Below are 56,288 nucleotides of genomic sequence, written 5' to 3'. Positions count from 1 at the left end.
ATTATCGTCACCAGCCTGATCCTGGACGAGGCGGGCTTCTTCGAGTGGTCGGCGCTGCATGTCGCCCGCTGGGGAGGCGGGCGCGGACGCCTGCTGTTCGTGCTGATCGTGCTGCTGGGCGCCGCGGTGTCGGCGCTGTTCGCCAACGACGGCGCCGCGCTGATCCTGACCCCCATCGTCATGGAAATGCTATTGGCGCTGGGCTTCGGCCCGGGCGCCTCGCTGGCCTTCGTGATGGCCGCGGGGTTCATTGCCGATACGGGCAGCATCGCGCTGATCGTGTCGAATCTGGTGAACATCGTATCGGCGGATTTCTTCGGCATCGGCTTCGGTGAATACGCCTCCGTGATGCTGCCGGTCAACCTGATGGCCGTCGCGTCCACGCTGGCCGTCCTGCTGCTGTTCTTCCACAAGAGCATCCCGCCCCGCTACGACGTAAGCCAACTGCCGGCGCCTGCCTCGGCCATCCGCGACCCGATCACATTCCGCGCGGGCTGGATCGTGCTGGCGCTGCTGTTGACCGGCTTTTTCGTGCTGGAACCCATGGGCATCCCGGTCAGCGCGATCGCCGCCGCCGGCGCCGTGGGCCTGCTGGTGATCGCCGGACGGCAGCATGTCGTGGGCACGCGCAAGATCATGCGCGAGGCCCCCTGGCACATCGTGATCTTCTCGCTGGGCATGTACCTGGTCGTGTATGGCTTGCGCAACGCCGGCCTGACGGCGCATCTGGCGCAGGTGCTGGACCGCTGCGCCGAATACGGCTTGTGGGGCGCCGCGATGGGCACTGGCCTGATCACGGCATTCCTGTCGTCCATCATGAACAACCTGCCGACCGTGCTGATCGGCGCGCTGTCGATCGCGGACACCAGCGCCACGGGCCCCCTCAAGGACGCGATGATCTACGCCAACATCATCGGCAGCGACCTGGGGCCCAAGATCACGCCGATCGGCAGCCTGGCCACGCTTCTCTGGCTGCATGTGCTGGCGCGCAAAGGCTTGCGGATCACGTGGGGATACTACTTCAAAGTAGGTATTGTCCTGACGCTGCCGGTACTGCTGCTGACGCTGGCCGCGCTCGTGTGGCGGCTGCAGTCGTAACGCAGCGTGGCGCAGCCGCTCGCCGCCATCATATAACCAATAGTTATTAATGAAGCACTAATTTATGGTTTGAGGGCGTTAAGGCCCGGCCTTACACTTCCAACATTCCGACGGGCGCCCCATATGCGCCCGTTTGCATTGACGATTCAGATCCCACCGGGACACCCCCATGAGCTCCAACGCCTCTACCCTGCCCCTGCCCTCGGCCCTGCCACCCATCCGCATCAACCGCGCGCCGCTCTGGATCGCGCTGCTGCTGTTGCTGGCCGGCGCGCTGTATTTGAACCAGACCGTCAGCTGGCGCCAGGGCGCCTTGTGGGTGGTCGGCGCGCTGCTGGGCGTGACGCTCTATCACTCCTCGTTCGGCTTCACGCAAGCCTGGCGCGTCTTCGTGTCCGACCGCCGCGGTGCTGGCCTGCGCGCGCAGATGTTCATGCTGGGCGTTGGCGTGCTGCTGTTCTTCCCGTTCCTGGCGTCCGGTTCGCTCTTCGGCCAACCCGTCGCGGGGCTGGTATCGCCGCCGGGCGTGTCGGTCGTGTTGGGCGCCTTCCTGTTCGGCATCGGCATGCAGCTGGGCGGCGGCTGCGCGTCGGGCACGTTGTTCGCGGTGGGCGGCGGCAACACCCGCATGCTGGTCACGCTGCTGTTCTTCATCATCGGGTCCGTGGTCGCCACCGCCAATTTCGGCTGGTGGTCCACCTTGCCGGCGCTGGCGCCGACGTCGCTGATCAAGACCTGGGGCCTGGCGCCCGCGCTGATCGCCAACCTGGCGGTGTTCGCGTTGATTGCCTGGGGCGCCACCGTGCTTGAGAAGCGCCGCCACGGCCACGTGATCTCGTTTGCGTCGCGCACCGCGCGGCCCGTCTCGCTGCTGCAAGGTCCGTGGCCGCTGATCTGGGGCGGCGTGGCGCTGGTGGTATTGAACTTCGCGACGCTGGCGCTGGCCGGCCGCCCGTGGGGCATCACGTCGGCCTTCGCGTTGTGGGGCGCCAAGGCGTGGAACTCGGTCGCCGGCGACGTGGCCACCTGGACCTACTGGAGCAAGCAGCCCGCGCTGGCCGCGCCGCTGCGCCAGGACGTCACGACGGTCATGGACATCGGCCTGATGCTGGGCGCGCTTGCCGCCGCCAGCGTGGCCGGCAAGTTCGCGCCCATCTGGAAAGTGCCGGCGCGTTCGCTGGCCGGCGCGGTCATCGGCGGCCTGCTGCTGGGCTATGGCGCCCGCCTGGCTTTCGGCTGCAACATCGGCGCCTACTTCAGCGGCATCCTGTCGGGCAGCCTGCATGCGTGGATCTGGTTGCCGGCCGCCTTCGCAGGCAGCGCGCTGGGCGTCCGGTTGCGCCCCGCCTTCGGGCTGGCGGTCGAAAAGACGCCGCCCCCCTCCAGCTGCTGACATCGACTACCGGAAAACAGTGTTCCAGGAATGGCCCCCGATTTAGGGGGCTTTCTTTTTTTCTGGCGGTTCAGCTGGTGTATGGTTGCTGCATTCCGCGACACGGAGAGGACTATGAGCTGGATTGTCGGCCGCTATACGGCCTTTATTTTGACCCTGGCGGGCGCGGCGGTTACCGCTGTCCTGGCGGTTACCGGCTCGCTCTGGTGGCTATGGGCTGCCGTCCCGCTTGCGCTGCTGGGCGCCCTGGGCGTCTATGACCTGATCCAGACCCGCCACGCCATCCGGCGCAATTACCCCGTCCTGGGCAACCTGCGCTTCCTGTTCGAGTTCATTCGCCCCGAGATCCGCCAGTACTTCCTGGAAGACGACACGCAGGCCGCGCCGTTCTCGCGCGCGCAGCGCTCCATCGTGTACCAGCGCGCCAAGCGCGAAATCGACAAGCGCCCCTTCGGCACGCAGGAAGACGTCTACGGCGACCGCTACGAATGGATCAACCATTCCATGTCGCCCTCGCACATCAACGACACGGACTTTCGCGTCACCGTTGGCGGCCCGGATTGCAAGCAACCGTATTCCATGTCGGCGTTCAACGTGTCGGCCATGAGCTTTGGCGCCTTGTCGGCCAACGCCATCCTGGCCCTGAACGAGGGCGCGCGCCAGGGCGACTTCGCGCACGACACGGGCGAAGGCGGCATCAGCCGCTATCACCGGCAGCCGGGCGGCAGCCTGGTGTGGAACATCGGTTCGGGCTACTTCGGCTGCCGCGACGAACATGGCGCGTTCTCTGAAGAAGCCTTCGTCAAGAACGCCTGTACGCCGCAGGTGAAGATGATCGAAATCAAGCTGTCCCAAGGCGCCAAGCCGGGGCACGGCGGCATCCTGCCCGCAGGCAAGGTCACGCCCGAGATCGCGGAAGCGCGCGGCGTGGCCGCCTGGCAGGACTGCAATTCACCCGCCAGCCACTCTGCCTTCGACACGCCTATCGGCCTGATGAAGTTCGTGGCCCGATTGCGCGAACTTTCCGGCGGCAAGCCGGTGGGCTTCAAGTTCTGCGTGGGCCACCCGTGGGAGTGGTTCGCCATCGTGAAGGCCATGCTGGAAACCGGCATCACGCCGGACTTCATCGTGGTGGATGGCGCGGAAGGTGGCACCGGCGCGGCGCCGGTCGAATTCGTCGACCATGTCGGCACGCCGTTGCGCGAAGCCCTGCGCCTGGTGCACAACACGTTGATCGGCGTGAACCTGCGTGACCGCATCAAGCTGGGTGCGTCGGGCAAGATCATCACCGCGTTCGACATGGCGCGCGTCATGGCGATGGGCGCCGACTGGTGCAACGCCGCGCGCGGCTTCATGTTCGCCATCGGCTGCATCCAGGCGCAGGCCTGCCATACGGGAAAATGCCCCACCGGCGTCACGACGCAAGACCCCATGCGCCAACGCGCGCTGGTCGTGCCGGACAAGGCGCAGCGCGTGACGTACTTCCACAGCAACACGCTGCACGCGTTGGCCGAACTGCTGGCCGCCGCCGGGCTGACGCATCCCAACCAGCTGCGCCCCCACCATATCGCGCGCCGCATCTCTTCCAGCGAAATCCGGCTGCTCTCGGCGCTGTTCCCCGAATTGGCGCCGGGTGAGCTGCTGCGCGGCGAATTCCGCCACCAGGTATTCCGGGTGGGCTGGGCCATGGCGCAGGCGCAATCATTCCAACCCACGCGCGACATCACCACGGCCCTGGCCGAGCAACACGTGTAGTCCCGGCCGCACGCAAATACCGGCGCGGCTGTTCGGACGCTACAACCAGCGTTCGAACATCCGCGAGAAAAACTCCATGAAGCGGTCGTCGGCGCCGCGGTTGCTCCAATCTTCCGGCGTGATCTGAACCGAATCGGCCACATCACGCTGGAAGAGGGCTTCCATTTCGGCGGCGAATTCCGGTCCCAGCACCACGGCGTTGATTTCATAGTTCAGCGCGAAACTACGCCAGTCCATATTGCTGGAACCCACGGTGGACCATACGCCGTCGACAACCGCCGTCTTGGCATGCAGCAATGCGTCGCGCCGTTCGTAGAGCTTCACGCCGGCGCGCAGCAAGTCCGTGTAGTGGGATCGCCCCGCATTGAACACCAGGGACGAATCGCTAAAGCCCGGCAGCACCAGCACCACGTCCACGCCGCGCCGCGCGGCATCGCAAAGCACGTCGATGAATGCCGGATCGGGCACGAAATACGCCATCGTGATGTGGATGGATTTCTGCGCGCTTTCAAACGCGGACATCAGCGTCAGGTAAACCGTATAGCCGTCGCTGCGGTCGGGCTGGTTGGCCAGGATGCGCACGCGGGTCTCGCCTGCCGGCGGCGCGACATGCTCGCCGCCGCCGGCCAGCGGCTCGTCGGCCTGCGACGCCCAGGCCGCCTGGATGATCTGTTCCAGCTGCGCCACCGCCGGGCCTTCGATGCGCAGGTGCGTATCGCGCCACGGGGCCGCCTTCGCGTCGCCCGCAGTGTCGCCGTCGGCGTTCTCGGTTTTTTTTTCCTTCGCAGGGCCCGAACCTGCCATTGAGCCTGACCCAGACCCGGATCCAGACCCAGACCCAGATCCAGACCCCGGCGATGACTCGTACACGCTGCTGACGTTGATGCCGCCCAGATAGCCCACCTTGCCGTCCACCACCAAGACCTTGCGGTGATTGCGCTGGTTCGGCGACCATCCGGCGCGTGCATTGGCCGGATTGACGGGATTAAACACCGCCACCTGCACACCCGCATCGCGCAGCCGCTGGAACAGCGCATCGGGTGTCTTGATCGTGCCCACGGCGTCCACCATCAACGCCACGTCGGCCCCTCGGTTGCGCGCCGCGATCAGGGCGTCGGCGAACCGCGCGCCTTCGGCATCATCGTCGAAAATATAGGTTTCCATGTGCACGTAGCGGCGAGCCTGCCCGATAGTCTGCAACATGGCCTGGTAGGTGCTGGGGCCGTCGGCCAACAAGCGGACACGATTGCCCGCCACCAGCGGCGCGCCGCTGACGGCCTGCTCGACGGCCAGATGGCGCGCCAGGAAATCGTCTTTGGGAGTTTGAGGATCTGCCGCGATGCCTTGACCGCGGCGATAACTGTCACGCGCCGCGTCGGCGGACAGGCCTGCTTGCGCTTCGCGCGCCTGGCGTTCTTGCGCATCGGGCACGCTGGCGCATGCCGCGACCATTGCCGTGGCGCAAGCCAGCAGCAGCGCCTGCGCCCAGCGGCGGACGCAGGGCAACCATGAAGCCCGCCCTGGCCCCGATCCGCTAGCGCCCAAGGCGGGCGCCGGAAGCGGCTCTGGCGGCTTCATGGCAAAAACGGCTTAGCGCCTGCCGCCCGCCACCAGGCAGCCCAGCAGCGCACCGACCAATGCGGCCACGCCAACGGACTTCCAGGCGTTTTCGTGCACGTATTCGTCGGCATAGGCCGTGGCGCGACGGGCTCGTTCACGCGCAGCGCCTTCCCAGTCACCCGCATGATCGCGGGCATCCGCCAGTTGCTGCTTCAGGCGGGCGCGGGCGGATTCGATTTCGGAGCCGGTATAGGAAGCCGTCGAACGCAGGAGGTCTTCCGTGCCGGCAAGCAGCTCATGGAAGCTGTCGTTGACCCGATCGCGGTGCAAAGCCATCTCGGCGCGTTGGTGCTTTCGATTCATAGTCGCTCCTTTTGAAGGTATTGGGCCTTCCGGCGTGCCGGTGTCCTGACGCAGTTGCGCCATGCAGCGCCACGCGGTCGACCATGCCTTCATTGTGCCGATCATTCGTGGATGCCGCCCGAGCTTTCGCAACCAGCCGTAATTCGATATTTCAGCGGACCGAAACTTGCTGAACGAATCCCCGGGGTTCGTCGGCCTTCCATGGACGCGGCGATCCCGATTTCGTAAAAGTCCATTGCATTCAGCGGCTTAGCGCTTGACAGCGGAACCCACCCCACCGCAACAATAGCTCTTTGCAATGCGCTTCAATCGCCTCAAAAAAGGAAGAGAACGCATGGTTTCCCCTTCAGCAGTGCTTGCTCACACCGCGCAGGAATATCAGGCGCGCCCCTCCCCGGCCCTCAGCGCCGAACAGGCCGAGTTGCGCGACGGCCTGCTGGACCATCCCGCCCATATCGATCCCAAGTTCCTGTATGACGCGCTGGGTTCGTCGCTTTTCACCGCCATTACCCAACTGCCCGAGTACTACCCCACGCGTTGCGAAGCCGAGATTTTCGAACGCCATGGCCAAGACATCGCGCGGCATATCGGCCCGGTGCAATCCATGATCGATCTGGGCGCGGGCGATTGCGTCAAGGCCGAGCGTCTCTTCGCCAGCCTGCGCCCAAGGCACTACGTCCCGATCGACATCTCCGCCGACTACCTGCAGACGGCCGTGCGGCGCTTGCAGCTGTCCTATCCAGACCTGCGCGTGACCGCGATCGGCCAGGACTTTTCCCAAGCGCTGGCGGTGCCCCCGGAAGTCCCCGCCGAAGAGCGGCTGTTCTTCTACCCAGGCTCCAGCATCGGCAACCTCAATCCCGACGATGCCCATGCGATGCTGCAGCGCATCCGCGCCCAATGCCATGGCGGCGGCCTGCTGGTGGGCGTGGATCGCGTCAAACCCAGGCAGGTCCTGGAACCGGCTTATGACGATGCGCTGCATCTGACCGCGGCCTTCAACCTGAACCTGCTGCGCCATGTCAACGATGTACTGGACGCCGACTTCGATGTGAACGACTGGCAGCACGTCGCGCTGTTCAACGCCACCTGTTCCCGCGTCGAAATGCACCTGGAAGCACAACGCGCGCTGCGCGTGACGTGGCCTGGCGGCGAACGCGACTTCAGTCCCGGCGAACGCATCCACACCGAGAATTCCTACAAGTTCACGCCCCAGGCCTTTTCCGACCTGCTGCAAAGCGCGGGGTATCGCGACGTTGCGCACTGGTCGGATTCGCGCGGCTGGTTTTCGGTATTCAGCGCCCGCGCCTGACGCGGACGGCCCATCAACGCCACTGGAGGATCGCCATGGAACCTGCCTGCCTGCTGACTCACCCCGCCACCGGACCGTATGCCAGCGGACAGGCCGGCCAGCACGACCGCTATGACGCCGTGCGAACCACCAGCACGGCGCTGGCGGCGCCGCTGAGCCCCGAAGATTGCCAGGTGCAATCGATGCCCGATTGCAGTCCCGTCAAATGGCACCTTGCGCACACCACCTGGTTCTTCGAGACCTTCCTGCTGACGCAATTCCATCCGCCCTACACGATGTTCCACCCGCAGTATCGGGTGCTGTTCAACTCCTATTACAACGCGATCGGCGCCAAGCATCCGCGCCCGCAGCGCGGCCTGCTATCGCGCCCTTCGCTTGCCGACGTGCTGCACTATCGCCAGCACGTGGACAGCGCCATGCACGATCTGATCTCGCGCCTGGGCGGCAACGACCCGGACTTCGACGCCTTGCTGGAACTGGGACTGAACCACGAGCAGCAGCATCAGGAACTGATCCTGACCGACGTCAAGCACATGCTCTCGGCCAACCCGCTGAAGCCCGCGTACGTCGTCGGCGGCTCTCCCGCCCTGCCCCCCGGAACACCGGCCGGCTGGACGCGCTATGGCGGCGGCATCACCCGCATCGGCCACGATGGCCGCGGGTTCGGCTTCGACAACGAAGGGCCCGCCCACGAGGTGCTGCTGGCGCCGTTCCACCTGGCCGACCGCCTGGTCACGCAGCACGAATTCCTGGCCTTCATCCGGGACGGCGGATACAAGCGGCCCGAGCTCTGGCTGTCGGCCGGCTGGGACCGCGTCTGCGCCGAAGGCTGGCGCGCGCCGCTGTACTGGGAAGGCCAGCGCGACGACTGGCGCGTGTTCACGCTGCGCGGCATGCAGGAACTGGAATTGCAGGCGCCCGTCACCCACGTCAGCTACTTCGAGGCCGATGCGTACGCGCGCTGGGCCCGGGTACGCTTGCCGCGCGAAGCGGAATGGGAACACGCCGCCCGCCAGTTGGCCGACCCGGTCTTCCCCGGCCGCGCCAACATGCTGGAGAACGGCCACCTGGACCCGCGCCCCGCCCCCGCCCGCAACGGTTCGGGCGGCCCCGTGCAGCTCTTTGGCGACGCCTGGGAATGGACCGCAAGCGCCTACGACGCCTATCCCGGCTTCAAGCCCGACGCCGGCGCCGTCGGCGAATACAACGGCAAGTTCATGTGCAACCAGTACGTGCTGCGCGGCGGCTCTTGCGCCACGCCACGCGACCATGTTCGCGCCAGCTACCGCAATTTCTTCCCGCCCGAAGCCCGCTGGCAATTCTCCGGCATCCGACTGGCGCGGGACGCCTGACCTACGGTTCAAATTTTTGCCCGCACCCCGCTTGCATGGCAAAAAAGTTTCGTGCTAGAATTTCGTTCTTCGTTGCTCAGCGCTACTAAATAAGCACTGAAAAACGGGAAAAAGCAAGACAAGGAATGGCGCATTAGCTCAGCCGGTTAGAGCGACGGAATCATAATCCGCAGGTCCCCTGTTCGAATCAGGGATGCGCCACCAAGAATTCAGAAAGGCCCTCACTTCGGTGAGGGCCTTTTGCATTGCGGGGCTGGCGTTCAGTAAGAGCAGGCGTTCACCTGCACCCGACGGAACTGCACCAACCAAACTACACCCGGCGCAACGTGTCGCGGCGCTTGCCGCCCCAGGTCGCCGACAGGCTGGCGATAAAGGCGCCGATCAGCATCGACGCGAAGCCCCACAGCGCGAAGGCGGCCGCGGCCTTGCGAGCCTTGTCGGCCGCTTCCTTGGCCTTCTGCTTGGCGTCTTCCGCCGATTTCTTGGCATTGGCGATCGCTTGTTCGACGCGGCGCTGGGCGACGGCCGGTTCCGTGCCGGTTTGGGCGGCCACCACCTTCACGACATAGTCGCGGTCTTCGGGCGTCATGTCGCCACGGCCCAGGCTCATGGCCACGATGCGGCCCACTTCCGCTCGCGCGGCATTGCGGTCGCCGCTGGCCTCGGGGCGGTCCGAACGCAACAGCGTGTCGGTAAAGTACTCGGTCGCCTGGCCCATGCCGCCGCCGCTTGCGCCGGCCGCAGCCGTGGCCGTGGCCGCCGCGCCCGCTCCGGCCGCCACCGTCGCGCCCGTCTTGGCCGCGCCGGACACCACCGTGGCGATCGCCGAACCCAGCAGCGCGGCGCTGACCACCGCACTTAGCGCCCACACCAAAAAGCCGTGCGCCGTGTCTCTGAAATAGATTTCGTCCGAATGCACGTCCACCCATTTCGTGCGCAGGCGTCCGGCGACATAGCCGCCGATACCGTAGGACACGATCTGCGTGAACAGCATCCACCCAATGATGCCGATGCCCACCGCCGGCGCCGACATTCCCTCGTCGCCCCACGGCGATACCGACAGGAACCCCAGCCCGGTACCGCCGGCGAACAGCGCCAGCGAGAGCGCGGCGGCGATCACCGCGCCCGCGAACACGGCGGCCCAGGACACCGCCGAGACGGCGGACTCCTGGGCGAGCGCGGCCCCGCCGTAGGGTTGGCTCAATGAAGATGCGTTTTCCATGTTGATTCCTTGTTGATTGTCTTGTCTTGGCGGCCGCAGGTCATACCCGGACCGTTTCCGTTGCGGGAAACCGCAGCCCCGTCAATGCCAGAAAAGCGCCAGCAGGATGATGATGGGAATGGGCACGCCTAGCAGCCACAGCAGGATGGAACGCATATCGGACTCCTCATGGTTGTCATTGCAGAGCGGCAAGGCCGCTCAAGCCAGGTCGCTCAAGCCAGATCGATGGCGCCGGGCAAACGCGGATCGGGCGCGGGCAGCGTCGGATCGTGGATCGGCGGGTCGTCGGGCGGCTGGTTCGGATCCGGCAACGGATCGTCGGGTGGAAGGTTGCCGGGTAACGAGGGGTCATCCGGCGGCAGGTCGTCAGGCAAGCCGGGCTCGCGATGCGGGAATTGGGTCATGGTTGGCTCCTCCGGCGCTAATCGCGCCGCCCGCCTGACAGCAATTGGCGTTCCCATGCCGGGCGCGCCTTCCGCCCGACGAAAAAAAGCCCTCATACGAGGGCTTTCTTGCGGTATTCAGCACGACGGCATTAAGGCCTGGCCTTGTCGTCCTTTGGCATATCGAGGCCATTACTGCCATCGCTGCCCAGAAATGCCATCACGGCCGCCTTGCCGGCGGCGGAAGCTTCGTCCTGGCTTCCATAGCGTCGTTCAGAATAATTGGTGCTATGCACATTGCCGGATTCGGGATCAAGTAACGTGATGATCCACGCGAACTCGCCGGGCATCAGTTGCCTGACCTGTAGCGTGGCACGCGTGCCGGGACGCAATCTTTGCGACATCTGGCAGCCTTTTCAGTAACGGAATGCCCCCATCGTAGCGCAAAGCCGCCGGTTGCCGGCAGCGCGCCGAACGCTGTTCGAAATGCTGCGGACGCACATGATTCCATGCTGCACACTGCGCGGCAAAAACGCCACATTGCTCGGTTTCCGCCAGGAAAACCCTAGGGTCCATGCCGCCAATACAGGCGCACAATCAGTAAAAACATATAGACCGCACAAGCGGTGCCGCACCCCTTTAATCAGGCGAGGACGGAGACAACATGACTTACGTAGCAGTGGTTATCAGCTGTTTGATGGTTATGGGTATCGTCGCGTTGGTGATTCAAACGATCCAAAGTGCAGGGCCCGAGCCCTGGCTGAAGATTTCGGCGGCGATTGTCAGTTCAACCTTTGCTTCGCTCTTGTTGATCCCGCTGGGCTACGCCGTAGCACAGACCATGCTGATCGACTGACGCCACCACGTTCTTGGCCACCCGCCAGGGCTATCCGCCCCGGGCGGGTTTGCCTCGTGTTGCCGCCCAGCACAGCAACGAGCCGGCGGTGACCATCGCCACTCCCTGCCAGAACGGCGCGGTAAGGCGGGTCGACAGCCACACGGCTGCGAAGAAGGTGGAAAGCACCGGTGTGAAGTAGGACGCCGTGGCCAGTAAGGTCAGATTGCCTTTCAGTATCCCCACGTTCCACAATGCATAGCCGGCCGCCATCGCGCCGCCGGTCACGCATAGTTCGATCGTGGCGGATCCGGTAAATGCCAGCGCCGGCTCGGCGCTGAAGCCATACTTGATCCACAACACCACCGCCGTCAGCATGAAAAACAGCGCGACGCCATTCTTGCCGTCGGCGAACCGCTTTGTCACGTTGCAATAGACGGCCCAGATAATGGCGCCACTGAATGCCAAGCCATAACTCAGGGGGTTGCTCGACACATTATTCAAGGTGCGTTCCCACGACAGTCCGCCCGTTCCGCCCACGACCCAGACGATGCCGCACACCGACAGCAGTATCCCCGGCACGACCCATGCGTTGGCGCGCTGGCCGTTGATGACGATCGCCAACACCACCGTCAGGCAGGGCCAAAGATAGTTGACGATGCCAAGCTCGATGGCTTGCCCGCGGTCCAGCGCGAAACCCAAAGACAGCGACAGGCAGATCTCGTAGGCAACGAACAGCAGGCTGCCCACGACCAGATAACGCCGGGGGAACGTGCGCAGTTTTGGGAAACCCAGCAGGCACACCAGAAACGCCGAACCGACCGTATAAATGAGCGCGGCGCCGCCGATGGCGCCAAAGCTCTCGCTGACGCTGCGAATCAGGCCGACAACCGTGCCCCACAGCAGGATCGCCAGCAAACCTAGGATAGTGGCCGTATTCCGGCCAGGGGAAATTTGCATTACCGTTCCGCTTGCTCTTTGCTGCACGCCGCTTGCCTGCGGGCCAGGCGCGGCGTCAGGCGGGCAAGTGTAGCGAATACCAGGCGTTAACGTAGTGATAGGCCGGCACGGGGAGGTCCGTGCCAACAAGCGACATATACCCACTTAAACAATGAACAAGAGGGAGTAGCATCCGCATGGCCATTTCCATACGTAGATTGAGCGATGTGCTCGCCAGCACGGAGTCAGGCAGGCTCTATCGGATAGAAGTTTTCTTGCAAGCGGATGACCCGGGAACCATGAACCCGCCACCCCAGACCACGCGCTACATTCTCAGGACATCGGAAGGGGAACGCGTCATCGCTCTGGGCGATAAGCGGTATCGCCTGAAATCAGGAGAAGTGCTGACGGCCCTGGCGCCGCAGCAGGCGCCTCCACCGGCCTGACGGGGCTGCGGGCCCTTGTCTTGTGCCGCGCGCGGCTCACAGATCGGATACGACCCGCCGTTTTCCTTGCCCCTTGGCCTTGTACAGCGCGACATCGGCCCGCTCCAGCATTTGCAGCATCGTAATGCCCGACTGCGGATAGACCGCGATGCCCACGCTGGCCGACACCGAGACACGGATCCCCGGATAGGGCAAGGACAGGCTTTCGACCAGCGCCTCAGCCACGATCAGGGCATTGTCCTTGCCCACGCCCATCAGCAGCACCGCGAATTCGTCGCCGCCCAGGCGGGCCGCCACATCGGATACCCGGATCGCGCGCGCCATGCGGTCCGCGGCTTCCTTCAACACGGTGTCGCCGGCGGCGTGGCCATGCAGGTCGTTGACGGCTTTAAAACCGTCCAGGTCGATCGCCAGGATGGCGAAGGATTCTCCGCTGCGCTGGGCCACGGCCAATTCCCGCAAGACCAGTTCGCCGAACAGCACTCGGTTGCATAGCCCCGTCAACGGGTCGTAGTGGGCAAGGTGCTGGGCATGCGCCAGCATCCGCGAGGCCTGCAACAGCGCCGTGCCCACCTCTTGCGCCTCTTTCACGCGGGTGGTCGGCAACTCGACGGTGCGGCCCTCGCCCAATGCCAGCGCCGGCCCGACCAGCCCCTGCACGGCCGAGGTCAGGCGGCTGGCCAGACGCAAGGCCAGCCACAGCCCCAGGCCGAACGCGAACAACGTGCCCAGCACAAGCCAGGCGATGGAACGGTACAAGTCCGTCGTCAGCAACGCCATGGGCGCGCCGGCCGCAACGGTCCAGCCCGACAACGACGATCGGCTGAACGCCGTGTAGACGGGCGTGCCTTCCTTGGTCGTCGTTTCGAGCGCGCCTTCGCTTTCCTGCATTACCGCTTGCACCAGCGTGGGAACCGCCTTCTGCCCGACGAATTTCGCGGCATCGCGCGTGCGGGCGACGATGGTCCCCGAGCTGTCCAGCACCGCTGCCACCCAACCCTCCGGAAGCGCCCGACGGCCCAAGGCGTTGCCGATGCGATTGGGCGACAGGCCCACGCTAAGGCTATAGACGACGGCATCGCCGCGCACCACCGGCACGCCCAGCGCGATCGTGGGCTTTTGGCTGACGCCGCCGGTGAACAAACGGCTTAACACCGGCGAGCGCGTCTCGAACACCCGGCCCAAGTCCTGCGCCGCGCCGCTTAGCGGCAACGGGGTGCCATACGGCACCAGCGTGTTGATGATCTGCCTGCCGTCGCGGTCGGTCAGCACATAACTATCCACGATCTGGAATTGCACGGATTCCCGCGCACGCTGATGAAAACTCGGAAGGTCGCCGGTCAGCAGATCGGGAGAAGACGCCAGCATCTGCACGCCCGCGGCAACGCCGGTCAACTCGCGGTCAAGGATGGCGGTCAGATTCCGGGCTAGAAAGATCGTATCGCGGAAGATGCGCTCTCTCTCGATGACATAGCTTTCATACACCGCCACCGACGCCACGATCAGCGCAGGCGAAATACAGGTGAAGACGAGAGCAAGCAAGCCGGTCCGCATGGAATACAGGCGCTGCGGGCGAGCCTTTGCGCCAGCCGGGCTTTCGGCTTCAGCCACCGCCTCCCTTGGTCTCATGGGCCCCTCCCATAGGTCTTCCATGGCGCTGCGCGCCTTCAGGCGACTTGTTCCGCGTCCCCAATTTACTCCGAAAATTTTGGCCTAGCGATGATTTCCTGACAGATGGATACGCCTGGTCATTCCCATTCGCGACAGATTGCTACTATCGCCGCCATGCGTAAACCGTCCCCCAAATTCCCCGCGTCCAGCCCGCTGGACGCGTCCGACAAGACCGTGCTGATTTACGGTGCCCTCGCTGCCGTATCCGGCCTGACCCTTCACGCGTTGATGACGGCCCGCGCCTGGCCCTGGGGGCATCCGTTCGCCCTGGCCTTCTGGCTGCAGTGGGTGGCGCTGGCACCGCTGGCCGGCGCCATGCTGGCCGGCATGCGCAGCGGCCGCCGCTGGCTGGCGGCGCTGGCGGCATACGGGCTGATCCTGCCCGCCCTGACGGCATACGGCCTGACGTCCGCGCACGGCGCCCTGCCCCACGAAGCGGGCGGATGGCCGCAAGGCAATGACCTGGCGTTGGCGTTACTGCTGACCGGCGTCGCGGGCTTCATCCTGCTGCCGCTGGTTCAGGCACTGGATGCCGGCAAGCCCCAATGGGGCTACCCCGACGTATTCCGCGCCGCGTGGCGCAATGCCGTTCACCTGACGCTGGCCGTGTGCCTGGGTTCGGCGGTGTGCCTGCTGCTGACCGCGGCCGGCGCCATGTTCGCCATGATCGGCATCAAGGGGATTCGCGCGGCCGTCGACGCCACCCCCTTCCGGCTTGCCGTCTGGCCGATGGTCCTGGCCGCCTGCCTGGTGGGCGTGAGGCGCCGCCCGCAATTGACCGATACGCTGCAACGCTCCTGGTTGACGCTCAATGCGTGGCTGCTGCCGCTAATCACGCTGGTGGGCCTGGCCTTCACGTTGGCGCTGGCCGCCCGGATGGCGGTGGGCCTGCAAGCCGTCCAGCTGTCGGCGGGCGCGCTGATCGCGTTCTGCCTGGTGTGGATCAAGTTCATCAATGCCGCCTGGCAAGACGGCCACGAGGCCGCCCCCTTCGGTCCGCGCCTGCGGACGCTGCTGCGCGCGACGATGGCGTGCCTGCTGCCGCTGGCCGCCGTAGCCTTATATGGCGCCGTTGTGCGCGTGGAGCAATATGGCTGGACGGTGCTGCGGGTCTGGGGAGTCATCGGCGGCACGGTGCTGGTGCTGTATGGCGCGGGCTACGCCTGGGCCGCACTGCGCCCTCAACGCGACCACCCCGCGCTGGGCGTCACCAACCTGATCGTGGCCGTTGCCACCCTGGGGTTGCTTTTGGCGGTCAATACGCCGATCGCCAACCCGCTGCGCCTGACCGCGGAAAGCCAATTGCGGCGCATCGTGGACGGACGTCTGGATCCGGAGACATTCAGCTTTTACGCCATGGGTCGCGAATATGGCCGCTGGGGCCGCAGCGCCCTGCAACAGCTGGCAGACGGCGCAGCCAATGCGCGGGATCCGCGCATCGCCCTTGCGGCCGCCGAGGCCCTGAAAGGAAGCTATTTCGGCTGGAGCGATACCGCACCGGCGACGGGCCAGGCATCAGCGGCCGAGCCCCCGCCTATCGCCGTGCCCGCTTTCGTCACCCTGCCGCCCGGACGCGCGGTCCCCGAAGCATGGTGGAGCGCGATGCGCGAGACGTCACCGGCCCAGGCCCGGACGTGCGCAACACCGGCCGTGCCTGCCATGCCGGGCGAAGCGGCCAGCCTGCCATGCCGATTGATCTTCGCCGATCTGACCGGTGACGGTCAGGACGAGATCGTCTTATATCTCGCGCCGCAAGGCGGAGGGTCCGGCGCGGGCGAACGGTTGATCGCCTACGCCGCGAAGGGCCAGGCATGGCAGCCGTTGGGCCGGCTGCAAGCGGAGAGTTTCGAGCAGCCGATGGCAGACGTGACGGGTGTCGTGGATATCCGGCAGGCGTTGGAGCAAGGCCTGGTGCGCACCCGCCCCCGGCCTGAACGCGACTTGATGATCGGCGACAACCTGCTGCGGCTGCGTTGAGCTACCGCGCTTCCAAGTCGGGGGTGCCCGAGAACTGGCTCTTCAGCAGCGTCAGCGCGCCCTTCTCCGCCAACGCCTCGTTGGGAAATACATGCTTGGTATCTTCCAGCACCGGAAATCCGAAGATGCGGACCCGGACGTGAAAGCCTTCGGGGGTTTCGGCGAACTCGATATCGAAATTACGTTCTTCGATCCAGCCCGATCGATGCAGTTTCCATTCCATATGCAACACGCTCCTGGTTGGCGGGGGCAACACGAAAGGCCGGCCTGAAATTCCGGCGCTGCTACACCTTACACCCGGCGCGGCGCGTGCGGATGGCTGGCCGCCCCCGCACGCGAACCTGCACGCCTTATTCCGCGGCGGGCGGCTCTTCCGGCCTCTTGCCCAACAGTTCTTCGGATGCGGGAGAAAAAAGGTCCCAGCAAGCCATGAACAGTGCGGCGATCAGCGGGCCGATCACAAAGCCATTCAAACCGAACAAGGCCATGCCGCCCAGGGTGGAGATCAGCACCACGTAGTCCGGCATCTTGGTGTCTTTGCCCACCAGGATGGGACGCAGCACATTGTCGACCATGCCGATGACCAGCACCCCGAACCCGATCAGCACCGCGCCCTTGACCACGGCACCCGTCAAGAGGAAGTAGATCGCGACCGGCGCCCAGATCAGCCCCGCCCCAATCGCGGGCAGCAGCGACAGGAAGCCCATGATCACGCCCCATAGCAGCGCGCCCTGGATCGAAAGGATCGAAAAAATGATCCCGCCCAGCGCGCCCTGCGCCGCCGCCACCGCGATGTTGCCCTTGACGGTGGCACGCACGACGGTGGTGAACTTGCGAAACAGGTGTTGCTTATGCGCGTTGCTGAGCGGCATGGCGCGCTTCAGGCGCGCCGTCAGTTGCGGCCCGTCTCGCAACAGGAAGAACAGCAGGTAGAGCATGATGCCGAAGCTGATCACGAACTGGAACGTGTCCTGCCCGATGTTCAGCGCCTGGGTCGCCAGGAACTGGCTGGCCTGCATCGCGCCCGCGCTAAGCTTCTGTTGCAGGCTGGGAATGTCGGCCAGGTCGAAGCGTGCAAGCAGGTCATGCACCGACGGCGGCAATGCGGCCATCGCCTGCTGGAAGTACGCGCCAAAGTTCAGCTCGCCCGATTTGATGCTCTGATACAGGTTCGCGCCTTCGTTCACCAGCGACCCGCTGATGGCGACGAGCGGCAGGATGACAAGCAGCAGGACCAGCAGCAACGTGATCAGCGCGCCAAGATTGCGCCGCCCGCCGATGCGCGCGACCAGCCGGCGCTGCAAGGGCGCGAAGATGATGGCAAGAATGGCGCCCCAAAAGACCGCGCCGTAGAAAGGCCACAGTAGCCAGCCGAACGCGATGGTGACCACCACGAGCAGAAGCAGAAAGGTTCTGTGGTGCAAGCTGGATGATTCGCTCATATTCCGTTCCAGGCACGGCGAACGCCGCGAGACCCGCATTGTACAAAGCGCCCGCTTCCCGGCGGGTTCAGGCCCCGAGTCCCACGGCCAGCAGCACGGTCTGGCGCGCTTGCGCCAGACCTTCCGACTGCGCATTCAGCCCCTGCAGGCGCAGGTTCAGCTGCTGTTGCAATGTAAGCGTCGCCACGCGCGCCTGGCCGTCCACCAATTGGATATCCGCGGCGTTGGCGGCCACGAAATCCGCCACGCCCACGGCATCGCGCGCCACGGAGTCCATGCGGGTTGCCGCCTGCATCAATTCCGCGGCGGGCGCGGTCACGGTTTCGTCATAGACGCCACCATAGACCGGCGCCAAGTCGGGCGGCAAAGCCATCTCGGCCCGCGCCCGATCCGCCTTGGCACGCGCATCGTGGAGCTTGCTGGCGCTTTCCGCCAGGGTCTTGCGGGCCGTCTCGAATGCGGCTTTGCGGTCAACGATTTCGCCCACCGAACGAATCGTTTCCACCGCCAGCACCTCGCGCAACGGCGCGGCGGCCTCGGCCATCTCTTTCTGGAAGCCGGTAATCACCTCGTACGCGTCGGCGTAATCGCCGATCGCTTCTTTCTCGGACTTGCCGAGTGCGCTGATCGGCAACAGCGTGTCGCTGCTTACCCGAGCTTGCAGCAGTTGGATGAACGCCGCGCGCTCCTGGGGCTCTTTATTCACGCAGGCCGTCGTGATCAGCATCGAAGCCATCGCCAGGCCCATCAGGCAGGCTCGCCATGGTGACATGCGTGTCCTCCTTGCTATCAGGGATTGATGTTTCGGGATTGAAGGCCCCGGATTCAAGCGGCCGGCGGGGCGGCCGCCGGCGCACGTGGGCAGATTATCCCGAAGCGTCGTCCGGCCACTACCCGTGGGCGGAATTTGTTGCGATCGAAGCGAGTTGACACAGGGCGCGCGGGGCGCGCTCGCGTTGCGGCCGTCATGCATGCGGCAGCCGATACGTCATCGCGCACCGCCGCGCGGCGTCAAAGCCCGCGTCCGACTCCGCCTGCAGCCGCGCTTGCAGAAGCGGAGGAAACGGCGGCGTAAGTTCAACGAAGCCCAGCCGCCGGTAGAACGGGGCATTCCAGGGCAGGTCGCGATCGGTCGTCAGCAGCACTGCGCCGTATCTGCCCGCGGCCCGTGCGTGCGCCAGCACCGCCCGCAACAGGGCGCGGCCAATGCCCTGCCCCTGCCAGGGCAACGCCACCGACATCTCGGTTAGAAACAAATCGCCCCCCATGGGCTCTGCCAGCGCAAATCCGCGTACCTCGGCGTCGGGCTGCGCGACCCATAGAAGACATGCCGCCTGCGCCACCGCCAGTTCGTCCAGGGGCACCGGATCGCCGTCGGCGGCCCAGGCCACGGCCGTCCCGCAGAATCGCGCCGCGGCAGAGCGCTCGATATCGGCCAGGCGGGCCAGGTCGGAAGGTCGGGCGAGTCGAATCATGAGGGGTAGAAGTATGCACCATGCGCCCCCAGGCGACCCCAGCCCCGATCCCTTAAAATGCGCCATCCGGCCACGCTATCGGCCACCCGTAACACTGGCTTTGCCCTGACAATGACTCAAAACGCTACTTCCGCCTCCTGGGGGTTCACCCAGCCCGATTGCCGCGGCGCGGCCGCCCTCCTGTTCTTCATGGACGATCTGGCGCGCGTCGTGAACCAATACCTGGGACAGGGCCAGTTGTCGGATGAGGCGCTGGCGGATGCCCAGAAAGCCGTCGATGCGCTGCTGCAACGCTATGTTGAAATCGAGGCTGCCCCGGAAGCGTTCAACGACGAACGCATCGGCCTGGCGCTGGAAACCGAGCGCCAGCCGGACGGCACGATGGGCGCGCAAGTGGCGCTGCGGATGTCGCCGCGCCTGGAGGGCCTCATTATCGAAGCCCAGCGCCAAGCCCGCCCCGCCGCGCACTGACGGCCACAGCTACGCCCACCCTTTCCAAAAAAGCTTGCAAAACCCATCGGTCTGCGATAATATCGATGGTTGATGTCTTTCTGCAGAGCAGGAAGAACTTCAAACAGGGGTTGGGTTTGGATTCCAAGCTTTCGACTCCAAGCATGACCCAGTACTCCAAGCATTACCCAGTAATTACGCAGTACCCGGCTTCATCCAGCGCTGATATGGCCAAACGCTAATGACCCAACGTCATTGACCGCTGATCAAGCCGCACGGATTCCGATCTGATTTGCGAAAACCCACAACGCCAAAACGCAAATCCCGGCTCCGCCCCGAAAGTCGCGCAATATCGGCGCAACTTCCACAATCAAAGCAGTTCCGAATGCAGCGATGGCCATTGCGGCCAGCGTGCTGAATCGATCAACGCCCAGGCACTGAACCTGATTGGCGGGATCCGACGCAAGCAGCCTCGAAGCCGCCCATAGCACCTTCGCCAAACCGCCAGTCCGGCTTGGCCAGAAGCACCAAAATTTTACGCTGCGGCGCACGTCGACCCAACGACGACAGCCGCACAGCAACCGCCAGAGCCCAACCCACTCTCTGCGCGGCCCCTCAGGCCTAAAGAGCGCATGCACCGAACATGCACGCCACCTGGCCCGAATCGATGCCGTCCTGACTGACGGATGGCATCAAACAGCGGCATTGAACCGTTACCCGCGCACGCAAAAATATGAGAATGCGCAAAGGGACGGCAACACTTATGCGGTAGTGTCATGCATGCCTGTCCGAATCAAGCCGGCTGGACATGGCAGACGACCACGATGCGAGGCGCTTTAGTTACGTCCACATCTTGCTCGGCATGAATACCCGCAGCTTTCTAATAACTAGAACCTAAGAGAACAAACACCATGAATACTCGTTTCACTACCTCGGACCTGATCCGACGCCCCGCTCACACGACGCTGGACAACACGCCCATCCATATCGGCGACATCGTCTACCTGCAGCCCACCAACGGCCCCGCCATCCGCGCGACGGTCATCTTCAACGCGCCGATCGACGGCACGACGACCTACACGACTGAAGTCGTGCCTTGCGGCTCTTCCACGCAGAAAGTGCCCGGCCAGCGCATCCGCTTCCGCCACGAGCACGTTCATCGCATCGAGCCCGTGCGTCGCACCACGCACTGATATCCAGGCCCAAATCGCCGCGCGTCATGCGCGGCGATTGCTTTTTGCGCATGATAAATTCGCAAGCAATCCGTCCAGGCAGCTCAACCATGCAGAACAACCGGCAAGCGATCCGCATCTGGGATCTTCCCACCCGCCTCTTTCACTGGGCGCTCGTCGTCTGCATCGTGGGCGCGTTCGTCAGCGTGAAGCTGGGCGGTCTGTACATGGACTGGCACGTGCGCTTTGGCTGTACGGCGCTGGGCCTGATCATCTTCCGGGTGCTTTGGGGCATCGTCGGGCCGCGCTACGCCCGCTTCAGCCAGTTCGTGCGCGGCCCCGGCGCCGTGGCCCGCTACCTGAAGGGCGCCGCCGCTCCCGCCGGCCATAACCCGCTGGGCGCATTGTCGGTGCTGGCACTGCTGCTGGTCATCGGCTTCCAGGCCACAAGCGGCCTGTTCACCACTGACGACATCATGACGCAAGGGCCGCTGTTTGGTCATGTAAGCGAAGCCACGGCCGCCCTCATGACGTCATGGCACAAGCTCAACGAGTGGGTCATCATCGGCGTGATCGCCCTGCACCTGCTGGCCGTCGCGTGGTATGCCGTGGTGCGCCGCAAGCGCCTGGTCCGCGCCATCGTCACCGGAAACGTCGAAGCCAAGGACCTGCCGGCGGGCACGCCACCCGCCCAGGACGGTCTTGCCGTCTGGCTGCGTGCGCTGCTGCTGGGCGCCTGCGTCACGGCCCTGGTGCTGTGGATCCGGTCGCTGGAAGTGGCCGCCGACATGTCCTTCTCTTGATCCCGCCGCAGGCCCACAAAAAAAAGCCCCTCGTAATCCGAGGGGCTTTTTCCTTCAGCACCGCGGGCATCCAGAGACGCCCCGGGCCTTACTTCTTCTTGCGGTAGGAATCGTGGCAAGCCTTGCAGCTTGCACCCACGTCACCGAAGGCGGCGCGCAGCTTATCCAGATCGCCTGCGTCGGCCGCGGCCGACAGCTTCACGATATTGTCCTGGAAAGCTTGCTGCTTCTGCTTGAAGCCGGCCGCGTCGCTCCAGATTTCGGGGCGGGCGTCGCCGCCTTCCGTTCCGGGACCGAAAGCTGCCCACGGCAGGCCGGACAGCGTCTTCAGCACTTCGACGTTGGCCTTGATCTGCGCGGCGTCGTACGGCGCCTGACCCTTGACCACCGGCGTCATGCGGCCGAAGTGCGAAGCCATCAGCGTCAATGCCGACTGGCGGTACTTGACGGCATCTTCCGGCTTGGCGAACTGCGCCGAGGCGGTGGTTGCCAACAGCGGCCCCACCGTCATACAGGCCAACGCGACAAGCGTGGACAACTTCTTCATTGCAATCTCCCGTAAGGACAACAACAATGCCGCGCGCATTGCGCGCGCGGCATGGCGACTATACCGCCCGGGCCAGCTCTGCAGCCAGTCCGATGTACGAACGCGGGGTCATCGCCAGCAAGCGGGCCTTGGGCTCATCCGGCAGCGCCAGGCCCTGGATGAATTCTCGCAGAGCTTCCTCGGTTATGCCCTTGCCGCGCGTCAAGGCTTTGAGTTGTTCGTACGGTTGCGGCAGGCCATAGCGGCGCATGACGGTCTGCACGGGCTCGGCCAGCACTTCCCAGCACGCATCGATATCGGCGTCGATGGCGGCCGTGTTGACCTCCAGCTTGCCCAGGCCGCGCATGCACGCATCCCACGCCACCAGGCAGTAACCCAGGCCCACGCCCAGGTTGCGCAAAACGGTGGAGTCCGTCAGGTCGCGCTGCCAGCGGGAGATCGGCAGCTTGTCGGCCAGATGGCGCAGCACGGCGTTCGCCAGGCCCAGGTTGCCTTCGGAGTTTTCGAAGTCGATCGGGTTGACCTTGTGCGGCATGGTCGACGAACCGACCTCGCCGTCTTTCAGACGCTGCTTGAAATAGCCCAGCGCCACGTAGCCCCAGACGTCGCGGTCCAGGTCCAGCACGATGATGTTGGCGCGCGTGATGGCGTCGAACAAGGCCGACATCCAGTCGTGCGGCTCGATCTGGATGGTGTGGCGGTTCTGGGTCAGGCCCAGGCCGGCCAGCACGCGCTGGCTGAAAGCCGGCCAGTCGATTTCCGGATAGGCCGACAGGTGGGCGTTGTAGTTGCCGGTGGCGCCGTTCAATTTGGCCAGGGGCTCAACGGCCTCGACGGCGGCGATGGCGCGGTTCAGGCGCGCGGCCACGTTGGCGAATTCCTTGCCGAGCGTCGTCGGGCTGGCCGGCTGGCCATGGGTGCGGGACAACATCGGCTGGTCAGCCTGGGCCACGGCCAGATCGTTCAGCTTGGCAGCCAGTTCGCGCAGGCGCGGCACCACGACCTGGTCGCGGGCGCGCGACAGCATCAGCGCGTGCGAGGTGTTGTTGATGTCTTCGGACGTGCAGGCGAAGTGAATGAACTCGGCGGCGGCGGCCAGCTCGGTGTCATCGGCCACTTTTTCCTTCAGCCAGTACTCGACGGCCTTCACGTCATGGTTGGTGACGCGTTCGATGTCCTTAATGCGGGCAGCGTCGGCTTCCGAGAAATCCTGCACCAGTTGCTGCAGGCGCTGGCGGGCAGCCGCCGAAAAAGCGGGCAGTTCGGGCAGGCCCGCGTCGGACAGGGCCACCAGCCACGCCACCTCGACTTCGACGCGGTGCGCCATGAAGCCGGCCTCGGACAGCAGACCGCGCAGCGCGTCGCCCCGGGAAGCGTAACGGCCATCCAATGGCGAAAGGGCATTAAGTTGGCTCAATTGATCGGCGATTTGCATGGTCTGAAGAAGAAATGGCTACGGATGGGAAAACCCGACGATTTTATCATCCGGGGGAGTGCAACATTGTGGCAAACTGGCGAAGATTCCGGCCAGCGGACGGTTGGGCGTCCATCCGGCCTGCTATACTTCGGCCGCTTTTCGACTCCGCTTGTGACTCCATGAAACTGATCGGCTCGCTTACCAGTCCATACGTACGCAAGGTGCGTATTGTCATGGCCGAGAAAAAGCTGGACTACCGGCTTGAACTCGAAAACGTCTGGTCCGCCGACACGCAGATCCAAACGTATAACCCGCTGGGCAAGGTGCCCTGCCTGGTCATGGAAGACGGCGGCGCGCTGTTTGATTCGCGCGTCATCGTCGAATACCTGGACACCTTGTCCCCTGTCGCCCGCCTGATTCCTCAGCCGGGCCGCGATCGTGCCGCCGTCAAATGCTGGGAAGCCATCGCCGATGGCCTCCTGGACGCCTGCGTCGCCATCGTGAAGGAAAACCAGCGCCCCGAGGCACAACGCAGCCCCGAATGGATCGAGCGCCAGTACAGCAAGATCCACGCGAGCCTGGATGCCATGAACAAGAGCCTGGGCGACAACGCCCACTGCATGGGCATCAACTACAGCCTGGCGGATATCGCCGTGGGCTGTGCGCTGGGCTACCTGGACCTGCGCTTTGCTTCGCTCGATTGGCGCGCCAACCACCTGAACCTTGCCCGCCTGTACGACAAGCTGTCGCAGCGCCAATCGTTCATCGACACGATCCCCAAGACCGCCTGAAGGCGGTCCCGGACAGCCCGCTTCCACGGGCCGTCACACACGCCCCATCCCGCAGGGGCGCCAGAATACCGGCCGCGCAATGCGGCCGGTTTGCATTTCAGTGCCTGAAAATGCCGTCCTATTGGGCGGCGAACGTCTGCCAGGCCTTGAACAACATGTAGGCGGCCAGCGCGAACAACAGGCAGGCGAATACCCGTTTCAGGGTCTGGACCGGCAGGCGGTGCGCCATGCGCGCGCCCAACGGCGCCGTGAGCACGCTGGTGCAGACCAGCGCCACCAGAGCGGGCCAATAGATGTAGCCGAGCATGCCCGGGCGCGATGTCCCTTCGTTCAGGCCGGACACTACATACCCCACGCTGTTGGCCAGCGCGATCGGGAAGCCCAGCGCCGCCGAGGTCGACACCGCGTTGTGCAGCGCCACGTTGCACCAGACCATGAAGGGCACCGACAGGAACCCACCGCCCGCGCCGACCAGCCCGGACAGGAAACCGATGCCCGCCCCCGCCGCACTGGTCCCCACCACGCCGGGCATCTGGCGTGCCGGCTTGGGCTTCTTGTTGCGCAACATGCTCCAGCCGGAATAGCCCACGAACAGCGCGAAGAACAGCGATAGCCACAGCGTGCTGAGCGCCGCGAAGACCGCCCCGCCCGACAGCAGCCCGCCCAGGATGATGCCCGGCGCCATCGCCCACACGATCGGCCATTTGATCGTGCCCTTCTGCTGGTGCGCCCTGACGCTGGACACGGAAGTGAACAGGATCGACGTCATCGACGTCGCGATCGCGGCATGCACGACCAGTTCGGGCGGCATACCCTGCCAGGCGAACAGCATCGTCAGGAAAGGCACCAGCAGCATCCCTCCGCCAATACCCAACAGACCCGCCGCAAAACCCACTACCGCACCCAACGCCAGCAGGCAAACCACCATCGTCACATCCACAACCGTCTCCTCTTTTATGGTTCGGTTTCTTGCTTGTCATGAGCGAAGGCCCCGCCGGCAGTGCGCCCACGGGGCCTTGTCCGGATCCGCTTCTACCGGACCCGCGTGCGTTACAGGATGATCCCGCCGCCCAGGCAAACCTCGCCATCGTATAGCACGGCCGACTGGCCGGGCGTGACGGCCCATTGCGGCTCGGCGAAATCCAGCGCGAAGGTGTCGCCTTCAGCCTGTTCCAGGCGGCAGGCGGCATCGGCTTGGCGATAGCGCGTCTTGGCGCCGTAGCCCGCGACGGCGGGCGGGTGCCCCGCCACCCAGCTGGCGTCCTGCGCCTGTAGCCGTCCGGACAGCAGCCAGGGATGATCGTGTCCCTGCACCACATACAGGATGTTGCGCTCCAGATCCTTGCGCGCCACGTACCAGGCTTCGGCCGTGCCGTCCTCGCGCTGGCGCCCCTTCACGCCGCCCACGCCCAGGCCCTTGCGCTGGCCCAGCGTGTAGAAGGACAAGCCTTCGTGGCGCCCCACGTTCTGTCCTTCCGGCGTCAGGATCGGGCCGGGCTCGGTGGGCAGGTAGCGGTTCAGGAATTCGCGAAACGGACGCTCGCCGATGAAGCAGATCCCGGTGGAATCTTTTTTAGCGGCGTTGTGCAGGCCGATTTCGTGCGCGATGCGCCGCACCTCGGTCTTGTGGATCTCGCCCAGTGGGAACAGGGTGCGCGACAGTTGCGCCTGGTTCAGCCGGTGCAGGAAGTAGCTTTGGTCCTTGGACGCGTCCAGCGCCTTGAGCAGCTGGAACTGCGTGCCGCCACCATCGGCCGGCACCTCTCGCACCCGCGCGTAGTGGCCGGTGGCGATATGCTCGGCGCCCAGCGCCATCGCGTGGTCCAGGAAGGCCTTGAATTTGATCTCGGCATTGCACAGCACGTCGGGATTGGGCGTGCGGCCCGCGGAATACTCGCGCAGGAAGTCCGCGAACACGCGGTCCTTGTATTCGGCGGCGAAATTGACGAATTCGAAGTCCACGCCGACCAGGTCGGCCACACTGGCCGCGTCCAGCAGATCCTGGCGCGTAGAACAGTATTCGGAATCGTCGTCGTCTTCCCAGTTCTTCATGAACAGGCCAACGACGTCATAGCCCTGCTGCTTCAGCAGCCAGGCCGTCACCGACGAATCGACCCCGCCGGACATGCCGACCACAACGCGGCCTTTTTTGGTGGATATTTGACTCATGATGCGACTATTTTAGTTCGGACAACGCGTCTTCCCGCGGCTGCGGCTCTGCCGCCCGGGACACTTCCATCAGCCAAGCTCGAAACGCCTGCAGGGTGGGCAGGTTGGCCTTCTGCTCGGGATAACACAGGTAATAACCCATGCGCGCGCGGATGGGCAGCTGGATGGCGACGGCGAGCTTCCCATCGCGTAGCTCATCTTCGATCAGGCAACGCGGGATCAGCGCCACGCCGAACCCGGCGGCGGCGGCCTGCGACAACAGCGCGTATTGGTCGAAACGGGCCCCTTCCAGGCTGCGCCGCGTGTCGCACCCTGCCTGCTCGAACCAGTCGCGCCAGCCTTCCAGCGCGGACGTGTGGTGCAGCAGCGGATACGCCAGCAAGGCCTCCGGCGACGGACAGCCGCCCGGGATCAGCCGCGGGCTGCAGACAGGCACGATTTCGCGGCCCACGATGTAATCCGCGCCGCTACCCGGCCAGATGCCCTCGCCGAAGCGCACGGCGGCGTCAAGTTCAGGCGTCGAAAAATCGTAGCCCTGGCGGTGCGGCAGGAACTCCACATGGATGTCCGGGCGCAACCGCATGAAGGCGGTCAGGCGCGGAATCAGCCAGCGCGCGCCGAAGGTCGGCATACAGGTCAGGTTCAACGTGCCGCCCTGCCCCTGGTGCGCAATCAGCTCGACCGTGGCGGCTTCGATCTGGCCCAGGCCCGCCTGGACCTTGGTCAAATAGCTGCGGCCGGCTTCGGTCAGGACCAGGCCTTGCCTGATCCGCAGGAATAGTTCCACGCCGACGAACTCTTCCAGATGTTTCACCTGTTTACTGACGGCGCCCTGGGTCACGCACAATTCCTGGGCCGCGCGCGTGAAACTGCTATGGCGCGCCGCGACCTCGAATGCCTGTAAATCCGTTAATGAGGGACAGAAACGTCGCATGTGTCGTCCCCACGAAGCGTGGGGCTCCCGCCCCAGCGGGGCTTGATCGGGGAATTTCCCGTTGCCTCGGGCCCGATGAAAAGCAGCGGAAAAGTTACATAAAAGTAACGTCCCAACGATGCAGGCCAGAGAGAGGCATGAAAAAAAGTCATAGCTTACGGAGAAACTTTCGTTTGCGCAAACCGCCCCGCCAGGAAAGAATCGTTGCGTTTGCGTCTGCCTTTGCGCATCCGCTTTCCATTTATTAGGGGAATTCATGCAACGCCGTAACGTAGTACTGGGCCTGTGTGTCGCCGCCGCGACCCTGGCCATGCCGCTGACCTCGGGTATCGCGCACGCTGAAGACGCGTATCCGAGCAAGCCCATCCGCCTGATCGTCCCCTTCCCGCCCGGCGGCACCACCGACATCGTCGGCCGCCTGTTCGCGGACAAGCTGGGCAAGGAACTGGGCCAGACCGTCGTGGTGGAAAACCGCGGCGGCGCCGGTGGCTCGATCGGCAGCGCCTTCGTCGCCAGCAGCGCGCCGGACGGCTATGTCCTGGGCATCGCCACCGTCAGCACGCACGGCATCAACCCGGCCATCTACCCGAACCTGCCGTTCGATGGCGAGAAGGACTTCACGCCCATCTCGAACCTGGCTGCCGTGCCCAACATCATGACGATCAACCCGAAGGTGCCGGCCAAGAACATCGCCGACTTCATCAAGCTGGCCAAGAGCCAGCCGGGCAAGCTGACGTATGCGTCCGCCGGCAACGGTTCGGTCTCGCACATGATGGGCGAACTGTTCAAGATGGCCTCGGGCACCGACCTGATGCACGTGCCTTACCGTGGCGTGGGCCCGGCGCTGAACGACGCGCTGGCCGGCCAGGTCGACGTCATGTATGACAACCTGCCCTCCACGCTGCCGCACGTGCAGTCCGGCCGCCTGATCGCCATGGCCGTCGCCTCGCCCAAGCGCGTCGCCAGCCTGCCCGACGTGCCCACGTTCGCCGAAGCCGGACTGCCGGCCGTGAACGACGCGTCCTGGTTCGGCCTGGTCGCCCCGGCCAAGCTGCCGGAACCCATCCTGGCCAAGCTGAACGCAGCGGTGCAGAAGGTCAGCGCCGAAGCCGACGTCAAGGCGCGCCTGGAAGCGCTGGGCGCCCAGCCCGCCGCCAACAGCTCGGCCGACTTTGGCAAGCAGATCGCGGCGGAAATCGCCAAGAACAAGCGCATCGCCAAAGAAGCCAACGTGAAGATCGACTAAGCGATCTTCGGCCCCCGCCGCGCAAGCTTGCGCGGCGGGGGCCTCCGATTCACGAACGCACGACCCCAATATGCGAATTACCCAACCCCTGTCTTACCGGCTCGACCTTCCGCAGCAATATCCGGATTCGGAAACCTCGGCCCCGCTTGTGCTGGATTCTCCGCACAGCGGCACCGCCTACCCTCCCGATTTCGCGGCCGCGGTGGACTTTGGCGCACTGCGCACTGCGGAAGACACCTGGGTTGACGATCTGTGGGGCGACGCCATGGAAATGGGCGTGCCGATGATTGCCGCCGGTTTTCCGCGCGCCTACATCGACGCCAACCGCGCGCCCGACGAGATCGACGAACTGCTGCTGGATGCCGCCTGGCCCGACGCCATCAACGCTTCGCCGAAGGTCAAGCTGGGCAAGGGCCTGATCTGGCGCATGCTGGATGACGGCACCCCGTTGTACGACCGCAAGCTGACGATCGAAGAAGTCCGCCACCGCATCGATGCCTGCTGGAAGCCCTATCACGCCGCGCTGGGCCAGGTGCTGGACGCCGCCCACAAGAAGTTCGGCAAGGTCTGGCACATCAACTGCCACTCGATGCCCAGCGTCGCCGGCGCCTTCGCCACCGACCGCCCTGGCCTGGTCCATCCCGACTTCGTGCTGGGCGATCGCGACGGCAGCACCAGCGACCCGGCCTTCCGCGAATTCATCGCGGCCTGGCTGCGCAAACGTGGCTACGACGTCACGGTGAATGATCCCTACAAGGGCGTCGAACTGGTGCGCGCCTTCGGCCGCCCCGAAGAGGGTCGCCACAGCCTGCAGATTGAAATCAACCGCAAGCTGTATATGGACGAAACCACGCTGCGTCCCACGGAAAACTATGGCCGCCTGAAGGCCGATCTGCGCGACCTCACCGCCGCGCTGATCAACTGGACTCGCGCGCAAACGGCCTGACGCCGGACGTTTGCACGCAGGTAACCGGCCAGCGGCGTGGTAAGACTGGCCGGAGCAAGTGGGTTGAAAGACCCGAGCCCCATGGTTCGCCATGGGGCTTTTTTTTGTCATTCCCGTGTATAACTACGGCGAACCTTCTAGGAGAGGCGTCGATGCACATCGGGATACCAAAAGAAACCCGAGACGGGGAAACCCGTGTCGCAGCAACACCAGAAACCGTCAAGAAGTACGTAGGCGGCAAACACACCGTTGTCGTGGAGCGTGGCGCAGGCACCGCCGCTCGCTATCTTGATGACGCCTATGAGGCAGCGGGCGCCACGCTCGGCTCCGCCCAGGATGCCTTGGGCGCCGAACTCGTCCTGAAGGTACGCGCCCCTTCCCCCGCCGAATTGTCGCAAATGAAACCGGGCGCCGTCGTCATCGGCATGCTTGATCCGTTCGACGCCGACGGCCTGGCGCAAATGGCCGCCGCGGGGCTGGTCGGATTCGCCCTTGAGGCCGCGCCCCGCATCACCCGCGCCCAAAGCCTTGACGTGCTGTCTTCGCAGGCCAACCTGGCGGGCTACAAGGCCGTGCTGCTGGCCGCGCATCACTATGGCCGCCTGATCCCGATGATGATGACCGCCGCCGGGACCCTGAAAGCCGCGCGCGCCGTGGTGCTGGGCACCGGCGTGGCCGGCCTGCAAGCCATCGCCACGGCCAAGCGTCTGGGCGCGGTGGTCGAGGCCTCCGACGTGCGCCCCGCCGCGCGCGAACAGGTGGAATCGCTGGGCGCCAAGTTCATCGACGTGCCGTTCGAAACCGACGAGGAACGCGAGATCGCCCAAGGCACGGGCGGCTATGCGCGCGCCATGCCGCCCGACTGGATGGCGCGGCAGGCGGCGCTGGTGTCCGAGCGATGCAAGCAGGCAGACCTCGTCATCACCACCGCCCTGATTCCCGGCCGCCCCGCCCCCACGCTGGTGTCCGCCGAAACCGTCGCGGCCATGAAGCCCGGCTCGGTGCTGGTCGACCTGGCGGTCGAACGCGGCGGCAATTGCCCCTTGTCCGAAAAAGGACGGGTCGTGGAAAAGCATGGCGTGACGATTATCGGGTTGACCAACCTGCCCGGCCTGGTAGCCACGGATGCGTCCGCGCTGTACGCGCGGAACATCCAGGACTTCCTGAAGCTCATCATCAATGCGGACGGCGCGCTGGCAATCCAGCGCGACGATGAAATCGTGGCGGCCTGCCTGATGTGCGAAGGCGGCAATGTGACGCGGAGGACCTGAACATGGAAGCGATCAACCCCACCCTGATGAACCTCATCATCTTCGTGCTGGCCATCTATGTCGGCTACCACGTCGTGTGGAACGTCACCCCCGCCCTACACACGCCGCTGATGGCGGTCACCAACGCCATCTCGGCCATCATCATCGTGGGCGCCATGCTGGCGGCGGCCCTGACCGAAGGCGGACTGGCCCGCGGCATGGGCGTGTTCGCGGTGGCGCTTGCCGCGGTGAACGTGTTCGGCGGCTTCCTGGTCACGCGGCGCATGCTCGAGATGTTCAAGAAAAAGGATCGCAAGCCGGGCAAGGAGGAAGCGAAATGATCTCGCTCAACCTCGTCACCCTGCTCTACCTGGTTGCTTCGGTCTGCTTCATCCAGGCGCTCAAGGGCCTGTCGCATCCCACCACGTCGCGGCTTGGCAACGCCTTCGGCATGGCCGGCATGGCGATCGCCGTGCTGACCACGGCGGCGCTCATCGTCGGCCTGGCGCGTACAGGCACGGCCACGATCGGCCTGGGCTGGGTGCTGCTGGGCCTGCTGATCGGCGGATCCGTCGGCACGCTGATGGCCCGCCGCGTCGAAATGACGAAGATGCCGGAACTGGTGGCCTTCATGCACAGCATGATCGGCCTGGCGGCGGTGGCCATCGCCGTCGCGGTGGTGGCCGAGCCACACGCCTTCGGCATCGTCGCGGCCGGGGCGATGATCCCCACCGGCAACCGCTTCGAGCTGTTCATCGGCACCTTCGTAGGCGCCATCACGTTCTCGGGTTCGGTCATAGCCTTCGGCAAGTTGTCGGGCAAGTACAAGTTCCGGCTGTTCCAGGGCGCCCCGGTCGTGTTCCCCGGCCAGCACATGCTGAATCTGGCGCTGGCGCTCGTGATGCTGGGCTGCGGCGTGTGGTTCATGCTGACCCAGGACTGGACGCCCTTCGTCATCATGACGCTGGTCGCCTTCGTGCTGGGCGTGCTGATCATCATCCCGATCGGCGGCGCGGACATGCCGGTGGTGGTGTCCATGCTGAACAGCTACTCGGGCTGGGCGGCGGCCGGCATCGGCTTCTCGCTGAACAATCCGATGTTGATCATCGCCGGCTCGCTGGTGGGCTCTTCGGGCGCCATCCTGTCCTACATCATGTGCAAGGCGATGAACCGGTCGTTCTTCAACGTGATCCTGGGCGGCTTTGGCGGCCAGGCGGGCGGCGGCGCGGATGCCGGCGCGGGCCAGCAGCGCAGCGTCAAATCAGGCAGCGCGGACGATGCCGCCTTCTTGATGACCAACGCCGAAAGCGTGACCATCGTGCCGGGCTACGGCTTGGCGGTGGCACGCGCGCAGCACGCGCTGAAAGAACTGGCGACCAAACTCACCGAGCGCGGCGTGACGGTCAAATACGCCATCCATCCGGTTGCCGGACGCATGCCCGGTCACATGAACGTGCTGCTGGCCGAGGCAGAAGTGCCCTACGACCAGGTCTTCGAAATGGAAGACATCAACAGCGAGTTCGCCCAGACCGACGTGGTGCTGGTGTTGGGTGCGAACGACGTGGTCAACCCGGCCGCCAAGAACGATCCCAAGTCGCCCATCGCCGGCATGCCCATCCTGGAAGCTTATAAGGCGCGCACCGTGATCGTGAACAAGCGCTCGATGGCCTCGGGCTATGCGGGCCTGGACAACGAGCTTTTCTACATGGATCGCACGATGATGGTGTTCGGCGACGCGAAGAAAGTGCTGGAAGACATGGTCAAGGCGGTGGAGTAGCCACCCGCCCACGAATGCCCCGTACCGGGCGTTCGTGGGCGCCCCTGCCGCTATGCGGCAGCCGTCTTGCGCAATTGTTCGTCCACGACTTCCACCCAATGCCGAACCGGCGTGTCGGTGCCGCTTTGCAGGTGGCCGATGCAGCCGATGTTGGCGGACAGGATCACATCCGGCCCGCCCGCCGCGATGGCGCCCAGCTTGCGATCGCGCAGTTCCAGCGCGATCTCCGGATTCAGCACCGAATAAGCGCCCGCCGACCCGCAGCACAAGTGCTTGTCGGCGAACGGCAGCAATTCGAACCCCAGATCCACCAACAGCTGCTCCGACAACGGCCGCAGCCCTTGCCAGTGCTGCAAGGTGCAGGGCGGATGGAACGCGGCGCGCGTGCCGACGGGCAAGCGAGCGCGCAGTTGGTCGGCATGCGGCGCCACGATCTCGGCCACGTCCTTGACCAGCGCGACGATATCCGCGGCCTTCTGGGCGTATGCCGGATCATGCTTCAGGTGATGCGCGTATTCCTTCACCATCGCGCCGCACCCGGACGCGTTCATGACGATGGCCTCGACGCCGCCGTCCTGGACCAATGGCCACCAGGCGTCGACGTTGGCGCGCATCTGCGCCAACGCCGCGTCCTGCGCGTCCAGATGGAAGCTGACCGCGCCGCAGCAACCGGCGCCAGGCGCGATGCGCGCGCCAATGCCGACGGCGTCCAGCACGCGGATGGTGGCCGCGTCGATGGTGGGCATCATGGCGGGTTGCACGCAACCCGCCAGCATCAGCACTTGCCGAGCATGACCCGCCACTGCGGGTAGCAAGCCCGCATCGCGGCGTTCGGGCACCTTGCGCTTCAGGGCTTCCGGCAGGAAACCCCGCACGGCCTGCCCTACCCGCATCGCCGGTGCGAACATCGGTGACAGCATGGCGCGGCGCAGGAAATTGCGCTTGGCCTTTTCGGTCCAGGAACGCGGCACGCGCTCGTCCACGATCTTGCGGCCAATATCGATCAGATGGCCATATTCAACGCCGGACGGGCACGTGGTTTCGCAATTGCGGCAGGTCAGGCAGCGGTCCAGGTGCTGCTGCGTGGACTGCGTGGGCGCGGCGCCCTCCAGCACTTGCTTGATCAGGTAGATGCGCCCACGCGGGCTGTCCAGCTCGTCGCCCAATACCTGATAGGTCGGACAGGTGGCCGTGCAAAAGCCGCAGTGCACGCAACGCCGCAGGATAGCGTCGGCTTCTTTGCCCAGTTCGGTATCGCGCGCCCAGGATGCCAGGTTGGTTTGCATGATGCGCTATAGCTCCAGGACCAGGCGGCCGGGGTTGAACAGGCCGGCCGGATCAAGCTCTTGCTTGAGGCGGCGTGTAATCGACGCGATGCCGGGCGCCAGTGGATGGAACACGCCGTCCGCCGGCGGCTTGCCATGGCCTGCGCGAAACAGGGTGGCATGCCCGCCCAGCCGCGCTGCGGCCTCGCGCAGTTCGGTGGCGTCGCGCGCGCCGGACAACCAGCGTTGCCCGCCGCCCCATTCGATCAGTGTCGGCCCCATGCCCAACACGGCGGCCGTGGGCGGCAAGGCCAGTCGCCATAGCGGCTGACCAGGCGTGAAGAAGGCGTGCGTCTGTTCGCGCAATGCGCGCCACCAGGCCACCGCGGCGCCGGGGTCCAGGGCGTCGCCGCCAATCACGTGGCGTGCGCTGGCAATGGCAGGCGGCGCCCCCGACAAGCGCACGTGCATCGCGCCCTCGCCGTGCTCGTCCGCGCCCGTCCAACTGGTGGCCGAGATCGGCAGCGGCTTGCCGCGCCATAGCGCGAAGCTGGTCAGCGCCTGGGCCTGGGTGGCGGGGCAGACCAGCGTCAGCTCTTCCATCGGCCGCGGCACAACCTTCATCGAGACCTCCAGCAGCGCGCCGAAAATGCCGTGCGAACCGGCCAGCAGGCGCGACACGTCGTACCCGGCCACGTTCTTCATGACTTCTCCGCCGAACGCCAGCATGCGCCCCTCCGAATCCAGCAGGCGCGTTCCCAGCACGAAGTCGCGCAAAGCGCCCGCGCTCATGCGGCGCGGACCGGACAGGCCTGCGGCCACGCAGCCGCCTACCGTCGCCGAGGCGCCGAAATGCGGCGGTTCGAATGCCAGCATCTGACCGTTTTCGGCCAGCGCCGCCTCCAGCTCGGCCAGCGGCGTGCCCGCGCGAACGGTCACCACCAATTCGGACGGGTGGTAGCTGACGATGCCGCGATACGACGTCATGTCCAGCAAGCAGTGGCCGTCTTGCGGCGTTACCGGCCGGTAATTGCCGTAGAACGCCTTGCTGCCTCCGCCCATCACGAACAGCGGCTTGTGGCCGGCACGGGCCGTCATGACCTGGTCGCACAATTCCGACAGGACAAAATCCATAAGGAATGCGTCCTAGAAACGAGCGAGATCGGGGAAGCGCAGCTCACCCGCATGGACGTGCATCTTGCCGTATTCGGCGCAGCGGGCCAGCGTGGGAATGACTTTTTCAGGATTCAGCAGGCACGGGGGGTCGAACGCCCGCTTGACCGCCAGGAACGCGTCGAGTTCTTCGCGAGAGAATTGCACGCACATTTGATTTATTTTCTCCATACCCACACCGTGTTCTCCGGTCACGGTCCCTCCTACCTGCACGCACAGCTCGAGAATGGCGGCGCCGAACTTCTCTGCCCGTTCCACCTCGTCCGGCTTGTTCGAATCAAACAGGATCAGCGGATGCAGATTGCCATCGCCCGCGTGGAACACGTTGGCGCAGCGCAAGCCGAATTCATCTTCCATCTGTTCAATGGCGCCCAACACGCGCGCCAGATGGCGGCGCGGAATCGTGCCGTCCATGCAGTAATAATCCGGTGACACGCGACCCGCGGCCGGGAATGCGTTCTTGCGGCCGGCCCAGAATTTCAGGCGCTCGGCCTCGGACGTGGACACCTGGCAGCGCGTGGCGCCGGCGGCGCGGAACACTGCTTCCATCCGGGCGATCTCGTGCGCCACTTCCTCGGGCGTGCCGTCGGACTCGCACAGCAGGATCGCTTGCGCGTCCATGTCGTAACCGGCACGCACGAAGGGTTCGACCATGTGCGTGGCGCGGCGGTCCATCATTTCCAATCCTGCCGGGATCATGCCCGCGGCGATCACTTGCGTGACCGCGTTGCCGGCTGCCTCGACGCTGGAAAAGCTGGCCATCACGACCTGCGCGCAAGCCGGCTTGGGAATCAACTTGACCGTCACTTCGGTGACCACGCCCAGCATGCCTTCCGACCCGACGAAAACGGACAGCAGGTCCAGGCCCGGCGCGTCCGGCGCTTCGGAGCCCAGCTCGACAACGTCGCCGTCGATCGTGACCACGCGCACCCGCAGCACGTTGTGCACGGTCAGCCCGTACTTCAGGCAATGCACGCCGCCGGAATTCTCGGCGACGTTGCCGCCAATCGAACAGGCGATCTGGCTAGAGGGGTCGGGCGCGTAGTACAGCCCGTAAGGCGAAGCGGCCTCCGAGATGGCCAGGTTGCGCACGCCAGGCTGCACGATTGCCGTGGCGCTGGCCAGATCGATATGCTTGATGCGGTTGAACTTGGACAGGCCCAGCAGCACGCCCTGGCTGTGCGGCATGGCGCCGCCGGACAGGCCGGTGCCGGCGCCGCGCGCAACGATGGGGGCGTTCAAGCGCTTGCAGATGCGCATGACCGCCTGCACCTGCTCTTCGGTTTCGGGCAGTGCTACCACGGCAGGCAGCGCGCGATACAGCGACAAGCCGTCGCACTCGTAGGGACGCGTGTCTTCTTCGCGGAATAATACGCAGTGCGCGGGCAACGCGGCCGACAACGCCTCGATGAGCTGCTGCAACGAATAAGGCGCCTGCACTTGTGCCAGGCCGGTTTCGACCAGTGAATTCATGAGCGCAACAATAGCGCGACCAGTCCCTTAAAACAGGCCGGGATTTACCCGCATCCTGTCGACGATCCCTGCTACGCACACGTAACCAGCCGTAATTCCAGACGGCGATTGTCGTTGAAAAGCCGCAGGTTCAGCCCGAGAAATCCAGCAACACCAGCTTTCTGGAAATGGCGGCGCACGTCTCGACCAACGGGCGGATATAACTGGCCGTCCGGTCGGCGCTCATGCGGAACGCGGGGATGCTCAAACTGACGCAGGCGACCGGCGCTTCCTGCTTGTCGGTGATGGCGCAACCAAAGCAGAAAATGTCCTTCTCGTTTTCCTCGCGGTCCTCCGCGTAGCCCTGCCGGCGTACCTGCTCCAGCTCTGCGCGCAAGGCTTGCGGCGTGCGCAACGTCGCGTCGGTGAACACCTTGAAATCCAGCCCCTGGATCAGCGCGTCGCGCTTGGGCACAGGCAGCTGCGCCAGATACGCCTTGCCGACCGAACTGGAGTACAGGGTCACGCGGCTGCCCAGCCGCGAATTCATGCGCACGGCCTTGGGACTTTCAAGCTTGTCGATATAAGTCATTTCGGACCGGTCGGGCACGGCCAGATGCACGGTCTCTTGCGTCAATGCCCTGAGGTCGAACAAGTGGTCTTTGCATAGCTGCCGGATGTCGGAGCTTTCCAGCGCGCGGCTGGCCAGGCTGACCAGCCGCGGCCCCAGCCCGAACGACTGCCCATTGCGCTTGGGCACCAGCAACTGTTCGGCGATCAGTGCCTCGACGATGCGGTAGATCGTCGGGCGCGGATAACCCAGCCTGATGCTCAACGCGTTCACCGTCCAGGCGGTATCGTCACCCGACGCGATCGCGTCGAGCACGCGCATGAACTTGGAGAACGAGGCGGTGCCGGCGACGGGAGGCGCCGCCGATACCGCAGCCGACGAGGTCGGCGCGGCGTCAGGCCGGGCGGCGCGGGGAAGCTTCACGCGGGGGGCTTTCATGAACGGTTTCCGTGACGAAGAAAGCGCGCCGGCAGGCCGGCGCGCGGGTCAGGTTACCATGTAGCCGCCATCCACCGGCATCACTACGCCCGTCATGAAAGCCGACGCTGGCGAGCACAGGAACATGACCGCCTGCGCCACGTCATGCGGCTTTCCCCAGCGCTTGAGCGGCGTGCGTTCCAGAATGCGCGAGGCGCGTACCGGGTCCTTCTGCAAGGCTTCCGTCAACGGCGTGGCGATCCACCCCGGCGCCACCGCGTTGACCCGGATATCCGCCTCGGCATAGGCGATAGCAAGCGACTTGGTCAACTGCGCCACCCCGCCCTTGCTGGCGCTATAGGCCGGCACCAGGCCGCCCCCGAAGAAGCTCAGCATCGACGCGGTGTTCACGATGCATCCCTTGGCGCGCGCCAGTTGCGGCCGCAGTGCTTCGCAAACCCGCATGGTGCCCGTCAGGTTGATGTCCAGCACACGCTCGAACACCGGCAGCTTGAACTCCTCTTGCCGGAAAATCACGCCCGCGCAGTTGACCAGGATGTCCACGTGCCCAAGCGTGGCGGCGAAGCGCGCGACCTCGTCGTCTTGCGTGACGTCCAGCGTGGCCACCTCCACGCCGGCGGGCGGCGCCTCCAGGGAAGGCAAGCCCACCGCGATCACGCGCGCGCCCAGACGCGCCAGCGCCTCGGCGACGCCTCGGCCCAGGCCTTGGGTGCCGCCCGTGACGACGGCGGTCTTGTTGTCGAACAGTCCTGCCTGAAAGCTCATGGCGGCGTCCTCAGCGGATGAACTGGTCGACATAGTCCGAACCCAGTCCCACGCTTTCGTAGTGCTTGCGGCACATGTCCAGCTTGGTGAACACGTCTTCATAGCCCGTGTGCCGGCCTTCGCTGTCACAGTAGTACATGACGCCGTTGACCTGGAACATCGTGATCATTTCCTCCACGTCTTCCGGCACATACAGGGTATGCGTTTCACCCGGCGGTTCGAACACGTAGCTGCCTTCGCGCGCGACCCAGTCGTGTTCCAGATAACGCCAGGACCCTTTGATGACATAGCCGTGCACCGCCTGCGGATGGCGGTGACAGCTCAGCACGCCGGACCTGCGCACGCGCAGCAGGTTCATCCAATACCCTTGCGACACGTTCAGGCAAAGCGGCCGGAACCAGACTTGCTCGGCTTGCGGCACCCAGACGCGTTCGTCATCCGGAACCGCTTGCGGCACGACGATGTCGGGCAGCGCTTCCTTGGGGTTGGGGTAACGGTAGGGGGTAGGCACTGCGTTTGTCTGGCTCATGGCTCACTTGATGCTCAGGGTTTTCAGGACTTGCGCGTAATCGGCGGTCTCGGCGGCCATTTTCTTTTCGAAGGCATCGCCATCGGCGTAGACGTAACCCAGGTTCTGGGCCTTGATCGCAGAGATCAGTTGCGGGTCCTGCGCCACTTTCTCGAACACTTCCTTCAATTTGGCCACGGTGGCAGGCGGCATGCCTTTCGGGCCGGCGATGCCACGCCAGGTGCCATACGCCACATCCAACCCCTTCTCCTTGGCCGTCGGCACATCGGGGAATTCCGGCACGCGCTTGTCGCTCATCAGCACCAGCAGGCGCAACTTGCCGGCGCGCACGTACTCGGATGCCTCGGCGGGACTTGTCGCCACCGCATCCAGCTGGCCGCCCAGCAGGTTCAGCAGGGCCGGCCCGGAACCCGGAAACGGAATGTGCGTGAAGCGCGTATCCGACTTGACCTCGAAGGCGCTCAGCGCCACGTCGTAGATGGAGCCGGTACCCGAGGTGCCCACGTTCAGCGTGGCCGGCGATTTCCTGGCGGCCGCCATGAACTCCTCAAGGGTCTTGTAGGGCGAATTGGCCGGCACCACGATCGCGGCGGGGTCGGCGTTCAGTTGCACCAGCGGCGTGTAGTCCTTATAGGTGTGGTCGAACAGGCCCAGCAGCGGCAGAATCACGAACTCCGCCGTCACGACGGTCAACGTGTGGCCGTCGTTCTTGCTGTTCAGCACGTATTTCCAGCCCACCGCGCCACCGGCGCCGGCCTTGTTCAGCACCACCATCCCTTTGGGGAAGTACTGTGCCGACACCTTCGCGAACGTGCGCGCGACGGCGTCCGTGCCGCCCCCCGGCTGGAACGGCACCACCAGCGTGACCGGCTGGTTCGGATAGCTGTCCGCCTGCGCGTGCGCAGGCAGCGTCGCCGTCAGGCCAGCCACAAGCAGGCCGGCCACCATCAGACCTTGTCTCATCAACATCCTTGTCTCCTTGGTTCACGACGTGCCTTCTGTCGAGGCATCGTCTGTTTTTTTGGCTTTTCGCAGAGGCTATTCTGTAAATATCCACAATGTGGACATTTGTCTACGAAAAATAAGCGTAAAGGATTTACGGACGAGTGTCACTGGAAATCGATACGCGCTCCGACCGCGCAAGCCAAAAAAAAGCCGACGGTCGATGCCGTCGGCTTTGGGGAAATGCAAGCGCGGCAGTCGCCGCGCGGGGCTTACCAAGACACGATCTTGCCCGGATTCAGGATGTTGTTCGGATCAAACGCATGCTTCAGGCTGCGCATCAGGTCCAGCGCGTCCTCGCCGTGTTCTTCGGCCATGAACTGCATCTTGTGCAGGCCCACGCCGTGTTCGCCCGTGCAGGTGCCATCCGCGGCGATCGCGCGGCGCACCAGATTGTGGTTGATCGTTTCGGACTCTTCCCATTCCTTCGGACTATCGGCATCCAGCAGCATCAGCACGTGGAAATTGCCGTCGCCGACGTGGCCGACGATGGTGTACGGGAAGCTTGCGCGGTCCAGTTCCTCGACGGTATCGCGCACGCAATCCGCCAACCGCGAGATCGGCACGCAAACGTCGGTGGTGCTGGCGCGGCAGCCGGGCCGCAATTGCAGGCCGGCAAAGTAAGCGTTGTGGCGCGCGGTCCAGAGGCGGCTACGGTCTTCGGGGCGCTCGGCCCATTCGAAATCCATGCCGCCATGCTCGGCCGTGATGGCCTGCACGGTTTCGGCCTGCTCTTGCACGCCGGCAGGGCTGCCGTGGAACTCAAACACCAACAGCGGCGTTTCACGCAAGGTCAGCTTGCTGTACTGGTTGACCGAACGCACGCTGGCGGCATCCATGAACTCGACGCGCGCGATGGGCACGCCCATCTGGATGATCTCGATCACGCTCTGGACCGCATCGTCCAGCGTGGGGAAATTGCAGACCGCCGCGGACACCGCCTCGGGTTGCGGATAGAGGCGCACCGTCACTTCCGTGATGATGCCGAGCGTGCCTTCGCTGCCGATGAAGATACGCGTCAGGTCGTAGCCCGCCGACGATTTACGCGCGCGGCCCGCGGTGCGGATGATGCGGCCATCGGCGGTCACCACCGTCAGCGACATGACGTTTTCGCGCATGGTGCCGTAGCGCACGGCATTGGTGCCCGAGGCGCGCGTGGCGGCCATGCCGCCCAGGCTGGCGTCGGCACCCGGATCAATCGGGAAGAACAGGCCCGTGCTGCGGATCTCTTCGTTCAGCTGCTTGCGCAACACGCCCGCCTGCACCGTGGCCGTCAGGTCTTCGGCGTTGATCGCCAGCACCTTGTTCATTTGCGACAGGTCCAGGCTGATGCCGCCCTGGATCGCCAGCACGTGGCCTTCCAGCGAAGAGCCCGCGCCATAAGGTATCAGCGGAACATGATGCGTGTTGCACAGCTTGGCGATCTCGGCCACTTCTTCGGTGGTGTGCGCGAAGACGACGGCGTCGGGCAGCATGGGCGGATACGGCGACTCGTCGCGCCCGTGGTGTTCGCGCACGGCGGAGGACTCGGACAGGCGGTCGCCAAAGCGCGCGCGCAGGGCATCCAGACAGGCGGCCGGCACCGGGCGGCGCAACGTTTCAGCGTGCAGGGGAGCATTCATGATCAGCGTGTTCTCGGGGTTCGGTAACCGAATATTCTACGCCGCCGCGCGTGCTGCGCCGCACACCGCCCCAGGCAGGCGGCCGGCGGCGCGCGCGCGGGGTTTATTTGCCAGAGGTCAGCGCAACCCGCCGGCGCTCACGCACGGCATGCGCCAGGCGGTCCAGCACGGCCACCGACGCGTCCCAGTCGATGCAGCCGTCGGTGATGCTCTGGCCGTAGACCAGCGGCTTGCCCGGCACCATGTCCTGGCGTCCGCCCAGCAAGTGGCTTTCCACCATGACGCCGATCAGGCGTGCGTCGCCAGCTTCCATCTGGCGCGCCACGTCATCGATCACGCGGGGTTGATTTTCGGGGTCCTTGCTGCTGTTGGCGTGGCTGGCGTCCACCATGATGCGCTGGGCCAGGCCGGCCTTGGACACGTCGTGGCAGGCAGCGTCAACGCTGGCCGCGTCGTAGTTCGGCGTTTTGCCGCCGCGCAGGATGACGTGGCAGTCTTCGTTGCCGGCCGTCGACACAATCGCCGAATGCCCGCCCTTGGTCACGGACAGGAAGTGGTGCGGCTGCGACGCGGCCTTGATGGCATCGACCGCGATCTTCACGTTGCCGTCCGTGCCGTTCTTGAACCCCACCGGACACGACAGACCCGAAGCCAGCTCGCGATGCACCTGGCTTTCCGTCGTCCGTGCCCCGATCGCCCCCCAGGAGACCAGATCCGCGATGTATTGCGGCGTAATCATGTCCAGAAACTCGCAACCCGCCGGCAAGCCCAGGCTGTTGATGTCCAGCAGCAGTTGGCGCGCCACCCGCACGCCCTTGTTGATGTCGAAGCTGCCGTCCAGGTCCGGATCGTTGATCAGGCCCTTCCAGCCCACCGTGGTGCGCGGCTTTTCGAAGTACACGCGCATCACGATTTCCAGGTCGGCGCTCAGGCGGTCACGCACCGGCTTCAGGCGCTTCGCATATTCGATGGCGGCACGCGTGTCATGGATCGAACACGGCCCGATCACGACGATCATGCGGTCGTCCATGCCGTGAAGGATGCGGTGCATGCCCTGGCGGGCGGCGAATACGGTATCGGACGCCTCCTTCGTGCACGCGAACTCGCGCATCACGTGCGCGGGCGGGTTCAGTTCCTTGATTTCTCGGATACGAAGGTCGTCGGTATTGTGTGACACGGTACTGCTCCTGGGTTGCCCGCCAACGGGGTCCATCCCGATCGGTCTTCCCGATCCTGGCGGCACAAAAAAAGCCGCCAGTTCGCTGGCGGCTTTTTTGGGGGGGATTCTTTCCAAACTTCAGATTGAGCGCGTCCCTTCCTCCGCCAGCGGCTTCAGAAAACCATAAAAATAAAAATAAAAGGCGGGGGACGAGAATTTCATGGGGATTGACTCTAGCACAGTTTTTTCGGGCCGTCACATCGTTTTTAGCGGACGCGGCGGCCCGAACTTCAGGCCTAGGCCGTGCCGCCGACGGTCAGGCCTTCCATGCGCACGGTCGGCATGCCCACGCCCACCGGCACGCTCTGGCCGTCCTTGCCGCACGTGCCGACGCCCGAATCCAGCTGCAGGTCATTGCCGATCATCGTGACGCGGGTCATGGCGTCGGGACCATTGCCGATCAGGGTGGCGCCCTTGACCGGGTAGGTCACCTTGCCGTCCTCGATCATGTAGGCCTCGGAGGCCGAGAACACGAACTTGCCGCTGGTGATATCGACCTGGCCGCCGCCAAAGTTCACCGCGTACAGCCCGCGCTTCACGGACGACACGATTTCTTCGGCAGGCTTGTCGCCCGCCAGCATGTACGTGTTGGTCATGCGCGGCATCGGCAGGTGCGCGAAGGATTCGCGACGGCCGTTGCCGGTAGCGGCCGTCTTCATCAGGCGCGCGTTCAGCGTGTCTTGCATGTAGCCGCGCAAGATGCCGTCTTCGATCAGCACATTGCGCTGGGTGGCGTTGCCTTCGTCGTCGATGTTGAGCGAGCCGCGGCGGTCCGGCAGCGTGCCGTCGTCCACCACCGTCACGCCCTTGGACGCGACGCGCTCGCCGATGCGGCCGGAAAACACGCTGGAACCCTTGCGGTTGAAGTCGCCTTCCAATCCGTGGCCCACGGCTTCATGCAGCAGAATGCCGGGCCAGCCCGACCCCAGCACCACGGTCATTTCGCCCGCCGGCGCGGGCCGCGCTTCCAGGTTCACCATGGCTTCGTGCACGGCGCGCTCGACGTAGCTTTGCAGCATTTCGTCGGTGAAATACGCCAGGCCCAGGCGTCCACCGCCCCCGGCATGGCCCATTTCGCGGCGGCCGTTGCGCTCGGCGATCACGGTCAGCGACAGACGCACCAGCGGACGCACGTCGGCGGCCAGGCGGCCGTCGCTACCTGCGACCAGCACCACGTCGTACTCGGCGCCCAACCCCGCCATCACCTGGATGACGTGCGGGTCGCGCGCCCGCGCCATGCGTTCGATGCGTTCAAGCAACGCGACCTTTTCCGGCGCGCTCAGCGTCGCCACGGGGTCGATGTCGGCGTACAGGCTGCGGCCCATTTCGGCCTCGACGTGTGCCGCCACCTTGACCTTGCCCGCGCCACGGCGCGCGATGCCCCGGACGGCATGCGCCGACGACAGCAGCGCATCCGCCGACAAGGAGTCGGAATAAGCGAAAGCAGTCTTCTCGCCGCTGACGGCACGTACGCCCACGCCCTGGCTGATCGAGAAACTGCCGGTCTTGACGATGCCCTCTTCCAGGCTCCACCCCTCGCTGCGCGTGTACTGGAAGTACAGGTCGGCGTAATCGACCTTGTGGGTGAAGATTTCACCCAGTGCACGCGCCATGTCCGCTTCAGTCAGGCCCCAGGGGTCCAGCAGTAGCGATTTGGCGGTGGCAAGGGATGCGATAGCGGGATCAGTGATTTTCATAGGCTCTATTCAGGGGGCGCCGGCGCGGCACGGTCGCGCGCGCTTGCGTTGACGCTCAAGACCGTATCGTAACGCCGACCAGGGGCCGGCGTCCCGCCCCGCGCCAAAAGAAGGCGGGGAAGCGTGGGCTGGCGAGGCCGCGGAAAATGGCGAGACATTATCCACGTCTGAATAGATGGGGACGCAATATTGAGTATCAAGTTAAGTAATTGCGACCAAATATTGTTCAGTCACATAACAGTTTCGCAAACGCCTGCCACCCCAAAGGTTCGCACGAGCGATCGCCTTGGCGTACAAGGAAGGCAAATGTAGTGGACTCGTCATACAACCGAGAAAAAATGCCACCCGAGCGCGCGCTCGGTTCATTTCGCCCCTATGTCATTCTCAATGTTCGGGAAAGCCAAAATGCATAGCGAGGGGCCGAAACCATCGATTAGGGATGTTTTGGTCATCAGATCAGCGCATTGAAAGATCTGCTGCAAATGCCGCCCCCAAAATGGAAGCGTGCCATTAAATCCATCGATGTCGCAGACCGAGTCCGCCCCATTCGTGCGTCATATGAAACAAAAATACGCCGGAAAGGGCCTATCTTCGCCCATTCGTCCGCCTTGTGAACCAAAGTGGCGTTTGTTTCAAGTTGTCCCAAATTTGGGAATATTCTTCCCAATACTTGTTCGTGGCGGACATCCGCCCGGCTCAAGGTTCTCCGGCCCTTTTGATACAAAGTAATTAGTTCGAAAATAGAGAAGTCAAGCCGTAACTTATGTATTATGCGAAGCACAACAAATAAACATAACTTCGCCGGCGATTAAAGCAGTTCCATAATCAGGAATAAACCATGGCCCGAGAAACATACGCAGCACTCCAAGCAAAGATCGAAAAGGAAATCAACAAGCTCCAGAAGAAGGCCGAAGTCCTTCAAACGAAGCGCCGCAAGCCCGTGATCACCTCGATCATCACTTCCATGCGTGAATATGACATCACGCCGGAAGAGATCATCGCCGCCTATGGCGCTGGCAAGCCGGTGCGTGCCGCTACCGCTGGCCGACGCAAGACTGGCGCGGCCGGGCGCCCCGCCACCGCCGCCAAGCGCGCCGTAGCGCCGAAGTATCGCCACCCCCAAACCGGTGAAACCTGGAGCGGCCGCGGCAAAGCCCCGCGCTGGCTCGCCGCGGAAGAAGCTGCGGGCGCGACACGCGACAGTTTCCTTATCAAAGAATAAAACCTATCCGGCAGTAAGAAATAAATCGGCGCACCAGTTTGGTGCGCCGATTTTATTTAAGGTTCCGGCCGGAAAGGCCGGCGTACTCAGCGAAGCGGGAATTCGATTTCGCGTTCAGCCCCATTATTTCCAGGAAAATTGTCAAATATTGCACGAACCAGATAGGGCATCGTGCGCATGAAATCATCGCCTTGGCTGAGTATGAAGGCGCTGGAACGATATACCTCCGCGCCGTTGCGCTGGGTATCGCGGATCTTCAGGTTGAGCGTATTGCGCTGCACGGCCATGGGCACATCGACCCAATCCGGGCCCCAGTAGCCGTAGCCGCCCCCCCAGGGGCGCGGGCCGTAATAGCCGCCATAGCCGTAACCACCATAAAAATACGGGTCATAGGGGCGCCGCACCATGACCTGGGTCTGGGTCGTGCCGTAGGTGAACGAGACATCGAAGCGGCCCTTGGATCCTGGCTGGGCCTCGACCAAGCCCGTCGCGCCAATGCCGGCGCGAACCATATCCTGATAAGACTGGTATTCCAGATTATTGACCTGATTGGGATCGGCCACGACAAACTGATAAGTTTGGCCCTCGACGCCGGACGGCCATTGCTGGAATGACGTGACCCGGGCCGACACCGATGGCGCCGCGCATCCGGTCAATGCCAGGACTCCCGCAACGGCCAATAAACCGGCCCAACGGCCTACACTGAACATGGACAACGTGGACATTTTGCGACTCCTCTGGCGCGCGACGGCGCCATCATACTGAGCTTTGACAGGGCGCACGGCAAAAAGTTTGCCGTAGCCCGCAAGCTTCAGGCGGGCCGTCGCGGCCACCCACTACAATAGAACCCTCGTTCAATCAGGACTGCCACTCCATGCGCACCGACACGCCCATTACCGTTTATCGCAAGGATTACCAGCCCTACCCCTACGACATTCCAGAAGTCGCGCTGGCCTTCGATCTGGCGCCCGACGCCACCGAGGTGCGCTGCACCATGCGCGTGCAACGCAAACCCGGCGCCAGCGCCGACGCGGCCCTGATCCTGGATGGGGAAGACCTGGAACTCGTCTCGGTAGGCGTCAACGGGGCGGCGCTGGCCGCCGACGGCTATCACCTGTCGGATCACAGCCTGGCGATCTACGGCTTGCCCGCCGAGGCCACGGTCGAGATCGTCAGCCGCTGCAAACCGTCCGCCAATTCCACGCTGATGGGCCTGTATGTATCGGGCGGCAATTTCTTCACGCAGTGCGAAGCGGAAGGCTTTCGCCGCATCACCTGGTTCGCCGATCGGCCCGATGTCATGTCGCGCTATCGCGTGACGCTGCGCGCGACCCCCGAATATCCCGTGCTGCTGTCCAACGGCAACCTGATGGCATCGCGCCAATTGCCCGACGGCCGCAACGAGGTCGAATGGGAAGACCCGTTCCCCAAGCCTTGCTATCTGTTCGCGCTGGTGGCGGGCAACCTGACCCATCGCGAGACCCAGGTCAAAACCGCCAGCGGCCGCGACGTGCTGCTGCAGGTCTATAGCGACCCGGGTTCGGAAACCAAGACGGAATGGGCACTGGATTCGCTGGTGCGCGCCCTGCGTTGGGACGAAACCCGCTTCGGCCTGGAGCTGGACCTGGACCGCTTCATGATCGTGGCCGTCCATGACTTCAACATGGGCGCGATGGAGAACAAGGGCCTGAACATCTTCAACGCCGCGTACGTGCTGGCCGATGCCGACACGGCCACGGACGCCAATTACGAAGGTATCGAGTCCGTCATCGGCCACGAGTATTTCCACAACTGGACCGGCAATCGCGTCACTTGCCGCGACTGGTTCCAGTTAAGCCTTAAAGAGGGCCTGACGGTCTTCCGCGACCAGGAATTCAGCGCGGACATGATGGCGCACAGCATGGACGCGACGGCGGCAGCCAGCGCGCGCGCGGTCAAGCGCATCGATGACGTGGTGGCGTTGCGCGCGGCCCAGTTCCCGGAAGACGCAGGCCCCATGGCCCACCCCATCCGGCCCGAGAGCTACCAGGAGATCGGCAACTTCTACACGGCCACCGTGTACGAGAAAGGCGCCGAAGTCATCCGCATGCAGCACACCCTGCTGGGCGAAGAAGGTTTCCGCGCGGGCATGGACGAGTATTTCCGCCGTCACGACGGCCAGGCCGTGACCTGCGACGACTTTGTCGCCGCCATGGAATCGGTCTATATCGGCCAGCATCCGGGCCGCGACCTGTCCGTGTTCCGCCGCTGGTATCGCCAGGCTGGCACGCCGCGCGTCACCGTCACACTGGAACACGACGCCGCCACGCGCCGCTGCACGGTCACGCTGACGCAGGACTGCCAGCCGGTGGGCGTCGAGAAAAAGGCCGGCGCCGACTACGTCAAGGCGCCGTATCACATCCCCTTCGCCATCGGCCTGCTGGCCCGCGACGGCAGCGCCCTGCCCTTGCGCCTTGACGGCGCCGTCCATGACACGGCCCTGCTGGAACTGACGACGCAACGCCAGCATTGGGTGTTCGACGACATCGCCGAACGCCCCGTGCCCTCGCTGTTGCGTGATTTCTCGGCGCCCGTCATCGTGGACTACGACTGGGCCGACGAAGAACTGGCCCTGCTGTCCGCGCACGACGGCAATCCGTTCGCGCGCTGGGAAGCCGGCCAGGAATTGGCCACGCGCCAAATCCTGGCGCTGGCCGAGGCGCGCCAGGCGGGCCGCACGCTGCATGCCGACGCCGCCTTCATCGACGCGTGGCGCGCGTTGCTGACCGATCCGGCGATCGACGCCGCCTACCGCGCCCGCGCGCTGGCGCTACCGTCGGAAAAGACCCTGGCAGAACGCATGCACGCCGTGGACCCGCCTGCCCTGGCCGTGGCGCGCGACTTCCTGCGCGCCGAACTTGGCCGCCAGCTTGCCCCCGAATTCCGTCAGGCGTTCGAGCAGAACCAGACGCCGGGCGAGTACAGTCCGGCCCCGGTGCCCGCCGGCATGCGCGCGCTGAAGAATCTGGCGCTGAGCCATTTGCTGGCGGCAGGCGAACATGACGCCCAGCGCCTGGCAGAGCAGCAATACGAACGCGCCGGCAATATGACCGACAGCATGGCCGCGCTGTCCGCCTTGATCAATTACGGCCAGGGCGACTTCCCGCAGGAAGCGCTGGCCGCGTTCTACGACAAGTGGCGCGATAATCCGCTGGTGGTGGACAAGTGGTTCGCCCTGCAGGCCGCCGCCCGTTCGACCACGGTGCAGACCGCGCGCGAACTGATGACGCATCCGGCATTCACCCTGCGCACCCCGAACCGGGCGCGCGCCCTGATTTTCCAGTTCTGCCTGAACAACGCACGCGGCATGCATCACCCGGATGGCACCGGTTACGCTTTCTGGGCCGAGCAGGTGCTGGCGCTTGACGCGCTGAATCCGGAAATCGCCGCGCGTCTGGCCCGCGCGCTGGACAACTGGTCGCGCTTCGTGCCTGCCCTGAGAACGCCCATGCAGGCCGCCCTGGAACGCGTGCGCGCCCACGAGGGCCTGTCGCGCAATGTGCAGGAAATCGTATCCAAAGCTTTAGAATTTGCAGCATAGGGAGACCTTTTTGAAACGTAAAACACTGACTCAATACCTGGTGGAGCAACAGCGCTCCGCCCAAGCCCTTGCGCCGGAAGTGCGGCTGCTTATCGAAGTGGTCGCGCGGGCCTGCAAGGCCATCAGCCATGCCGTCAGCAAGGGCGCCTTAGGCGGCGTCCTGGGCAGCCTGGAAAGCGAAAACGTCCAAGGCGAAGTGCAGAAGAAGCTGGACGTGCTGTCCAACGAAATTCTGCTGGAAGCCAACGAATGGGGCGGCCACCTGGCGGCCATGGCCTCGGAAGAGATGGAAACCATCCACCTGATTCCGAATCGCTACCCCAAGGGCGAATACCTGCTGCTGTTCGATCCCCTGGATGGCTCGTCGAACATCGACGTCAACGTCTCCATCGGCACGATCTTCTCGGTGCTGCACGCCCCGCACAACGTGTCGGGCGCCCCCGTTTGCGAAGAAGATTTCCTGCAGCCGGGCGACAAGCAGGTCGTGGCCGGCTATGCCGTCTACGGGCCGCAGACCATGCTGGTGCTGACTATTGGCAATGGCGTCGTGGGCTTCACGCTGGACCGCGAAATGGGGTCGTGGGTGTTGACGCACGAGAACATCCGGGTGCCGGAAGACACCAAGGAATTCGCGATCAACATGTCGAACATGCGCCACTGGGCTCCCCCGGTCAAGCGCTACGTCGACGACTGCCTGGCCGGCACGACCGGTCCGCTGGGCAAGGACTTCAACATGCGCTGGATCGCCTCGATGGTGGCGGACGTGCATCGCATCCTGACCCGTGGCGGCATCTTCATGTACCCCTGGGACGCGCGCGAGCCCGGCAAGGCCGGCAAACTGCGCCTGATGTATGAAGCCAATCCCATGAGCTTCCTGGTCGAACAGGCAGGCGGCGCATCGATCAACGGCGAGCAGCGCATCATGGAAATCCAGCCCGACAAGCTGCACCAGCGTGTCAGCGTGATCCTGGGTTCGAAGAACGAAGTCGACCGCGTGGGCCGCTATCACGCGGAAGAAGCGGCGAAGTAACCGCCCGCCGGAATTGAAAAAGCCCCTTGATCGCTCAAGGGGCTTTTTTCATTGCGCGTATCGCGCGGTCGCGGTCATTTGACCTCTTCGATGGACTTCACGTCGTCCTTGTTGATCTGGACTTTCTTGCCGTCCTTGTCGTACTCATACATGCCGGACTTCTTGTCGTAAGACGGCGTGTCGGGCGTCACGGTCGAGCTTCCGTCCCGATTCTGAATGACCGAGGGCGACGAGCATCCGGCCAGCACCCCAACTCCGGTCACCACCAGGGCCAACGTCATGGTCTTCAGGTTCATGGGCGTGTTCTCCAAGTGTGAATGGTGGATTCACTGTATCGGCAATCCGACCCCGAACCCGTGTCGGGTTGTGGTCAAAATGCATGAGAACGTAATCCCCGCATCCCACATCGTAAAAAAACCCCTCGCAGGCAGGCCTGGGAGGGGTTCTTCTCGCTTACAGAACGCGCAAGCCGTTACACCGTTCACACCTTGGCGTTGGCCTCGATGAAGCGGCGCACGGCGGATTCGCTGCATTCCATGACTTCCACGCGCTGCGGCAGGGATTCCAGGTTGGCGAGGTTGCCCGGCGGCGTGGCCGGACGACCCAGCGCTTCTTCGATGGTTTCCGAAAACTTGGCCGGCAACGCGGTTTCCAGTACCAGCATGGGCACGCCCGGCTCGATGAATTCGCGCGCGACCTTCACGCCATCGGCCGTGTGCGGGTCCACCAGCACGCCGGTCTCGTCGTAGACGGAACGGATGGTCGCCAGACGGTCTTCGTGCGAGCTTGCGCCCGACACGAAGCCATAGCGCGACTCGAACTGCGGCTTCAGATCGGACAGATCGAACGAGCCATCCCTGGCCAGCGCTGCCCACAAGGCCTTGACGCGGGCGGCGTCGCGGCCCACCAGCTCGAACACGAAGCGTTCGAAGTTCGAGGCCCGCGAGATATCCATCGAGGGGCTGGACGTGGCGTAGGTCTGTTCGGCGGGGCGCGGACGGTAGATGCCCGTGCGGAAGAACTCTTCCAGCACGTTGTTCTCGTTCGTGGCCAACACCAGGCGGCGCACGGGCAAGCCCATGCCGCGCGCGATGTGACCCGACAGGATGTTGCCGAAGTTGCCCGACGGCACGGCGAAAGACACTTGCTGGCCCGGCTTGTCGGTGGCGCGCAGCCAGCCGTGGAAGTAGTACACCACCTGGGCGGCGATGCGCGCCCAGTTGATGGAGTTCACGGCACCCAGACGGTACTTCGTCTTGAATTCCAGGTCGCCGGCCAGGGCCTTGACGATATCCTGGGCTTCGTCGAACACGCCGCGCACGGCGATGTTGTGGATGTTCTCGTCTTGCAGCGAGTACATCTGCGCGCGCTGGAAGGCGCTCATGCGGCCATGCGGCGACAGCATGAAGACCGCCACGCCCTGCTTGCCCCGCAGGGCGTATTCGGCTGCCGACCCCGTGTCGCCCGAGGTGGCGCCCACGATGTTCAGCGTGGTGCCGCGCTTGGCCAACACGTATTCGAAGGCCTGGCCCAGGAACTGCATGGCCATGTCCTTGAAGGCCAGCGTCGGCCCTTCGGACAAGCCCAGCAGCGACAGGCCGGCGCCCAGCGGACGCAGCGGGACGATGTCTTCGCTATTGAAGATCTCTTGTGTGTAGGCGGCGCGCGTCAGGCGGCGCAGGTCGTCCGCGGGGATGTCGGTGGCAAACCGCGACAGCACTTCGAACGCCAGGTCCGCGTAGGACAGGCCACGCCAGGATTCAAGCGTCTGCTCGGACACTTGCGGCAGTTGCTCCGGCATGGCCAGACCGCCGTCGGGCGCCAGGCCTTCCAGCAGGATGTCGGAGAACCCCAGGGCGTCCATGCCACCACGGGTAGAGATGTATTTCATGTCAGGTGCTCCACGCGCAGTCGGGTGACCTTGGACCGGACGAACGGCAAGGACTCGATGCGCTCAATGGCCTGGTTGACGTTGCCTTCCACGGCCTCGTGCGTCAGGAAGATGATGTCGGCGCCGCCGATGTGCGAAGGCTGCTGGATCATCGATCCGATCGAAATCGAGCGGTCCGCCAGGATGCGCGCGATATCCGCCAGCACGCCGGGCTGATCGTCGACGCGCAAGCGAAGATAGTACGACGTGCTGACCAACTCGATCGGCAGGATCGGCGTATCGGACATGGCGTCCGGCTGGAACGCCAAATGCGGGACGCGGTTGCCCGGGTCGGCGGTATGCAGGCGGGTGACGTCGACCAGGTCGGCGACGACGGCCGACGCGGTGGGTTCTTCACCGGCGCCTTGCCCGTAGTACAGCGTGGGGCCGACGGCGTCGCCCTTGACCAGCACGGCGTTCATCGCGCCTTCGACGTTGGCCAGCAGGCGTTCGGACGGCACCAGCGCCGGATGCACGCGCATTTCGATGCCATCGGGACGGCGCTTGGTGATGCCCAGCAGTTTGATGCGGTAGCCCAGGCGTTCGGCGTGTTCGATGTCTTCGGCGGCCAGCTGCGAGATGCCTTCAATGTAGGCGCGGTCGAACTGCACCGGCACGCCAAAGGCCAGCGAGGCCAGCAGGGTCAGCTTGTGCGCGGCATCCACGCCCTCGACGTCGAACGTGGGGTCGGCTTCGGCGTAGCCCAGGCGCTGGGCTTCGGCCAGCACGTCCGCGAACGGCAGGCCGCGCGAACGCATTTCGGACAGGATGAAATTGGTGGTGCCGTTGATGATGCCGGCTACCCACTGGATGCGGTTGGCCGTCAGGCCTTCGCGGATCGCCTTGATGATGGGGATGCCACCGGCGACCGCGGCTTCGAACGTGACCATCACGCCACGCTCGTAGGCGGCGGCGAAAATCTCGTTGCCATGGTTGGCCAGCAGCGCCTTGTTCGCGGTGACGACGTGCTTGCCGTTGGCGATGGCTTCCATCACCAGTTCCAGCGCCAGCGTGTCGCCGCCAATCAGTTCGACGACGATATCGATTTCGGGGTCGCGTACCAGCGCGTGCACGTCGGTATCGACGAGGATCGAGTCGCCGACGCGGCTGCGCGCCTTGGCTACGTCGCGCACGGCGGCGCGGGTGACTTCAATGCGGCGGCCGGCGCGGCGCGCGATTTCCTCGGCGTTGCGCGACAGCACGGTCCACGTGCCGCCGCCAACCACGCCAAGACCAAGCAGGCCCACCTTCATGGGTTTCATCGCCCCGCCTTCTGCGGGCGGGCGTTGAGGGGAATTCATTTCAGTTCTCCAAATTGCTCACGCAAGAAACAAGTGCGGCCCCTTATCGGGATGCCGCGGATCCGGCTCCGCCGGTCCGCCAGCATGCCCCCTGGGGGGGCAGCGCGCAGCGCTACGGGGGGCCCTATTTCAGCAATCCGTCCTTGCGGAACATATCTTTGATGCCGCGCACCGCCTGGCGGGTACGCTGCTCGTTTTCGATAAGAGCGAAGCGTACGTAGTCGTCGCCATACTCGCCGAAGCCGATCCCGGGGGACACGGCCACCTTCGCATCCGACAGGACACGCTTGGCAAATTCCAAAGAGCCCATCGCCCGGTAGGGCTCGGGGATCTGCGCCCAGATATACATGGACGCCTTCGGAATCTCCACATTCCAACCTGCTTCATGCAGACCGCGCGCAAGCACATCGCGGCGGCTTTGATACTGCGCCACGATCTCGTTCACGCAATCCTGCGGACCGTCCAGGGCGGCGATGGACGCCACCTGGATCGGCGTGAACGTACCGTAGTCGTGATAGCTCTTGATACGCGCCAGCGCGTTGACGAGGTCGCGGTTGCCAACCATGTAGCCGATGCGCCAGCCCGCCATGTTGTAGCTTTTGCTCATGGTGAAGAACTCGACGGCGACATCGCGCGCGCCGGGCACTTGCATGATGGAAGGCGCCACGTAGCCGTCGAAGGTGATGTCGGCGTAGGCCAGGTCGTGCACGACAAGGATGTCGTGCTCCTTGGCCAGCGCCACCACGCGTTCGAAGAACGACAGGTCCACGCACTGGGCGGTCGGGTTGCTGGGAAATCCGAGCACCATCATTTTAGGCTTCGGGATGGACTCGCGCACGGCGCGTTCCAGTTCCTCGAAAAAATCCACGCCCGGCGTCATGCGCACCGAACGGATGTTGGCGCCGGCGATGACAGCGCCGTAGATGTGGATCGGGTAGCTGGGGTTGGGCACCAGCACCGTGTCGCCGCGGTCCAGCGTGGCCAGCATCAAGTGGGCCAGGCCTTCTTTGGAACCGATGGTGACGATGGCTTCGGAGTCGGGATCGAATTCAACCGCGTAGCGGCGCTGATACCAGTCGCAGATCGCCTTGCGCAGGCGCGGGATGCCCTTGGACACCGAGTAACCGTGCGTGGTCGGGCGCGTGGTGGCCTCAACCATCTTGTCGACGATGTGCCTGGGCGTGGGGCCGTCCGGATTGCCCATCGACATATCGATGATGTCCTCGCCCCGCCGGCGGGCCGCCATCTTGAGCTCGCCGGTAATGTTGAAAACGTACGGCGGCAAACGCTCAATGCGGGAGAACTTCCTCATGACGGGAATCCTTAGGGGCGAAGGGGCAACAACCGGGCGCGGTCGCGCGAAGGGGAAAAGCAGGCTCAAAGCCGCGCCAGCACACGATTGCAGTGCAGCAAAACCCTGTAATCTAGCGCAAGGACGCCTAGGCGGCAAATGGGGCGGAAAAACCCCCATTTCCCGAGTGGATACAGTGCAACATCTGTACATCCTGATGCGCTATTATCAAGCCACAAAGCCGGAGTTTTTATTGAAGCTGCATACCGATCCTGCGACGGCCGCTCTGAACACTGTCACCGCGTACGGTGAGGGTTATATCGAGGTCAACCAGGTACGTTTTTCCTCCTCGGTCGCCTTTGGCCCCGAAGGCGAAGTGACCGAATGGCCCGTTGAGTCGCCGGCCGACATCACCTCCCCCCTGTTGCACCAGGCGGCCGGTTTGACCGAGCCCGTCCGCGATCCCATGGCATTCCTGGACGAACCGGAAGCCACGCCCAGCCGTCCGGCCAATGCGCCCGAAGTGCTGCTGGTCGGCACGGGCGCCCGGCAACAGTTCCTGCGCCCCGAAGTGTTGCGTCCCCTGTTGGCCATGGGCATCGGCGTCGAAATCATGGACACGCACGCCGCCTCGCGCACCTACAACATCCTGATGGCGGAGGGCCGCCGCGTCGTGGTCGCCCTCATCCCTCCCAACGGAGATTCCCAGAAATGACGCCCAGTATCGGCAAGCCTGCCCCGCAATTCACCGCTGAAAGCACCATTGGTCCGATCAGCCTTGAGCAATGCCAGGGCCGCGCCGTCATCCTGTATTTCTATCCTAAGGACAACACCCCTGGCTGCACGACCGAGAGCCAGGATTTCCGCGACCTGAACGCCGAATTCCTGGCAGCCAGCGCGGTGGTCATCGGCATCTCGCGCGATTCGCTGAAATCGCACGAGAATTTCAAGGCCAAGTACGAACTTCCTTTCCCTCTCATCGCCGACACCGACGAAACCGTGTGCAATCTGTTCGGTGTCATCAAGCAGAAGAACATGTATGGCAAGCAGGTGCGCGGCATCGAGCGCAGCACCTTTTTGATTGATGCGTATGGCGTGCTGGTGCAGGAGTGGCGCGGGGTGAAGGTCCCGGGCCACGCCAAGGAAGTCCTGCAGGCCGCGAAAAGCATCGGTTAGCCGTACAGGAATACCCGTCAGGCGCTATAGCCGGCCCACCCTGGAGAGTGACGCATATGCCGCTTCCGAAGTTGCCCACCCGCCCCGCAGCCATCCTGACCTTCCCCTCGGGCGAATCCGCCCGGGCGCAGGCCCGCACCACCAAGACTGCCGCTGCGCGGTCCAACACCCAAGCCGTCCTTGCCGACGATGACGAGGACGAGCTGCTCGTCCAGCCCGAACTCGACGGCATGGCGTCGCCGGCACGCAAGGCGCAGATCCCCGCGCCCGCCCGCCAGGTGCCGCCGCCCCCTCCTGCCG

Annotated in this window: 53 protein-coding genes, 1 tRNA gene and 1 pseudogene (1 of these 55 running past the window's edge); 24 read left to right on the top strand and 31 right to left on the bottom strand. The window is 64.5% G+C overall.

Annotated elements, in window-relative coordinates; genetic code table 11:
• From CQ050_RS19490 to CQ050_RS19480, 3 genes are all read left to right on the top strand, one after another.
• Positions 1–1,098, top strand: partial view of an arsenic transporter gene (locus CQ050_RS19490; protein ID WP_105558479.1) — the 3' portion only. The gene continues 186 nt to the left of window position 1, outside the view; 1,098 of the gene's 1,284 nt are visible here — the last part of the coding sequence; the start codon falls outside the window, past its left edge; the stop codon is at positions 1,096–1,098.
• 169 nt (positions 1,099–1,267) lie between these two features.
• Positions 1,268–2,491, top strand: a complete 1,224-nt coding sequence (locus CQ050_RS19485) for a YeeE/YedE family protein (RefSeq protein WP_105558478.1) — start codon at positions 1,268–1,270, stop codon at positions 2,489–2,491.
• Positions 2,492–2,605: 114 nt separating this feature from the next.
• A complete protein-coding gene (locus CQ050_RS19480) occupies positions 2,606–4,246 on the top strand; it encodes an FMN-binding glutamate synthase family protein (RefSeq protein ID WP_105558477.1) in 1,641 nt (546 codons plus the stop codon).
• Between the two features lie 39 nt (positions 4,247–4,285).
• On the opposite strand, the gene CQ050_RS19475 is transcribed toward CQ050_RS19480, so the two are convergent.
• Together CQ050_RS19475 and CQ050_RS19470 are read right to left on the bottom strand one after the other, a co-directional pair.
• The gene (locus tag CQ050_RS19475) at positions 4,286–5,698 is read right to left on the bottom strand and encodes a phosphatidylserine/phosphatidylglycerophosphate/cardiolipin synthase family protein (protein ID WP_105558553.1); all 1,413 of its coding nucleotides are present in this window, start codon (positions 5,696–5,698) and stop codon (positions 4,286–4,288) included.
• Between the two features lie 138 nt (positions 5,699–5,836).
• Positions 5,837–6,169, bottom strand: coding sequence for a YqjD family protein (locus CQ050_RS19470; protein ID WP_105558476.1), 333 nt, complete (start codon positions 6,167–6,169; stop codon positions 5,837–5,839).
• Positions 6,170–6,503: 334 nt separating this feature from the next.
• Here CQ050_RS19470 and egtD point away from each other — a divergent pair, with 334 nt between their 5' ends.
• The 3 genes from egtD to CQ050_RS19455 all read left to right on the top strand — a co-directional run bounded on the left by egtD (position 6,504) and on the right by CQ050_RS19455 (position 9,037).
• Entirely contained in the window at positions 6,504–7,481 is a 978-nt protein-coding gene (gene egtD / locus CQ050_RS19465; protein ID WP_105558475.1) for an L-histidine N(alpha)-methyltransferase, read from the top strand.
• A 35-nt stretch (positions 7,482–7,516) separates the two neighbouring features.
• Positions 7,517–8,833, top strand: coding sequence for an ergothioneine biosynthesis protein EgtB (gene egtB / locus CQ050_RS19460; protein WP_105558474.1), 1,317 nt, complete (start codon positions 7,517–7,519; stop codon positions 8,831–8,833).
• A 127-nt stretch (positions 8,834–8,960) separates the two neighbouring features.
• Positions 8,961–9,037: transfer RNA gene (locus CQ050_RS19455), tRNA-Met, on the top strand.
• 106 nt (positions 9,038–9,143) lie between these two features.
• Here the strand turns inward: CQ050_RS19455 and CQ050_RS19450 are convergent.
• The 3 genes from CQ050_RS19450 to CQ050_RS19440 all read right to left on the bottom strand — a co-directional run bounded on the left by CQ050_RS19450 (position 9,144) and on the right by CQ050_RS19440 (position 10,842).
• A complete protein-coding gene (locus CQ050_RS19450) occupies positions 9,144–10,055 on the bottom strand; it encodes a hypothetical protein (RefSeq protein ID WP_105558473.1) in 912 nt (303 codons plus the stop codon).
• 212 nt (positions 10,056–10,267) lie between these two features.
• A complete protein-coding gene (locus CQ050_RS19445) occupies positions 10,268–10,459 on the bottom strand; it encodes a hypothetical protein (protein WP_105558472.1) in 192 nt (63 codons plus the stop codon).
• Between the two features lie 131 nt (positions 10,460–10,590).
• On the bottom strand, positions 10,591–10,842 hold the full coding sequence (locus CQ050_RS19440; protein ID WP_105558471.1) for a hypothetical protein: 252 nt from the start codon (positions 10,840–10,842) through the stop codon (positions 10,591–10,593).
• A 260-nt stretch (positions 10,843–11,102) separates the two neighbouring features.
• On the opposite strand from CQ050_RS19440, the gene CQ050_RS19435 reads away from it, so the two are divergent.
• Positions 11,103–11,294: a hypothetical protein gene (locus tag CQ050_RS19435; protein WP_105558470.1), complete on the top strand. Its 192-nt coding sequence runs from the start codon at positions 11,103–11,105 to the stop codon at positions 11,292–11,294.
• Between the two features lie 30 nt (positions 11,295–11,324).
• On the opposite strand, the gene yddG is transcribed toward CQ050_RS19435, so the two are convergent.
• Positions 11,325–12,233 carry an aromatic amino acid DMT transporter YddG gene (yddG, locus tag CQ050_RS19430; protein WP_105558469.1) on the bottom strand — a complete coding sequence of 303 codons (909 nt, stop codon included), beginning with the start codon at positions 12,231–12,233 and terminating at the stop codon, positions 11,325–11,327.
• Between the two features lie 278 nt (positions 12,234–12,511).
• On the opposite strand from yddG, the gene CQ050_RS31335 reads away from it, so the two are divergent.
• Positions 12,512–12,658 carry a hypothetical protein gene (locus CQ050_RS31335; RefSeq protein WP_313461503.1) on the top strand — a complete coding sequence of 49 codons (147 nt, stop codon included), beginning with the start codon at positions 12,512–12,514 and terminating at the stop codon, positions 12,656–12,658.
• Positions 12,659–12,694: 36 nt separating this feature from the next.
• On the opposite strand, the gene CQ050_RS19420 is transcribed toward CQ050_RS31335, so the two are convergent.
• Entirely contained in the window at positions 12,695–14,212 is a 1,518-nt protein-coding gene (locus CQ050_RS19420; RefSeq protein WP_233214173.1) for a diguanylate cyclase, read from the bottom strand.
• 231 nt (positions 14,213–14,443) lie between these two features.
• Between CQ050_RS19420 and CQ050_RS19415 the strand changes: the two genes are divergently transcribed.
• On the top strand, positions 14,444–16,306 hold the full coding sequence (locus tag CQ050_RS19415; RefSeq protein WP_105558466.1) for a DUF4153 domain-containing protein: 1,863 nt from the start codon (positions 14,444–14,446) through the stop codon (positions 16,304–16,306).
• A 1-nt stretch (position 16,307) separates the two neighbouring features.
• Here CQ050_RS19415 and CQ050_RS19410 read toward each other — a convergent pair whose 3' ends face one another.
• From CQ050_RS19410 to CQ050_RS19395, 4 genes are all read right to left on the bottom strand, one after another.
• Positions 16,308–16,529, bottom strand: coding sequence for a hypothetical protein (locus CQ050_RS19410; RefSeq protein WP_105558465.1), 222 nt, complete (start codon positions 16,527–16,529; stop codon positions 16,308–16,310).
• 127 nt (positions 16,530–16,656) lie between these two features.
• Positions 16,657–17,748, bottom strand: coding sequence for an AI-2E family transporter (locus CQ050_RS19405; RefSeq protein WP_105558464.1), 1,092 nt, complete (start codon positions 17,746–17,748; stop codon positions 16,657–16,659).
• Positions 17,749–17,815: 67 nt separating this feature from the next.
• Positions 17,816–18,520 (bottom strand): DUF3053 family protein, encoded by a 705-nt coding sequence (locus tag CQ050_RS19400; RefSeq protein ID WP_105558463.1) that lies wholly within the window; start codon positions 18,518–18,520, stop codon positions 17,816–17,818.
• A 193-nt stretch (positions 18,521–18,713) separates the two neighbouring features.
• On the bottom strand, positions 18,714–19,223 hold the full coding sequence (locus CQ050_RS19395) for a GNAT family N-acetyltransferase (RefSeq protein WP_105558462.1): 510 nt from the start codon (positions 19,221–19,223) through the stop codon (positions 18,714–18,716).
• 111 nt (positions 19,224–19,334) lie between these two features.
• Here CQ050_RS19395 and CQ050_RS19390 point away from each other — a divergent pair, with 111 nt between their 5' ends.
• The 3 genes from CQ050_RS19390 to CQ050_RS19380 all read left to right on the top strand — a co-directional run bounded on the left by CQ050_RS19390 (position 19,335) and on the right by CQ050_RS19380 (position 21,648).
• On the top strand, positions 19,335–19,694 hold the full coding sequence (locus tag CQ050_RS19390; RefSeq protein ID WP_105558552.1) for a hypothetical protein: 360 nt from the start codon (positions 19,335–19,337) through the stop codon (positions 19,692–19,694).
• A gap of 890 nt (positions 19,695–20,584) precedes the next feature.
• Positions 20,585–20,866: a hypothetical protein gene (locus tag CQ050_RS19385; RefSeq protein ID WP_006224961.1), complete on the top strand. Its 282-nt coding sequence runs from the start codon at positions 20,585–20,587 to the stop codon at positions 20,864–20,866.
• 89 nt (positions 20,867–20,955) lie between these two features.
• Positions 20,956–21,648, top strand: a complete 693-nt coding sequence (locus CQ050_RS19380) for a cytochrome b/b6 domain-containing protein (protein WP_105558461.1) — start codon at positions 20,956–20,958, stop codon at positions 21,646–21,648.
• A gap of 88 nt (positions 21,649–21,736) precedes the next feature.
• Here the strand turns inward: CQ050_RS19380 and CQ050_RS19375 are convergent, their stop codons facing one another.
• Both CQ050_RS19375 and purB read right to left on the bottom strand, forming a co-directional pair.
• On the bottom strand, positions 21,737–22,195 hold the full coding sequence (locus CQ050_RS19375; RefSeq protein WP_105558460.1) for a cytochrome c: 459 nt from the start codon (positions 22,193–22,195) through the stop codon (positions 21,737–21,739).
• Between the two features lie 58 nt (positions 22,196–22,253).
• Positions 22,254–23,630 carry an adenylosuccinate lyase gene (gene purB / locus CQ050_RS19370; RefSeq protein ID WP_105558459.1) on the bottom strand — a complete coding sequence of 459 codons (1,377 nt, stop codon included), beginning with the start codon at positions 23,628–23,630 and terminating at the stop codon, positions 22,254–22,256.
• A gap of 161 nt (positions 23,631–23,791) precedes the next feature.
• On the opposite strand from purB, the gene CQ050_RS19365 reads away from it, so the two are divergent.
• Positions 23,792–24,403, top strand: a complete 612-nt coding sequence (locus CQ050_RS19365; protein ID WP_105558458.1) for a glutathione S-transferase — start codon at positions 23,792–23,794, stop codon at positions 24,401–24,403.
• 118 nt (positions 24,404–24,521) lie between these two features.
• Here the strand turns inward: CQ050_RS19365 and CQ050_RS19360 are convergent, their stop codons facing one another.
• From CQ050_RS19360 to CQ050_RS19350, 3 genes are all read right to left on the bottom strand, one after another.
• Positions 24,522–25,343: a sulfite exporter TauE/SafE family protein gene (locus CQ050_RS19360; RefSeq protein WP_105558457.1), complete on the bottom strand. Its 822-nt coding sequence runs from the start codon at positions 25,341–25,343 to the stop codon at positions 24,522–24,524.
• Between the two features lie 110 nt (positions 25,344–25,453).
• Complete coding sequence (mnmA, locus tag CQ050_RS19355; protein ID WP_105558456.1) at positions 25,454–26,572, bottom strand: tRNA 2-thiouridine(34) synthase MnmA; 1,119 nt, start codon at positions 26,570–26,572, stop codon at positions 25,454–25,456.
• A 7-nt stretch (positions 26,573–26,579) separates the two neighbouring features.
• Positions 26,580–27,506, bottom strand: a complete 927-nt coding sequence (locus CQ050_RS19350; protein ID WP_105558455.1) for a LysR substrate-binding domain-containing protein — start codon at positions 27,504–27,506, stop codon at positions 26,580–26,582.
• 256 nt (positions 27,507–27,762) lie between these two features.
• Between CQ050_RS19350 and CQ050_RS19345 the strand changes: the two genes are divergently transcribed.
• From CQ050_RS19345 to CQ050_RS19325, 5 genes are all read left to right on the top strand, one after another.
• Positions 27,763–28,752 carry a tripartite tricarboxylate transporter substrate binding protein gene (locus CQ050_RS19345; RefSeq protein ID WP_105558454.1) on the top strand — a complete coding sequence of 330 codons (990 nt, stop codon included), beginning with the start codon at positions 27,763–27,765 and terminating at the stop codon, positions 28,750–28,752.
• Positions 28,753–28,822: 70 nt separating this feature from the next.
• Positions 28,823–29,698 (top strand): N-formylglutamate amidohydrolase, encoded by an 876-nt coding sequence (locus CQ050_RS19340; protein ID WP_105558453.1) that lies wholly within the window; start codon positions 28,823–28,825, stop codon positions 29,696–29,698.
• A gap of 152 nt (positions 29,699–29,850) precedes the next feature.
• Complete coding sequence (locus tag CQ050_RS19335) at positions 29,851–30,969, top strand: Re/Si-specific NAD(P)(+) transhydrogenase subunit alpha (protein ID WP_105558452.1); 1,119 nt, start codon at positions 29,851–29,853, stop codon at positions 30,967–30,969.
• A 2-nt stretch (positions 30,970–30,971) separates the two neighbouring features.
• Entirely contained in the window at positions 30,972–31,289 is a 318-nt protein-coding gene (locus CQ050_RS19330) for an NAD(P) transhydrogenase subunit alpha (protein ID WP_006224972.1), read from the top strand.
• Positions 31,286–32,725, top strand: coding sequence for an NAD(P)(+) transhydrogenase (Re/Si-specific) subunit beta (locus CQ050_RS19325; protein ID WP_105558451.1), 1,440 nt, complete (start codon positions 31,286–31,288; stop codon positions 32,723–32,725). Before CQ050_RS19330 ends, CQ050_RS19325 begins: the two co-directional genes overlap by 4 nt.
• A gap of 50 nt (positions 32,726–32,775) precedes the next feature.
• Here CQ050_RS19325 and glcF read toward each other — a convergent pair whose 3' ends face one another.
• The 10 genes from glcF to tldD form a co-directional block, all read right to left on the bottom strand.
• Positions 32,776–34,011, bottom strand: a complete 1,236-nt coding sequence (gene glcF, locus CQ050_RS19320) for a glycolate oxidase subunit GlcF (RefSeq protein ID WP_105558450.1) — start codon at positions 34,009–34,011, stop codon at positions 32,776–32,778.
• Between the two features lie 6 nt (positions 34,012–34,017).
• Positions 34,018–35,124, bottom strand: coding sequence for a glycolate oxidase subunit GlcE (gene glcE / locus CQ050_RS19315; RefSeq protein ID WP_105558449.1), 1,107 nt, complete (start codon positions 35,122–35,124; stop codon positions 34,018–34,020).
• Between the two features lie 12 nt (positions 35,125–35,136).
• A complete protein-coding gene (locus CQ050_RS19310; protein WP_105558448.1) occupies positions 35,137–36,636 on the bottom strand; it encodes an FAD-linked oxidase C-terminal domain-containing protein in 1,500 nt (499 codons plus the stop codon).
• A 130-nt stretch (positions 36,637–36,766) separates the two neighbouring features.
• Positions 36,767–37,624 (bottom strand): IclR family transcriptional regulator, encoded by an 858-nt coding sequence (locus CQ050_RS19305; protein WP_105558447.1) that lies wholly within the window; start codon positions 37,622–37,624, stop codon positions 36,767–36,769.
• A 48-nt stretch (positions 37,625–37,672) separates the two neighbouring features.
• The gene (locus CQ050_RS19300) at positions 37,673–38,389 is read right to left on the bottom strand and encodes an SDR family NAD(P)-dependent oxidoreductase (RefSeq protein ID WP_105558446.1); all 717 of its coding nucleotides are present in this window, start codon (positions 38,387–38,389) and stop codon (positions 37,673–37,675) included.
• Positions 38,390–38,399: 10 nt separating this feature from the next.
• Positions 38,400–38,918: a 2,4'-dihydroxyacetophenone dioxygenase family protein gene (locus CQ050_RS19295; RefSeq protein ID WP_105558445.1), complete on the bottom strand. Its 519-nt coding sequence runs from the start codon at positions 38,916–38,918 to the stop codon at positions 38,400–38,402.
• A 3-nt stretch (positions 38,919–38,921) separates the two neighbouring features.
• On the bottom strand, positions 38,922–39,887 hold the full coding sequence (locus CQ050_RS19290) for a tripartite tricarboxylate transporter substrate binding protein (protein WP_105558444.1): 966 nt from the start codon (positions 39,885–39,887) through the stop codon (positions 38,922–38,924).
• 245 nt (positions 39,888–40,132) lie between these two features.
• Positions 40,133–41,542, bottom strand: coding sequence for an FAD-binding oxidoreductase (locus tag CQ050_RS19285; RefSeq protein ID WP_105558443.1), 1,410 nt, complete (start codon positions 41,540–41,542; stop codon positions 40,133–40,135).
• A gap of 103 nt (positions 41,543–41,645) precedes the next feature.
• On the bottom strand, positions 41,646–42,755 hold the full coding sequence (gene aroG / locus CQ050_RS19280) for a 3-deoxy-7-phosphoheptulonate synthase AroG (RefSeq protein WP_304529345.1): 1,110 nt from the start codon (positions 42,753–42,755) through the stop codon (positions 41,646–41,648).
• A gap of 242 nt (positions 42,756–42,997) precedes the next feature.
• On the bottom strand, positions 42,998–44,458 hold the full coding sequence (tldD, locus tag CQ050_RS19275) for a metalloprotease TldD (protein WP_105558441.1): 1,461 nt from the start codon (positions 44,456–44,458) through the stop codon (positions 42,998–43,000).
• Positions 44,459–45,296: 838 nt separating this feature from the next.
• Here tldD and CQ050_RS19270 point away from each other — a divergent pair.
• Positions 45,297–45,680 (top strand): H-NS family nucleoid-associated regulatory protein, encoded by a 384-nt coding sequence (locus tag CQ050_RS19270; protein ID WP_105558440.1) that lies wholly within the window; start codon positions 45,297–45,299, stop codon positions 45,678–45,680.
• Positions 45,681–45,766: 86 nt separating this feature from the next.
• On the opposite strand, the gene CQ050_RS19265 is transcribed toward CQ050_RS19270, so the two are convergent.
• On the bottom strand, positions 45,767–46,390 hold the full coding sequence (locus CQ050_RS19265; RefSeq protein ID WP_369868524.1) for a DUF4136 domain-containing protein: 624 nt from the start codon (positions 46,388–46,390) through the stop codon (positions 45,767–45,769).
• 164 nt (positions 46,391–46,554) lie between these two features.
• Between CQ050_RS19265 and pepN the strand changes: the two genes are divergently transcribed.
• Together pepN and CQ050_RS19255 are read left to right on the top strand one after the other, a co-directional pair.
• Positions 46,555–49,260, top strand: a complete 2,706-nt coding sequence (gene pepN / locus CQ050_RS19260; protein WP_105558438.1) for an aminopeptidase N — start codon at positions 46,555–46,557, stop codon at positions 49,258–49,260.
• 10 nt (positions 49,261–49,270) lie between these two features.
• Positions 49,271–50,290, top strand: coding sequence for a class 1 fructose-bisphosphatase (locus CQ050_RS19255; protein WP_105558437.1), 1,020 nt, complete (start codon positions 49,271–49,273; stop codon positions 50,288–50,290).
• 74 nt (positions 50,291–50,364) lie between these two features.
• On the opposite strand, the gene CQ050_RS19250 is transcribed toward CQ050_RS19255, so the two are convergent.
• The 4 genes from CQ050_RS19250 to alaC form a co-directional block, all read right to left on the bottom strand.
• On the bottom strand, positions 50,365–50,586 hold the full coding sequence (locus CQ050_RS19250) for a YgdI/YgdR family lipoprotein (protein ID WP_105558436.1): 222 nt from the start codon (positions 50,584–50,586) through the stop codon (positions 50,365–50,367).
• 185 nt (positions 50,587–50,771) lie between these two features.
• Positions 50,772–52,181: a threonine synthase gene (gene thrC, locus CQ050_RS19245; protein WP_105558435.1), complete on the bottom strand. Its 1,410-nt coding sequence runs from the start codon at positions 52,179–52,181 to the stop codon at positions 50,772–50,774.
• Positions 52,178–53,482, bottom strand: a complete 1,305-nt coding sequence (locus tag CQ050_RS19240; RefSeq protein ID WP_105558551.1) for a homoserine dehydrogenase — start codon at positions 53,480–53,482, stop codon at positions 52,178–52,180. The genes thrC and CQ050_RS19240 overlap by 4 nt, the downstream gene beginning before the upstream one ends.
• Before the next feature lie 163 nt (positions 53,483–53,645).
• Positions 53,646–54,833, bottom strand: coding sequence for an alanine transaminase (gene alaC, locus CQ050_RS19235; RefSeq protein ID WP_199196872.1), 1,188 nt, complete (start codon positions 54,831–54,833; stop codon positions 53,646–53,648).
• A 232-nt stretch (positions 54,834–55,065) separates the two neighbouring features.
• Here alaC and CQ050_RS19230 point away from each other — a divergent pair, with 232 nt between their 5' ends.
• The 3 genes and pseudogenes from CQ050_RS19230 to CQ050_RS19220 all read left to right on the top strand — a co-directional run.
• A complete protein-coding gene (locus CQ050_RS19230) occupies positions 55,066–55,527 on the top strand; it encodes an Mth938-like domain-containing protein (RefSeq protein ID WP_105558550.1) in 462 nt (153 codons plus the stop codon).
• Positions 55,524–55,988, top strand: coding sequence for a peroxiredoxin (locus CQ050_RS19225; RefSeq protein ID WP_105558433.1), 465 nt, complete (start codon positions 55,524–55,526; stop codon positions 55,986–55,988). Before CQ050_RS19230 ends, CQ050_RS19225 begins: the two co-directional genes overlap by 4 nt.
• Before the next feature lie 56 nt (positions 55,989–56,044).
• A pseudogene (locus CQ050_RS19220) lies at positions 56,045–56,288 on the top strand (PhoH family protein); the annotation flags it as partial.

This window comes from Achromobacter sp. MYb9 (genome assembly GCF_002975275.1).
Lineage (GTDB): Bacteria > Pseudomonadota > Gammaproteobacteria > Burkholderiales > Burkholderiaceae_B > Achromobacter.
The sequence above is the reverse complement of the archived record's forward strand: the minus strand, read 5'-3'. Positions and strand labels throughout refer to the sequence as shown.

Bases quoted from the DNA above. Each gene is read 5' to 3' on its own strand.
- CQ050_RS19485 (WP_105558478.1), top strand. From the start codon at position 1,268: ATGAGCTCCAACGCCTCTACCCTGCCCCTGCCCTCGGCCCTGCCACCC.
- CQ050_RS19480 (WP_105558477.1), top strand. From the start codon at position 2,606: ATGAGCTGGATTGTCGGCCGCTATACGGCCTTTATTTTGACCCTGGCG.
- CQ050_RS19475 (WP_105558553.1), bottom strand. From the start codon at position 5,698: ATGGTCGCGGCATGCGCCAGCGTGCCCGATGCGCAAGAACGCCAGGCG.
- CQ050_RS19470 (WP_105558476.1), bottom strand. From the start codon at position 6,169: ATGAATCGAAAGCACCAACGCGCCGAGATGGCTTTGCACCGCGATCGG.
- egtD (WP_105558475.1), top strand. From the start codon at position 6,504: ATGGTTTCCCCTTCAGCAGTGCTTGCTCACACCGCGCAGGAATATCAG.
- egtB (WP_105558474.1), top strand. From the start codon at position 7,517: ATGGAACCTGCCTGCCTGCTGACTCACCCCGCCACCGGACCGTATGCC.
- CQ050_RS19450 (WP_105558473.1), bottom strand. From the start codon at position 10,055: ATGGAAAACGCATCTTCATTGAGCCAACCCTACGGCGGGGCCGCGCTC.
- CQ050_RS19445 (WP_105558472.1), bottom strand. From the start codon at position 10,459: ATGACCCAATTCCCGCATCGCGAGCCCGGCTTGCCTGACGACCTGCCG.
- CQ050_RS19440 (WP_105558471.1), bottom strand. From the start codon at position 10,842: ATGTCGCAAAGATTGCGTCCCGGCACGCGTGCCACGCTACAGGTCAGG.
- CQ050_RS19435 (WP_105558470.1), top strand. From the start codon at position 11,103: ATGACTTACGTAGCAGTGGTTATCAGCTGTTTGATGGTTATGGGTATC.
- yddG (WP_105558469.1), bottom strand. From the start codon at position 12,233: ATGCAAATTTCCCCTGGCCGGAATACGGCCACTATCCTAGGTTTGCTG.
- CQ050_RS31335 (WP_313461503.1), top strand. From the start codon at position 12,512: ATGAACCCGCCACCCCAGACCACGCGCTACATTCTCAGGACATCGGAA.
- CQ050_RS19420 (WP_233214173.1), bottom strand. From the start codon at position 14,212: ATGCGGACCGGCTTGCTTGCTCTCGTCTTCACCTGTATTTCGCCTGCG.
- CQ050_RS19415 (WP_105558466.1), top strand. From the start codon at position 14,444: ATGCGTAAACCGTCCCCCAAATTCCCCGCGTCCAGCCCGCTGGACGCG.
- CQ050_RS19410 (WP_105558465.1), bottom strand. From the start codon at position 16,529: ATGGAATGGAAACTGCATCGATCGGGCTGGATCGAAGAACGTAATTTC.
- CQ050_RS19405 (WP_105558464.1), bottom strand. From the start codon at position 17,748: ATGAGCGAATCATCCAGCTTGCACCACAGAACCTTTCTGCTTCTGCTC.
- CQ050_RS19400 (WP_105558463.1), bottom strand. From the start codon at position 18,520: ATGTCACCATGGCGAGCCTGCCTGATGGGCCTGGCGATGGCTTCGATG.
- CQ050_RS19395 (WP_105558462.1), bottom strand. From the start codon at position 19,223: ATGATTCGACTCGCCCGACCTTCCGACCTGGCCCGCCTGGCCGATATC.
- CQ050_RS19390 (WP_105558552.1), top strand. From the start codon at position 19,335: ATGACTCAAAACGCTACTTCCGCCTCCTGGGGGTTCACCCAGCCCGAT.
- CQ050_RS19385 (WP_006224961.1), top strand. From the start codon at position 20,585: ATGAATACTCGTTTCACTACCTCGGACCTGATCCGACGCCCCGCTCAC.
- CQ050_RS19380 (WP_105558461.1), top strand. From the start codon at position 20,956: ATGCAGAACAACCGGCAAGCGATCCGCATCTGGGATCTTCCCACCCGC.
- CQ050_RS19375 (WP_105558460.1), bottom strand. From the start codon at position 22,195: ATGAAGAAGTTGTCCACGCTTGTCGCGTTGGCCTGTATGACGGTGGGG.
- purB (WP_105558459.1), bottom strand. From the start codon at position 23,630: ATGCAAATCGCCGATCAATTGAGCCAACTTAATGCCCTTTCGCCATTG.
- CQ050_RS19365 (WP_105558458.1), top strand. From the start codon at position 23,792: ATGAAACTGATCGGCTCGCTTACCAGTCCATACGTACGCAAGGTGCGT.
- mnmA (WP_105558456.1), bottom strand. From the start codon at position 26,572: ATGAGTCAAATATCCACCAAAAAAGGCCGCGTTGTGGTCGGCATGTCC.
- CQ050_RS19350 (WP_105558455.1), bottom strand. From the start codon at position 27,506: ATGCGACGTTTCTGTCCCTCATTAACGGATTTACAGGCATTCGAGGTC.
- CQ050_RS19345 (WP_105558454.1), top strand. From the start codon at position 27,763: ATGCAACGCCGTAACGTAGTACTGGGCCTGTGTGTCGCCGCCGCGACC.
- CQ050_RS19340 (WP_105558453.1), top strand. From the start codon at position 28,823: ATGCGAATTACCCAACCCCTGTCTTACCGGCTCGACCTTCCGCAGCAA.
- CQ050_RS19335 (WP_105558452.1), top strand. From the start codon at position 29,851: ATGCACATCGGGATACCAAAAGAAACCCGAGACGGGGAAACCCGTGTC.
- CQ050_RS19330 (WP_006224972.1), top strand. From the start codon at position 30,972: ATGGAAGCGATCAACCCCACCCTGATGAACCTCATCATCTTCGTGCTG.
- CQ050_RS19325 (WP_105558451.1), top strand. From the start codon at position 31,286: ATGATCTCGCTCAACCTCGTCACCCTGCTCTACCTGGTTGCTTCGGTC.
- glcF (WP_105558450.1), bottom strand. From the start codon at position 34,011: ATGCAAACCAACCTGGCATCCTGGGCGCGCGATACCGAACTGGGCAAA.
- glcE (WP_105558449.1), bottom strand. From the start codon at position 35,124: ATGGATTTTGTCCTGTCGGAATTGTGCGACCAGGTCATGACGGCCCGT.
- CQ050_RS19310 (WP_105558448.1), bottom strand. From the start codon at position 36,636: ATGAATTCACTGGTCGAAACCGGCCTGGCACAAGTGCAGGCGCCTTAT.
- CQ050_RS19305 (WP_105558447.1), bottom strand. From the start codon at position 37,624: ATGAAAGCCCCCCGCGTGAAGCTTCCCCGCGCCGCCCGGCCTGACGCC.
- CQ050_RS19300 (WP_105558446.1), bottom strand. From the start codon at position 38,389: ATGAGCTTTCAGGCAGGACTGTTCGACAACAAGACCGCCGTCGTCACG.
- CQ050_RS19295 (WP_105558445.1), bottom strand. From the start codon at position 38,918: ATGAGCCAGACAAACGCAGTGCCTACCCCCTACCGTTACCCCAACCCC.
- CQ050_RS19290 (WP_105558444.1), bottom strand. From the start codon at position 39,887: ATGTTGATGAGACAAGGTCTGATGGTGGCCGGCCTGCTTGTGGCTGGC.
- CQ050_RS19285 (WP_105558443.1), bottom strand. From the start codon at position 41,542: ATGAATGCTCCCCTGCACGCTGAAACGTTGCGCCGCCCGGTGCCGGCC.
- aroG (WP_304529345.1), bottom strand. From the start codon at position 42,755: ATGGACCCCGTTGGCGGGCAACCCAGGAGCAGTACCGTGTCACACAAT.
- tldD (WP_105558441.1), bottom strand. From the start codon at position 44,458: ATGAAAATCACTGATCCCGCTATCGCATCCCTTGCCACCGCCAAATCG.
- CQ050_RS19270 (WP_105558440.1), top strand. From the start codon at position 45,297: ATGGCCCGAGAAACATACGCAGCACTCCAAGCAAAGATCGAAAAGGAA.
- CQ050_RS19265 (WP_369868524.1), bottom strand. From the start codon at position 46,390: ATGTTCAGTGTAGGCCGTTGGGCCGGTTTATTGGCCGTTGCGGGAGTC.
- pepN (WP_105558438.1), top strand. From the start codon at position 46,555: ATGCGCACCGACACGCCCATTACCGTTTATCGCAAGGATTACCAGCCC.
- CQ050_RS19250 (WP_105558436.1), bottom strand. From the start codon at position 50,586: ATGAACCTGAAGACCATGACGTTGGCCCTGGTGGTGACCGGAGTTGGG.
- thrC (WP_105558435.1), bottom strand. From the start codon at position 52,181: ATGAAATACATCTCTACCCGTGGTGGCATGGACGCCCTGGGGTTCTCC.
- CQ050_RS19240 (WP_105558551.1), bottom strand. From the start codon at position 53,482: ATGAAACCCATGAAGGTGGGCCTGCTTGGTCTTGGCGTGGTTGGCGGC.
- alaC (WP_199196872.1), bottom strand. From the start codon at position 54,833: ATGAGGAAGTTCTCCCGCATTGAGCGTTTGCCGCCGTACGTTTTCAAC.
- CQ050_RS19225 (WP_105558433.1), top strand. From the start codon at position 55,524: ATGACGCCCAGTATCGGCAAGCCTGCCCCGCAATTCACCGCTGAAAGC.